The sequence below is a fragment of the Sinorhizobium sp. 7-81 genome (genome assembly GCF_030124405.1).
GTDB classification, from domain to species: domain Bacteria; phylum Pseudomonadota; class Alphaproteobacteria; order Rhizobiales; family Rhizobiaceae; genus Sinorhizobium; species Sinorhizobium psoraleae.
In genome coordinates this window covers 165,995-211,538 of sequence record NZ_JASKLT010000009.1, presented here as the reverse complement: position 1 = coordinate 211,538, position 45,544 = coordinate 165,995, and the positions used below count along the sequence as shown (strand labels likewise).

The following is a 45,544-nucleotide window of genomic DNA, read 5'->3' as shown; positions in this document are numbered from 1 at the left end:
CGCCGCCGCCACCGTTGCCGCCGCCGCCGCCGTTGTCGCCGCCGCCGCCGTTGTTACCACCGCCGCCGTTGTTACCGCCGCCACCACCGCCAGGAGGGGGAGCGCTACCACCGCCGCTACCGCCGCCGCTGCCGCCACCGCCGCCTCCACCGGTTCCGCCACCACCATTACCGTTGGGCGCACGGGCATCGCTGCGATCGTTCCCCGTGGCGGCACTCTTTATGGTTGCCGTCGAGAGGGGAGGGCACATCTTGATCTGTGCGGGCGTCAGGATTTTTGAGCGGTTGAGGGCTACGCAACAGGCCGCAAAGTTACCTTCCGTCAGTGGACTGCATTGTTTTGCAGTCATGCGCTGTCGCTGTACTGCGTTCGCGTCTGGCGTGATAACTACTGATGCTATTGAAGCCGTCGAAAGGATAAAGAAGAGTTTTAATACGGATCTGTTAAACTTATCCATTACTCAACTCCTACAAAATAAATATTTAAAAAAGTAATGAATAATTCGCGTAAAGCGTTAGTCGGTCAAGTTACGAATTATTAGTAGTACGGGCCACAACATCGCCCAATTTCGGGTTAATCAACCTTGAGTTAATCCCCTTTGGTTATCTGTAAATCGGACGCGGGAGCGTTGCGCCCGCCGTTGGAGGTCGATCTTTATGAAATTTTTCGTCGCACAGGCCGTGTCTCTGTCTCTGTTGCTGTTCGTGATCCCGCAGGTGGCCGAGGCGGGTACGACGATGAGGACCGGTGGCAAGGCCTTCGCGCCACCGGCTTTCGCCTCGTTCTGCGCACGCGAGCCCCGCTTGTGCAGCACCGGTGGCGGGAGCAAGCTCGTCGTTCTCCAGCCGGAAAAGGCGAGCGAGTTGCAGCAGGTGAACCGCGCGGTCAACGCGCGCATCCGGGAGCGGAGCGACCGGGCAAATGTCGGCAGGGACGACGATTGGCGCGTGCCTACGGCCTATGGCGACTGCGAGGATTTCGCCATCCTGAAGAAGCGGGAATTGCTCAAGCGCGGCTGGCCCGCCTCGGCGTTGCTCCTGACGGTCGCCCGCTATCGCGGCGAGGGGCACACGGTGCTGACCGTGCGCACCAGCGAGGGCGATCTCGTGCTCGACAACATGACCAATTCCGTCCGCGACTGGTCGAGGACCCCTTACGATTACTTCGCGCGCCAGTCTCAATCGAACGGCAGGCGCTGGGAGCGGATCGACGGCGCGCGCCAGATCTGAGGCAGTAGCCGCCGTCGCGATCAAGCGACAAACGTCATTTCCGGTCGGACGCGCGAACTGTCCCTCACTGAGGGTCCGCGCGCCGCGATCGACTTCCTGCCGAAGACACATCGGCCAGCGCTGCGCGCCTGATCGGACGCGCAGCGGTCTTGCGACACTTGAAAGCCGAGCTTTCGCGGCGGTTATCGCCTTACCGCTACAACCTGCCTCCGGCTGAACTGCGACAGCTGAACGCGTCCCGACTGGTTGCCGCCGATCAGTTGTGCGGTCGACTTGGACAGGGCCGAGAGGATGCCGACGTGATAGCCACGGCCGGTGCGCACGACGATGACGTCGCCTGGACGCGCAAAGGAGAGGCGCACGGGCGCACCGAACTGCCGCCAGGAACTTGCGAAACTGTAGGATTTGGGCGGCTGTCGGCCGGCTTTCCGTGCAATCATCCCCATGAAATGCCCGCACCAGGGCGTGCGAGCGGGATTGATGCCGAGAGCGGCGCGCAGGCGCCTGTTGTGTTTGACTTCGTGCATTCCGGTAAATTGCTGGGCGTAGGCCAACATGCCGGCGGTGGCCGTGTCCGGGGCGATGAGGGCGACGGATATTGCGGCGAGAAACGCTAAAACCTTCATGGCTGGGTCTCCTTGCCAGTTTTCGGTGTGCGTTCACTGCTAGGAGCCATCCGCCTCTATGCGGAGACACTGAAAGCGAGTAAAGTGCTTTGGAATCAAAGCACTAGAACGCCATTGCGCGCTCGCTCGAACGCGCAGCGAACCACCTTCGGGCTCGGCCATGCCGAGTCCGCTCTTGATTTGTTTCTCTATCCAGCGCGCAGACCCGTGGCGTTCCCGTATTGCGTCGAACGCTGCAACACGGCACCGACGGGGCGGGCGAACCGCGAGGGTTCTGGCCCAACTCAAACGAAACAAAAATTCGGTATTCCCCTGCCATCCGCTGGATAGCGGGCGGACTTTGCCGCCTGCGTGAAGCAAAATTGTGGCAACAACTTTATCCGCGCCATTTCTCCGCGTTCCGAACGTGGCGGCGCGCCGGATTCGACGCCCGGTCCGGCCATGGGAGATCTAGCAGGAGTTGCACTGCCTGTTCCGTTGCCCCAGGATGTGCCAGGGGGATCGGGGAGGCCGGCCATGGAACGCGCGAAGGAGAAAACGGCCCGAAAGACCGGTGGCGAGGCTGGCGGCAAGGCGGCCGCTACGGACGTGGGCCGAGGCAGGCGGAAGGGCACGATCGAGGAGACCGGTCCCGCTTCCGTGTTCCTCGAGAAGGACCCCGCGATCTGCCTCGTCTATCACGTCAAGGATGCGCAAGGCCGCTACCTGACGGATGAGCAGGCGGTGCGTGCGCTGCAGTCTTCGGCTATGCCCGCGGACACGATGATCGCGCAGAAGGCGGCCGGCCTCCGCGTCTGCGCGGATGGCGATTCCTGGATCAACATCCTCTGGCCGCTCTCGGCACTGGCGGGTTACGCGCCGACATTCTTCGATATCCTGGAGGGGCGCTACTACGCCCAGAATGTCGCCTATCCGGGTGATACGTTCGAGCAGATGCGCCAGAAGAAGGATTACCGCCAACTGGTGAAATCCGCCTCGTTCGACTTCTTCATCTTTTCGGGCGGCGGCAACGACATTCTCGGCGGCGGCGCCCTGACGGAGCTGCTGCGGCCCAGGACCTCCGGCACGTCGTCCAATCCGAGCAGCTTTCTTCGCCTCGACATCCTCGACCGCAAGGTGCGCTCGCTCGAGGACGGGTATAGCGAGATCGCGCGCGATGTCGCGATCCAGTCGGCCCCGAAGCGGACGCGGATGCTGGTCCATGGCTACGACGTTCCGAAACCGGTGGTGAACGGCCCGTGGCTCGGCCAGCCCTTCACCCGCCGGGGCTTCAACCTGTCTCAGGATGGCGCGCTGATCGAAGGCATTCTCACCCATCTGGTCGACCGCCTCTACGACATGCTCGACCGCATCGAGCGCGCCCACGACAATGTCACCGTCGTTCGCCTGAAAAACGTCGTGCAGGGGCGGTGGAACGACGAGCTTCACCCGAAGAAGGCGGCCTCGCGGGACCTGGCGCAGAAATTCGTGACGGTGATGGAGCCATCGGTGTGAATTGACAGATCCTCGTGGCTCCGGTCTCCTGCGCCGCAGACGCGGCGCTGCTGGATTCCTGTGACGAGCACAGGAATGACGGGAGCAAGTGGCAATCCGGACAACACTGCCCCCCCGGTCAGCGTTGCTCTTTTTGCATCTTACCGCATCAAATATTTCGCGACGTCGTCCGCTCCAACTCCCTCATTCCTGTGCTCGTCACAGGAATCCAGCCACGGCGCGTCTGCGCCGTGTTGCCGTGCTGACTCGTCGCCGGACGCAGATACAAAGCGCGATGCGGGCGGACGCGCCAGCTTTCCTCTTGCGGATTAATCCGCGCTAAGCGCCACCGCAGGCTGGAGGCGGGAGGCGTTGCGGGCTGGCAGGAAGCCGAAGAGCAGCCCTGTCAGGAACGAGCAGGCGAAGGCGAGCGCCACCGGGCCGATGGTGAAGCTGACCGGCATGCCGAAAGTTTTTGCAAGTGCGCCGGTGCCGAGGCCCGCGAGGACGCCGATCGCGCCGCCGATAGCGGAAACGACCAGCGCCTCGACGATGAATTGCACGAGAATGTCGCGTTCGCGCGCCCCGGTCGCCATGCGCACGCCGATTTCGCGCGTCCGCTCGCTGACGCTGACGAGCATGATGTTCATGACGCCGATGCCGCCGACGAGCAGCGAAATCGCCGCGACCGATCCCAGGAAGAGCTTCATCGTGTTCGACGTCTCGGTGAAGGCCTCGCGCACCGACGACATGTTGGTGATCTGCGTATCCTCCTTCTTGTGCCGCTCGTTGAGCAGCGCCTGGATGCGCTCCTGCGTCAGGTCGATCGCGGAGGCGTCCTTCACCTCAACGGTGATGGTGCGGATGTTGCGCTGGCCGAAGATGCGCATGCTGCCCGTCGTCAGCGGCACGAGGACGACGTCGTCCTGGTCGTTGCCGCCGGCGCTCGCACCCTTTTCGCTCATCACGCCGATCACCTGGAAGGGGATCTTGTTGACGAGCACATATTGGCCGATCGGGTCGGAGCCGTCCGCAAACAGCGTCTTCACCACGGTCTCGCCGAGGACGGCGACGGGTGCGTAGCTTTCCATGTCATCGCGGTTGATGAACTCGCCGTGGCCGACGCTCCAGGATTTCGCCGCCGTGAACTGCGGCACCGTGCCGTTCGCCGTCGTCTGGTAATCGACGTTGCCGCGCCTCAGCGTCACGGTGCTCGTCATTTCCGGTACGGCGAAGGCGACGTTCGGCAACTCCTGAATCGCGTCGGCATCGGCCGGCACGAGCGTGACGTTGCTTCCGCCGGCGCTGCCGCGGAAATTGGCCATGCTCGGGCGGACGAGGAGAAGATCGGACCCCATCGAGGAGATGCGGCTCAAGACGGAGTCCTGGGCGCCGGTGCCGATCGCCAACATGGCGACCACCGAGCCGACGCCGATGACGATGCCGAGCAGGGTGAGAATGGTTCGGAAGAGGTTGGCACGCAGTGCCCGCATCGCCATCTTCACCGCTTCGGAAACGTCGGCAATCGCGGCAAAGCCTTCGCGGGTGCGCTGGGCGAGGCCGATTGCCGCCTCCGGATTGCTGCGGCCCTTCTTCGCCCGGTCGGCGACGATGCGGCCGTCGTGGATCTCGATCAGCCGATCTGCCTGCTCGGCGACTTCACGCGAATGGGTGATGACCATGACGGTATGGCCGTTCTCGTTCATCTCGCGCAAGAGCGCCATCACCTCGTCGCCGCTCTGACTGTCGAGTGCGCCCGTCGGCTCGTCGGCGAGGATTACGCGGCCGCCGTTCATGAGAGCGCGGGCGATCGATACGCGCTGCTGCTGGCCGCCGGAAAGCTGACTTGGCCGATGGTCGAGCCGCTCGCCAAGTTTGAGGGATTTCAGAAGCTCCTCGGCGCGGTCGTGCCGGTCGCGCGCAGGCATTCCGGCATAGACGGCCGGCACCTCGACATTCTCCCTGGCGCTCGCTGTCGGGATCAGGTTGTAGGCCTGGAAGACGAAGCCGAAAGTGCGGCGGCGCAGCGCCGCGAGCTCGTCGCCGTCGAAGCCGGAGACGCGTTCGCCATCGATCAGGTATTCGCCGGAGGTCGGCTGGTCGAGGCAGCCGAGAATGTTCATCAGCGTCGATTTGCCGGAGCCGGACTGGCCGATGATCGCGACGAATTCGCCGGCCTCGATATCGAGCGAGATATCATGCAGCACCTCGACGGCGAGATCGCCGTTGAAATAGGTCTTGCTGACGTCCCGGAGCGAGAGGAGCGCGGTCATGTTCGTGCTCAGAACATCGGCGGCATGCGCATGCCGCGGCTCCGCGTGTTGCGCGTGCCGCTGCCGGCCGAGGCGGTATCGACGACGACGCGGTCGCCTTCCTCAAGGCCGCTGACGATCTCGGCGCTGACGCGGTTGCGGATGCCGACCTCGACGGCGCGGGCTTCGGTTACGCCCGAGGGCGTGACCACGGTCACCTCAGCCTTGGCCGGCTTGCCGTCCGTGGCTTCGCCGTTCGCATGGATAGCCGCGCTCGGCACGACGAGCACGTCCTTGGCCGCAGCCTCGACGAAGAAGACCTGGGCGCTCATAGACATCATCAGTTCGCCGGTCGGATTGGGCACGTCGAAGAGGGCGTAGTAGAGGACGACGTTGTTTTCCGTGTCCGGCATCGGCTGGATCTGCCGCAACTTGCCGGTGAAGCGCTTTCCGGGCTGGCCGAGCAGGGTGAAATAGGCGTCCATGCCGATCTTCAGCTTGCCGACATCGGCCTCGGAGACCTGCGCCTTCACCGTCATCGTCGAAAGGTCGGCGATGGTGACGATCGTCGGCGTCGTCTGGTTGGCGTTCAAGGTCTGGCCTTCCTTGGCCGGATTGGCGACGATCGTGCCGGCGACAGGCGCATAAATCTTGGTGTAGCCGAGATCGACCTTGTCGCCGGCGAGCGTCGCCTGCTGCTTGCGGATCTGCGCCTCGATCGCCTTCACGTCGGCGCCTGCCGCGGCATGGTCGGCGATCGCCTGATCCAGGGTCGATTGCGAAACGCTGTTGGTCGCGACGAGATTGCGCTGACGCTCGATATTCGCCTGCTTCAGCACGAGCTGCGCCTTCTTCGAGATGAGCTGCGCCTCGAGATTGGCGAGCTCCGCCTGGTCGATCTCGATCCGGTTCTCGATCGTGGCCGGGTCGATTTCGGCGACAAGCTGGTTCTGTTCGACCTTGTCGCCGATTTCGACATGGAGCGATTTCAGCTGGCCGGAAACCTGCGCGCCGGCATCGACCGACTTGATCGCGTCGAGCGTGCCGACAGCGGTGACGCTGTCTTCGATGTCGCCGCGCGTGACGACCTGCGTGATCATCGCGGTGGCGGGCTCGGCCCCGTACTGGCTCCAGGCGTAATAGGCCGCGCCAAGGAAGGCGAGGACCACGGGCACGGCGATCCAGAGACGCGAGCGGCGTTTCCGGCGCACCGGCGGCGGCGCTGCCGGGATCACACGCACATTGGCCGGCGCAGGTTTAAGCGCCGTCATCTCGTCGCTGATCGTCTTGGCTGCCTTGCTCATGATCTCACTTGCTTCGCCGGCGTTCTTTCCTTCTCAAGATAGAGGTGAACGAGATCGGCGAAAAGCATTGAGATCATTATATTTTTGTAATGTGAGAGAGGCGCCGGCGAGCAGCCGGGACCGAAACATCATCTTCACCAACAACTTAGGTGACGCGGCCGCTCGGCGTAGCGGGGCGGCGAGCGTTGCGACGTCGGTCACGTGCAGCTCGCGGGCCGTGAGGACGCCTGCCGGCGACGTGCAACTCGCGGGTGGCGCAGGCATCGCCGGCGATGGTGACCTTCGTCCCGACGGGACCGACGAGTTCCGTAAGGCCGATGCCGGAGAAGGCGTTCGGACGCGGCTTTTCGACTAGCGCTTCGGCCGGTAGCGGTTTCAGCGCATCGACGGAGGCGTCCCGTTCGGCGGCACAATCGAAGGGACCGCCGGCCGCGCCATTTCCCTGCGCCCGTCAGAGAAATCCAGCCACGGGCACTTGCACGGTGCCCTGCATGCGAAGGCGGGCGAAATTTCACCATGCCGGTCAAAATCGCCTTGACGCCTTTTCGCCACCGCATTAGAAACTTGCGAACCGTACCGTACGGTACTGATGGGGCGATGGCGAAGTGCAGGGCGTCTTGGAGAGCAGGGGGGCGAGTGCCGGAAGCGGCCTGACCGAGCGTCAGGGCGCCGTGCTCGAACAGGCGCTGAGACTGCTCGTCGACGGCGGCGAGAAGGCGCTGACGACGGCGGGCGTCGCGCGGGCCGCCAATTGCTCCAAGGAAAGCCTTTACAAATGGTTCGGCGATCGCGATGGGCTGCTTTCGGCGATGATCGGCTACCAGGCGAGCAAGGTGAGGACGCTCGACGTTTCCGCCGGGGCGCTCGACGCGGAGGGTCTTCGGCGGCATCTCGTCGCTTTTGCCAAGGATCTGCTCGACGTGCTTGCCGGCGACGTGTCGCTGGCGCTGAACCGGCTGGCGATCGGCCAGGCGAGCCGCGAGGGTTCCAAGCTCGGTCACATGCTGCAGGAACGCGGCCGCCGCCAGATCGGCCGGCGCGCCGGTGCATTGCTCGAGGCTGGACGCAAGGCCAGGCTTCTTGCCTTCGACGATGCCGAGGAGGCCTATGGCGCGCTTTACGGTCTCGTCGTTTCCGACTGGCATTTGCGGATGCTGCTCGGTGAAGAGCCAGGCGAAATGAAAAAGAGTTTCAGCCGCAGGGCGGAGCGGGCGGTCGGCGCCTTTCTCACGCTCTACGGCAAGAAAGAGTAGCGGCGGGTCTCAATCGGACGCATAAGCCTTTGCGAAGATCAAGGGGATCTTCCGGGGCATGCGTTGGGCCAGCCAGAGGAACAACAGACAGCAAAGGGAAGGAAAATTCGATGCGCGTCTATTACGATCGTGATGCCGATCTCAACCTGATCAAGTCCAAGAAGGTAGCCATCGTTGGCTATGGCAGCCAGGGCCGCGCCCATGCGCTGAACCTCAAGGATTCCGGTGCCAAGGAAATCCGCATCGCGCTGAAGCCGGGTTCGGCAACCGCCGCCAAGGTCGAGGCCGACGGTCTTCAGGTTCTCTCGGTCGCGGAAGCCGCCAAGTGGGCCGACCTCATCATGATGGCGACGCCGGACGAGCTGCAGGCCGACATCTACAAGGGCGAAATCGCCGACAACATCCGCGACGGCGCGGCGATCGCCTTCGCCCACGGCCTCAACGTTCATTTCGGCCTGATCGAGCCGAAGGCTTCGGTCGACGTCGTCATGATCGCGCCGAAGGGCCCGGGCCACACGGTTCGTGGCGAATACCAGAAGGGCGGCGGCGTTCCCTGCCTCGTTGCCGTTCACCAGAACGCTTCCGGCAACGCGCTTGATCTCGCGCTCTCCTACGCCTGCGGCGTCGGCGGCGGCCGCTCGGGTATCATCGAAACCAACTTCAAGGAAGAGTGCGAAACCGACCTCTTCGGCGAGCAGGTCGTTCTCTGCGGCGGTCTGGTCGAACTCATCCGCGCCGGTTTCGAAACGCTGGTCGAAGCCGGCTATGCCCCGGAAATGGCCTATTTCGAGTGCCTCCACGAAGTGAAGCTGATCGTCGACCTGATCTATGAAGGCGGCATCGCCAACATGAACTACTCGATCTCCAACACCGCCGAGTGGGGCGAATACGTCACCGGCCCGCGCATCATCACCGAAGAAACCAAGGCCGAGATGAAGCGCGTTCTCAAGGACATCCAGACCGGCAAGTTCACCTCGGAATGGATGCAGGAGTACCGCTCGGGTGCTGCCCGCTTCAAGGGTATCCGCCGCGTCAACGACGCCCACCAGATCGAAGAGGTCGGCGCCAAGCTGCGCGGCATGATGCCCTGGATCGGCAAGAACAAGCTGGTCGACAAGGCGAAGAACTAAGCCTTACCTCCCAAGAGGCGAAGGAAGCCGGGGCATGTGCCCCGGCTTTCTTTTTGCACTCAATCGTGACCAGTTCCGGTCGCCGCGGCTATCCACCGAGAGCGGCTTTCAGGATCGGCGGCGAGGCCGATCGTCACCCGCGTTCCGTCCTTGATCCGTTTGCGGAAAATGCCCGGACGATGTGGGGCGGCTCGAATCCTCATTCCGTCACAGGCATTCTGCAACTCGGACCGCGCCATGCCGAGCTCGCGGGCGAGCAGCCGATCCAAGCGGAGGCCAGTGGCGAACGGAACCGCAAGGTCGATTTGCAGCGTCGTCCAGGCGTTGCACTCGCTCAGCACCTCTTTGCGGACGTCGGCATCGGCGCATTCGTCGACCGACTGGGCTTTCCGCCGGACGGCATCGAGATCGAACGCCCAGCCGCGTACCCGGTCCGGATCGTTGGATTGCAGCGCCTCCAATGTCGCGCGATCGAGATCGCGAATGTTCCGGCGCTCGAAGATCGGCCGGTTCCAGGTATTGCCGCAACCTGAGCATCTGTAGATCAGCCAGGCATCGAGCGTCCTGCCATTGGCGTTGAGCCTGACCTTGCCGCTCGAGCGGAAAGATCTCACGCCTTCACATCGGCTGCAGGCAATTCGCGGTTCAGGGGGAGTGCGAGGAATAATGGTCCAGCGGACCCGAAGAATATTGCACATATCGTCTCGGTCTTCCGTTCGGAAGTTCGTCGAGACGACAGTCGGAGAAAGCCCTTATGGGCACGGTGTGGCGTTGTTTCGGCTGGTTGAAGAGCTGAGACGCAGGGACTGCGCGTGGCACATCTGACAAGGCCAGACCGGTCTCAGACCCACCACCCGACGAACGCAATCCTGCGTCGACAGCAACAGCTGTGCGGCACATGGGGTGAAAATGAATGAGACCGGAATCTACGACGGCAAAATCGAACCTCGATGCACCAATTAAACGTGTTGCAGCGGTCCATGCGCCTCTGAAGAGGCGCAGCGCTGCAATGCTCTTCGGTTCGAAGCTGTACCAGATAAAGGCGAACAATTGAAGCATGCTCGTCAGACTGGCCGGAAGCCCCGGCCGCTCCGCAGCTTCCACCAGAAATTTCCTACAGCAAGAAGCGAGCTAGATAATTTCACTGTTTCATTGAAACGGTGAAATGCTCTAACTCCTTGACACTACGCAATTCCGACGGAAAACCCGTTACATACGTTTCCTGGAACTGCTCCGGGCCGATCGCGCGACGTGAAGCGGAGGGCCTCAGCGTACGTCGGCCCTCGCGGCCGTTACATCGGGTCATTGCCCTTCATGGCGTTGGACATGTGGGTCTTGCACTTGTCCTGATCATTCGCCGCCAGGGCTTCCTTCGCCATAGCCAGCTCCTTCTGGGCAAGCTCCTTGCGTGCGGAGTCGGTGACCTGACTTACGTCGGTTTCGAGCTTCGCCATCGCCGCCTGGTCGCACGTGATATCTGCCTGTGCAAAGACGGGCGACGCAACCGCCGTGAAAATGGCAGCCGCAACCAACACTTTGTTCAACATGGTGGAACCTCCGATGTTCTTGCTCGCACCTCGCGTGCGGTACGTAAGGTTCAAACCACCATCCGCCATTTCGGTTCCCCCAAAACGGGCCCAGGCTCCAATATGCGCGCACGAGATGCAGCGCTGGCGGGGAGTAGATCGCCCGCGCCGTGCGATCGAAAGCTCAATCGCGATAGAAATTCCGCGGCCATTTGTGCGCACGCAGGTTCTCCCGCTCACCGGCGGGAAGGCCGCGCCCCCTCGCAGGTGGGATTGATCGGAACGATCGAGTTTTCAGGTCGCCAACCTAGGTTTCGGGCGCGAGAAGTCAGACAGGGGAGGCGCCGGCCGCCGCAGTCGCGGATCTAGTTCCTGTCGACGGGCTTCGAGCGCATGCGCGAGACGGTTTCGCGCTCGGCACGCTTGCAGCGCATCGGCGGCAGGCCGCGGTCCATCAGGTCCATGTCCTCGAGCACCATGTCGCCCATGCGCTTGAAGGCGATGTCGAGGGCGCCGGCGCGATGCGCCGAGCGCAGGAAGCCGGGCAGCGCGCGGACCGGATGGTCGAGGCCAGGCGGCTCTTCCGGAAAGACGTCGCTGGCGGCGACGATGCGCCCGCTGCGCACCGCCTCCATCAGCGCCTCGAAATCCACGACGCCGGCCCTGCTGAGCAGGATGAAGGCAGCACCCTTGCGCATCTTCGCGAAGGTGTCGGCGCCGAGAAAACCCTGGTTTTCGCTGGTGACGGAGGCGACGACGAAAACGAAGTCGCTCCCGGACAGAACCTCATCCAATGAGGCCGGCTCCACGCCGTGCTCGATCAGCATCGACCGCGGCAGCCAGGGGTCGAACACGCGCGTGCGGGTACGGAAGCCGGAAAGCAGGCGGTTGAGCGCCTTGCCGAGGTCGCCGAAGCCGATGATGCCGACGTCGGCGCCGGAGATCAGGCGCGCCGTGCGGTTGCCTTCGCCGCCCCACAACTCCTTGCCTTCGCGGAATGCGAGATCCGCATCGACGATGCCGCGCGCGAGGTTGATCGCCATGGCAAGGCCGAGTTCTGCCACGGGCTCGGCGAAGACCGCCCCGGTTGTCACCACATGGATGCCGCGCTCGAACAGCGTCTCGTAGGGCATGTTGTCGATCAGATTGCTCTCGACGTTGAAGACGCAGCGGAGCGACTGCATGCGAGCGAGCAGTTCGCCCGAGATCGGCGGCTGGCCGACGATGTAGCGGGCCCCGGCGAGAATCTCGGCGGGGAGCGCTGCAATATCCCGATCGGTCTCGACGACCCGGTAGCCGGCGCGAAGCCGGACGAGGGAAGCAGGGGTAAAAATGAGATCGAGCGTGCGCGGTTCCGGCGCGCTTATCACCAGCGGTTGCGAACTTTCAGACATGGCGCCTTCCTCCCCGGGGCAAGCAGTTTCTCCATCGGCGAAAAGAGTTCTGCGCACGTGACGTCGGTGCGGATGCCTACCTCAAACGGCTGCTTCCGCCGATGCCGTCGGGCGAAGTTAGGCCTGAGAATTGCGAATAATCAACGACAAGTTGACTGACGGGAAGAAGCTGGTGCATCCTGCCGGCCGTCAAGACATGCCTGCATAGCATTCCGGGTCGCTTCGATCCGCCGACTTAAGTTGCATGCCGCGTTGCGTCGTAGGCCAGGTCCCGCGTGGCGCCCAAAATTCGAGCCAGAGCATTCATTCACATAGATCAGCCGCCATTTTGGGGGGAGGGGACTGTGAAGAGAAGCATGAAACTCCATGCGGCGGGCTTCGCAGCCGTGTTTGCCGCGACCGCCGCCCTGCCGGCACAAGCGGCCGATCTGGTGATCGCCATGCCCAATTGGCCGTCCGGACAGGCAACGGCCAATATCCTCAAGGAGAGCATCGCCAAGAAGTTCGGGCTCGAGGCGGAGGTGCGCGAACTCGGGACGATCAGCGCCTTCGTCGGGCTCGACAAGGGCGAGGTCGACATCCAGCCCGAGGTGTGGCGGCCTAATTTCGAGGATCTCATCAGGAAATATGTGACCGAGAAGGGTGCGGTCGTGCTGAGCGGGCGTGCCGTTCCGGCCTGGCAGGGCCTTTGCGCCACCCCGGAAGCGGCCGCGGCGGGTCTGAAGACGATCGCCGACCTGAACGACCCGGCAAAGACAGCGGTGCTCGACACCGACGGAGACGGACGCGGCGAAGTGTGGATCGGCGCGCCGACCTGGCTTTCGACGGGAATAGAGCGGGTGAGGGCGAACAGCTACGGCTATGGCGCGAACCTCACGCTCGTCGAGGCGGAGGAAGACGTGGCGATGGCGGCAGTCGATGCGGCGGTCGCGACGGCCCGGCCCATGGTGTTCTATTGCTATGCGCCGCATCACGTCTTCGAGCTGCACAGGCTCGCGCGCATCGAGGAGCCGCCGCACGACCCGGCGAAGTGGAAGATCGCGCAGGCGGACGATCCCCTGTGGGTCACGAAGTCGAGCGCGGCGACCGCCTGGGATACGGCGCATTTCCACATCGCCTATGCGACGGCGTTCGGAAAGAAGCATCCTGATATCGCGAAGTTCCTCGAAGAGGTGGATTTCTCGCCGGAGGAAGTGACCGCGATGAGCTACGCGCTCGAGGTGGAACGCCAGGCGCCTTCCGACTATGCGAAGAAGTGGGTCGACGGCCACGCAGCACGCATCGACGGGTGGGCAAAACAATGACGAAGATCCGGAATAGCTTTGAAACGGAAGGAAAGCGTGCCGGGGGGATGCGGAAGATCGGCCTGATCGTGCTTGCCGCCGGCCTCTGCCTCGGGCCACTGGCGGCGCTCGCCGCCACGCAGATCTACGACGCCCGCACGAAGAAATGGGTCGATTACGACAAGCGGAAGGCGCGGCAGTATTTTGCGCGCAACAAGCAGGTGCCGGAGGCCTTTCGCCGGCAGGTCGTTCCCTTCCGCACGGCTGAGCCGCCGGGCACGATCATCATCGACGGCAACCAGCACTTTCTCTATCTCGTCCAGCCCGGCGGCCAGGCGATCCGCTACGGCATCGGCGTCGGCCGCGAAGGCTTCGGCTGGGCGGGCATCGTTCGCGTCGGTCGCACGGCCGAGTGGCCGACCTGGACGCCGCCTCCCGAGATGGTAGCGCGCGACCTGAACGCGGCGAAATGGGCGGCCGGCATGCCGGGCGGGCCGGACAATCCGCTGGGAGCGAGGGCGCTCTATCTTTATGAAGGCGAGAACGACACGATCTATCGCATCCATGGCACCGTGGAGCCCTGGACGATCGGCCTCGACGTTTCCTCCGGCTGCATCCGGATGAACAACGACGATGTCATCGATCTGCACTCTCGCGTGAAAATCGGCGCGAAGGTCATCGTGCTGATGCAGGGGGCGGCGCTCTACAAGGGTGTGTGAAGTACCGGGGCGTGTGAAATACCGGGCGTGTGAAAAATGGCCAGCGAAGGCGACATCTGGAGGGTGAGAATTTGTCGACAACCAGCTTGAAACGGCATTCGATCGCATGGTGCGCATTTACCGTAGCGTGCGTCTCGCTTGTTGCCGGATGCCGGTCATCAGCTCCCGAGCCGCAGAACATGGCCCGAACCAGCCTGCAGACTGCGCCCGCCGACCTGCAGCTCATCTGCGCCAATGCCGTCGTGGCGCAAGCCGGCGGCGCCAGGGTTCTGCCGACGAGTTCGCGCCAGCTCGATGCGACGAGCTACAGCGTCGACGTCGACGCCGGCGGCCGCAAGTTCAACTGCGTCGTCGACAGCAGCGGCGGCGTCAAATCCGTCCAGCCCGCCTAATGGGCGCAAAAACCGGGATGCCGATTTGCCGCGTCTATGAGCAACAGCAGGCTGGAACTCCTTCTTCTGCACGCGCTGCCGCTTGATGGCTCGATGTGGAAAGGGCAGATGCATCTTCTGCCGGGCTCCACTCATGCGCCGACGCTCTATTCTTTGGGGGACAGCATTGACGCCTGGGCAGTTGAGGCCCTGAGGTCGGTTCGCGGTACCCGCCTGATCGTCGTTGGCTGCTCGGTCGGAGGGTCCTGCGCTCTCGAGATTGCCGCACTCGCGCCGGATAGGATTGCCGCACTGGTGCTAATCGGGACGAAGGCTCGCCATCGGCCAGATCCGACGCTCCACGTTTCCGCCTTGGAACTGCTTCAAGCAAAGGGCTTGGCGGCGGCATGGGATACCTATTGGGCTTCGCTGTTTTCCGAGTCAGCCAGCAGCCAGGTGATCGACGCCGCAAAAGCCATTGCCTTTCGCCAGCCGCTGCAGGACGTTGCGCGGGGCGTCACGGTGTTTCATACGCGGCCGAGCAGAGAGCACGTTTTGTCGAGCTTGCCGCGGCCGATTGTGATCGTCACCGGCGAAGATGATCGCGCGCCTGGACCTGAGGCCAGCTCAATGCAGGCAGCGCAGGCGCGGCACGGACGCCTGAAGATTGTCCGAAATTGCGGCCATTACGTTCCGCTGGAACAACCGGAATACCTCAACGCCGTACTGCAAGAGCTGATAAGCGACCAACAACGGTCGTCTCCGGAGCAGCATCTTCGTTGACTTGATCGCTTGACGAAAGTCGGCGAACGGGAAGCGCTCTCCCGCTCGCTGCTGTTGTCGCCAAGTTCAGAACATATCGCGTCTGCGGCTTCGTTGGTCGTTGTCCGCCAGGTGCGGCTCGTAAATGCCTCCCCGTGCGGTTCGCCTCCAAGATCGGGCGAGGTCTCCCGGATCGTCATTGATATCGATGACGGCAATCGAGGGTGCTCCATCCGCTGCACATTGTGCGACCCATTGACCGCCGGGACCAACGATTCCCGAAGGAGCAGTCAGGCCACGCCGCGCGAGAACAGAGAAGCTGATCCAATATCTGTTGCTTGCGGCGTGTCCCTGCGTCTCGGCGGCGAAAGCCAAGTCATTGGACGAGCCGCCGGTGGTCGAGAACAAAACACAATCGACAGCAAGCCGCTCATATTCGATGAAAATCTCCGGAAAGTGCGACTCCATGCCCAGCGCGCAGCCGAAGCGGACCCCATCAACCTCGAACGTCACCGGGGTTGAACCCGGCGTATACATAAACAAGATCTTGGTATTTGACAGCATGCGCTCGTCGTAACGCGTCACCACTTCCCCACGATCGGAGATGACATACAGGCTATTGTGCGGCCTGTGAGGTGGGGTGAGTTGGTGCACTGATCCGACGATCGTCCAGAGCCTCAGTTGTCGTGCAAGCTTCCTGGTAGCTTCCAGTTCCTCACGCAGGACAATCCATTCGAACCGGCGCCAATCGGACGTACCGACTTGTTCGGGACCGTTACTGGACATGATGCGCTTGTTAGGGGAGCAGGTCGCGCCTTCGGGAAAATGCACGAGTCTTGCTCCGGCTTCATGCGCCTGGCGCATAAGGCGTCTCATTTCCAGCCCGCTAGCGCGAAGCGCCGCGACGTTGCGAGGATCATCGCAGACAGAGGATTGCGCTACAGCCAAACGCACTGATTTGGCTTCAGGCTTTATATCGTTCGACGAGCTCCGGCGAACGTGCATGAGAGCCGTCGTGTAGGACTCACCTGTTCTAGCCGCGCGGGCGCGTACGCGACGTTTGAAGTTTCCGTTTCGCGTCATTGTCGGGCCTTTCACGTCCCGGACGGCGTTCCCCAGCAACAACGCCCGAAACGATCGGACCAAGACTGCGACCCGAGACAGAAGTCCCTTTGCCTCCGTTTAAGACCGTGCTGGGGAAGGTCCTGGGAGGTTAGGCGTAGGCCACGCCGAGCAGAAGGCTGCCGATGCGATTCTGATTCGTCAACTCCGGGACTGCCCGTCGCAAATATTCCTATTTGATGCTGTCTATACTCAAACGAGTTTTGCGAGAGAAGTATTCCAGATTTAGGTTTGCGGCCGGGCGCCACGCTCCGGCTTTCTCTCTTCATGCAAGTGCCGGTGAAAGCTATTGTGCGTCGCAGAATATCTTTTGTGCGCCGCAAGAATAGCAGTCATATCTTACGGGTACATCGAAATAACATTGTCTATTTCTGCTTTCTCTGGAAACCAAATCGTGTTCTGATGTGTTGGTTGGCGGGAGGAAGCGTAATGACGACGATTCTGCAGCACTTCGCGCTCTTCGATTTCTTCATCCTGGCTGGGATCTGCTTCCTGCTGATCTGCAGCTACTGGGACGAAGGGGAGGCCTGAGGGGCGCACGCAGGCTGGGAAACCTTCCAGACCGGGCGCGGTCCGGCCTTCTTTACTGTTGTTCTGCTGAAATTGGTTTAGCGGCCGACACATGCAGCCAGCGGGTCGGTTCGCCGTCGTAGCCGCCGCCATCCGCTTCGGCGATTTCCAGCTCCGCCCAGTCCTTCTTGTCGAACCGTCGCATCAGCCAATCGCGCGAAGGATAGTTGTAATAGCGCCCAAAGCGATCACGGCCTTCGCCGTTTCCTGCCTTGAAGCTCGCATGAAGTATCCCGCCGGCTTTCAATGCGCGCTGGATGCGGGCAAGCACACCGGCAAGGTCGGCACGCGGCACATGCAGGAGGCATGCTTCCGCCCAGACAGCGTCGAAGACTTCGTGCCATCCGATCTCTTCAAATCGGACGACCTCGACCTGCCGGCCGAGCAGCCGTTCTGCCTCCACCGCGAGTTCCGGCGAGCCGTCGGTTGGCGTCACGTCGAAGCCCCTGGCGAGCATATAGGCGCTGTCCTGGCCGCCGCCACAGCCGAGTTCGAGGATCCTGGCGCCGGGTTCAAGCCTGGCGAGGAACCGATCGAGGCGCGCGACCGGCGCCTTGCGTTCCCGATTTGCATAGGCTTCAGCGTTGTCGCGGTAGAAGGCATTCGTCTCGTCGCTGAGCGGCGGCATCTCATTTCCTTCATCGAAAGTCATGCGTGCCTGATAAGGCGCGCCGTGGCGTAGGACAAGCGCCTCCGGCGTGGCGTGGAAGAGTCTTTCCAGCCCAAGGACTTGGGCTGGCTGGATTCCTGTGACAAGCACAGGAATGAGGAAGCGAGGAGATGCCTTGCAGTACCCCAACTGGCGAAACATGCAGTAGGCGAGCCGCACGCACGTCTTGAACCAATCCCGCGGGGTGAAGAGATCTAGCGCGCGCTCAGCAGGTCATTGAACGTTTTCAGATCGACGTTTCCGCCGCTTAAGAGAATGCCCACCCTCGAACCCGCACAGCGCAGAACGCCCTGCAATATGGCCGCCGCCGCCAGGCAGCCGGTGGGCTCCACGATGATCTTCATGCGTTCGGCGAAGAAACGCATGGTCTCGACCAATTGGGCGTCAGTTACGGTTACGATGTCGTGGACCGTGTGTTTCAGGATGGCGAAGTTGTGATCGCCGACATGGGTGACGATCGCGCCGTCGGCAATGGATTTCGGCGCCGGTATGCGCACGACCTCGCCCTTGCGGAGCGACTGCTGGCCGTCGTTGCCCGCCTCCGGCTCGACGCCGACAATCTTGCACGCGGGTGAGAGCGCGCGGGCGCTGAGCGCGCTGCCGGCGAGCAAGCCGCCGCCGCCAAGCGGCACGACAATGAGATCGAGCTCGCCGACCTCTTCGATCAGCTCCAGCGCGGCGGTGCCCTGTCCGGCAATCACCTCCGGGTGGTCAAAGGGGGGAACCAGGGTTGCGCTGCGCTCGGCGGCGAGGCGTCGGCTTATTGCCTCGCGATCCTCGGTATAGCGGTCATAGAAATGGATTTCGGCGCCATAGGCCTTCGTCGCCGCGATCTTTATCTCCGGCGCGTCCTTCGGCATCACGATCGTTGCCGGAACGCCTTGCAATCTCGCCGCATCGGCGAGGGCTTGGGCGTGGTTGCCGGAGGAGAAGGCGACGACACCGTTGCGCCGCGAAAATTCATCAAGTGCGGCGACGGCGTTGTAGGCGCCACGAAACTTGAACGCGCCGGCGCGTTGCAGGTTCTCCGCCTTGAAGAAGAGAGACGCCTCGGCCATTGCGTCCGCCGTGCGCGATGTCAAGACGGGGGTGCGGTGGGCTGCGCCGGAAATGCGCTCCCGCGCGGCTTCGACGTCCGCAAATGTCGGAACCTTAAGTGAAGCGGATGCTGATGAAGTGTCGATCACGCAAACCTCCCGGCGCTGTCACTACGCATCGAAAAATACCCCTGGCGTCAGCTCGGAATCTAGCACGTCGCGAAGATATCCACGAGCGCTGGCGACGCATCAAAGATCTCACGTTACGTCATCCAAGTCACCATGCGGCAGCGGCCGGTTCGAAAGCCGTAGACGACGAAAAAAGAACTGATTTAGGTCAATAACGTTGACATAAAATGGCGGACATGATCCTGTCGCCGGACAATCGACAAAGAAACGCGGGACGTCGGAAAGCCGCTTCTTCCGTGGTCCCGTTGCAAAGATCTCGAGGAAACTGCCCATGCTGAATTGGGACCATATCTTCGCGACGCGTTCGAGCCGGATGCGCGCCTCCGAAATCCGTGAGCTTCTGAAACTGCTCGATCGTCCTGATATCATCTCCTTTGCCGGCGGCATTCCCGATCCCGAACTCTTCCCCGATGCGGAATTCAAGGAGGCCTACGCCGAGATCTTCGACGGTCCGGCCGTCAGCGCGGCGCTGCAATATTCGGTAAGCGAGGGCTATCGCCCCTTGCGCGAATGGCTGGCCAAGCAGATGGCGGCCCTCGGCATTCCGGCGACGGTCGACAACATCTTCATCACCTCCGGCTCGCAGCAGGGGCTCGACTATCTCGGCAAGCTGTTCCTGTCGCCGAAGGATACCGCGCTCGTCACCTGGCCGACCTATCTCGGCGCGCTGCAGGCCTTCAATGCCTACGAGCCGACCTACGACCAGCTGAACCCCGGCGGCAACCGCACGCCCGAAGCCTATCGCCAGCAGGCCGCGCAGGCCGGCGGCCGGGTGAAATTCGCTTACCTCTCGGCCGACTTTGCCAACCCGACCGGCGAGACGGTTGATCGCGCCGGCCGCGAGCGCGTGCTCGACCTCGCCGAGGAACTCGACATCGCCGTCATCGAAGATGCGGCTTACCAATCGCTGCGCTACGACGGCGAGGCGATCCCGCCCATCCTGGCGCTGGAAATCGCGCGCAAGGGCGACATCAACAGCACGCGCACGATCTATTGCGGCAGCTTTTCCAAGACGCTGGCGCCGGGCCTTCGCGTCGGCTGGGTCTGCGCCTCCGAAGCAGTGATCCGTAAGCTGGTGCTGATGAAGCAGGCGGCGGATCTGCATTCCTCGACCATTAACCAGATGGCGATCTGCACCGTTGCCGAGCGCGGCTTCGACGAGCAGGTGCAGAAGATCCACAGGGTCTACAAGCACCGCCGCAGTGCGATGCTTGCCGCACTCGAAAAATATATGCCGGCAGGCGTGACCTGGACCAAGCCGGAAGGCGGCATGTTCGTCTGGGTGACGCTGCCGAAGGGCACCGACGGTGCCGAGCTTCTGGCGAAATCGATCCAGACGGCGAAGGTCGCCTTCGTCCCCGGCCGCGCCTTCTTCGCCGACGGGTCGGGCGAGAACACGCTGCGCCTGAGCTTCTCCTGCGCCAACGACAAGATGATCGACGAGGGCATCCGCCGGCTCGGCGACCTGATCCGCGGCGAGGTCGCCGAGGCGGCCTGAGCCGGAAGGACAAAGCAAGCACATTTGAAGAGGCCCGGCGGAAACGCCGGGCCTTTCGCTTCCCATCAGAGCGTTTGCCGGTCGGCGGTAGTCGGGCGCCCCGCGGTCGCTCTTTGCTTGCCAGCGGCGGCGATTGGCGGCAAACTTGCAAGCCAGCCCATGCTCTCGCATGACGAGCGAAGCCGGCTGCCATCGTTTCCGATTCATGAGAGTTGTGCAGTAACCGAAAGGGGAGGACTGCCATGACCGATCGAAGCGAACTTGAAAACATCATGCAGGCGATCTACCGGGCGCGGGCCGACAACGACCTCGACGCGTTGATGGCCTATGTTCATCCTGCCTGCAGCTTCCGCATCGCCGGGAGCGATCGCCTCGGCCCGATGGCCCAGAAGATCGAAGGCGGGGATGCCGTGCGCCTCAATTTCAAGTCGTTGATGGACGTTTGGGATCTGTCCAAGGTGGGAACACTCGCGCTTCATGTCGACGGCGAGACGGTTTTCGCACATCGCGCCGGCGAGGTGCGTTTCGTCCCGAGCGATGCCCGCTTCGAAACCGAGTTTGTCGACAAGGTCACCTTCAGGGACGGGCTGATGGTGGAGATCATGGAGTTCGTCGACACGCAGCAACTGGTCGAGGTGGCCACGCCGGTCGGCATGACGGTGCCGCTTGCGAGCTTCGCGGTGACAGAGCAGGCGGGCGGCTGAAATAGCCACGGCGTTCCGGTCGCAACCGAATCATCGACTCGGCGACCTGATTCGTGTGGCGGTCCGCAGGCCAAAACAGATGTTTCCTGAACGTCGGGAGGGCGCCGGCCACGCGCAGGCGCCTTGAAAACGCACGTGCTGAAGCGGGGCTTGCGCCTGCGGCGTTTGACATTTTTGAAGCACACCTCTCTCGTGGTCACCGGCAATGTTCCCGCTCCGGCTGGAAGAGGCCGTGCTTCCGACGCCACGCCGCGCAGCCCGCGTCGAGCCGTTGAGTTTCTTGGGTTTTCGGCATGCCGGCCCTTTCTTTTTGAGGGGGCGTGATATTCCTGTTGTTCAATCCAAGATTGTGAGCTGGCCGCACCATTCCGGGGGCATCGGACGGCAATTGTCCCGTCTCTGTGAGGGGCGTGTGACCGGCCGGGCGCGGGTGATTGTACAAAGCCCACGGAAAAAATCGAGAAAAGCCCCATATTGACGCCTTATTTTCGGGCAGGATCACCGCACCATGATGTGCTGCGTTGCGGCAGGGAATGCTGCGTCGCGTCAAATAACCCCTTGCCTCCAGATCTGTTCGTGCCATGAATAACTGGGGCGCCTGAGAAGGTATGCAACCAGCGGTATGAGTACACAAGCCCTGAGTACACAAGCAGCCCCAGGAAGCTTTCGCCCCGACATCGAAGGGCTGCGCGCCCTGGCGGTCTCCGGTGTCGTGGCCTTTCACTTCGGCATGACCGGTCTGCCCGGCGGCTTCGTCGGGGTTGATATCTTCTTCGTCATATCCGGTTACCTCATCACCAGGCATCTGCAGCAGGAGATCGCGAGGAGCGGCACGGTCAATCTCTGGCGCTTTTACGGCCGGCGCGCCCGCCGCCTGCTTCCGGCGTCATTGTTCGTCATCCTGGCGACGCTGCTTTTCGGCTACTTCGTTCTCGCGCCGTCCGAGCAGCAGTTTTATTCGAAAGGCTCGCTGTTTGCCTCGTCCTACATGATCAACCTGTGGCTCATTCGCTGGGCCGTCGATTATTTTGCGTCGGACGCGTCGAACAACCCGTTCATCCACTACTGGTCCCTCTCGGTGGAGGAGCAGTTCTATCTCGTCTGGCCCGCGCTCCTCCTGGTCCTTGCGCGGTTTCGTCCGGGCAAGCGCGGCCTGTTCCTCCTGCTCGCCGCCGTGGCCGCGGTTTCCTTTGCGCTTAGCTGGCGGGTGACTGCGATTTCCCAGCCCTGGGCGTTCTACTTTTCGCCGCTGAGAGCCTGGGAGTTCGCCGCCGGCGGCCTGGCTTCGATGGCGGTCTCGCAGGAGTGGGCAAGACGGTTTCGCTTTTCGCCCGTACTCGGCTGGCTTGGGCTCGCCTTGATCGCGGCGGCCTATCTGACCGTGACGGAGGATATTCCCTTTCCTGGCTCCATTGCCCTGGTGCCCGTCTTGGGCACGGTGATGGTGCTGCTCAGCGGCGCGCATGAAAGCCGCGCCGGCCCGAGGTCCGTCCTCGCCCTTCAGCCGTTCCAGGAGATCGGAAAGCTCTCCTATTCCCTCTATCTCTGGCACTGGCCAGTCATCGTCTATGCGGGAATCCTCGAGCCGGACCTGACCATCGCCCATCGGCTCCTGTGCCTGGCGCTCACGCTCGTCCTTTCGCTTTTCAGCTATCATTTCATCGAAAATCCGGTGCGCCACAGCGGCTGGCTGGCGGCCAAGACCAGCCGATCGCTCGGTCTCGCCGCGCTTCTCACGGCGACAGGGGCGACGGTTGCCTACGGAAGTGCCACCTTGGCGAGCTTCAACCTCGATTCCGAGCAACGGCAGGTCCTCAAAAGCGCCGAACGGAAATCGGCGGCGCGGGAATTCGATTCGGCCTGCGTGCTCGAGAGGGACGAGATTGCGCCAAGGGCCTGCGAATTCGGCGCCAAGAACCCTAAAAAGACGATCGTTCTCTTCGGCGATTCCCATGCCGACCATTGGTCGACGCCGCTCAAGCGAATTGCCGAGAGCAACGGTTGGCGGCTCGTCACCTATCTGAAGTCGTCATGTCCGGCGGCAAGTGTCACGACTTGGAATTCGGTGTTGGCGCGGGACTATAGCGAGTGCGACCAGTGGAGGAAGCTGGTGCTCGGCGAGATTGCCTCGCTGAAGCCTGACGTCGTGATCCTTTCGCAATATTCGTCGAGCTATGTCCGAAACGACATCAATCACATATCCAGCTACCAGATCGATGTCGGCGCGTGGGCCAAGGGCATCAAGCGCACCGTCGAGACATTGAAAGAGACCGGCAGCGATATCGTCATGCTCCGGGACGGCCCGCTGCACAAATCCTACCTGGACAAATGCGTTGCGCGTGCCCTGTGGCAGGACGAGAACCCCAGCGTTTGCGACACACCGCGCAACGAGGCGGTGGAGGAGACGATCCCGGCGGCTGAACGAAAGGTCGTTACCGAAGTGGGCCATGCGTCCTATGTCGATGTCGTCGACCTGTTCTGCGACAAAACCACGTGTCCCGCGGTGATCGACGGCAAACTGACCTTCCGCGATCGTCATCACATCGCCACGCCCTATGCGGAATCGCTCGCGGCCTCGCTTCAACGGGCGATCTTCGGCGAGACGATCGTCGGCGCGATCCGGAACAAGTAGGCGGCGGCGGTGCAGTGAGCCGAGTGTGGCAGCCGCATGGCCGCGCCGCGGGAGAGTCTTTTCAGCCCAAGGACTTGGGCTGGCTGGATTCCTGTGACAAGCACAGGAATGAGGATAGGACGAGAAGTCTTGCCGACGAGGCTGAAGCTGGCTTCTGTCGTGCACTGTGACGTCTCATGAGACGCGCGGCGCTGTAGTCGTCTAAAACCCCGGTTTGGCGCCTTCTTCCTCGCTGATCCGGCCATCCACGAGATGGATGCGCCGATGCATGCGGGCGGCCATTTCGAGGTCATGCGTGACGGCGACGACCGTCTTGCCGCGCTCGTTGACGAGCGCTTCCAGGATCGCAAACACCTGCTCAGAACTCTTGCTGTCGAGGCTGCCCGTCGGTTCATCGGCGAGGATGAGCGGCGGATCGTTGGCGAGCGCTCTCGCGACCGCGACCCGCTGGCGCTGGCCGCCGGAAAGCTGGTCGGGTCGCTTGTGGAGGTGATCTTCCAACCCGAATGAGGAGAGCAGTGCATTCGCCCGTTCGCGCATCTCGGCGCGGGTGAGGCGGGCGAGCTTGCGCATCGGAATCTCGACGTTTTCGCGCGCAGTGAACTCGGGCAGCAGGAAGTGGAACTGGAACACGAAGCCGATGTTGGCGAGGCGCGTCACGGCGCGCTCCTTCTCGCTCATCGGTTCGGCATCGCGGCCGCGAATTTTAAGCGTTCCCGCGGTCGGCCGGTCGAGCAGACCAAGGAGGTAGAGCAGTGACGACTTTCCCGATCCTGACGGGCCTGTCACGGCGACGAATTCCCGCTCGCCGATCGTGAGCGTGATATCTCTCACCAGCGTGACCGGCACCGCCTCGTGGAGAATACGCGTGAGGTCCGTCGTCTCGATCAGGCTCGTCATGTCGCGCCCCTGATGATGTCGACCGGGTTGAGATGGGCCGCGCGCCGGGCGGGCAGGTAGCCGGCGACCGCCGCGGAGCCGACCGCCGAGGCCGTTGCGATCAGGTAGTGGAGCATGCTCCAGGCAATCGGCAGCCGCGTCATTTCCTGGCCGGTCGCGGCGATTTCGAAGTGCACGAGCGAAAGCGCATAGGTAATGGAAAACCCGAGCATCCAGCCGAGGAGCGAACCCGCGCCGCCGATCGCCAGCCCTTCGAGCACGAAGAGGCGCCGCATGTCGGCTTCCGAGAAGCCGAGCGATTTCATGATCGCGATATCGCGCGCCTTCTCGTGGGTGATGGTCGAGATGATGTTGAAGATACCGAAGCCGGCGACCAGCATGATTGCGGCCACGACCGTATACATGATGATGTTGCGCACCACGAGCGCCTCCAGAATGGATTCGTTCGCTTCCTGCCAGGCAACCGCCTTGTAGCCGAGTTCCGCCTCGACGCGTCGTGCAATCGCGGGGGCGGCATTCGGATCGTCGAGCTTGATGCTGATCCGGTTGATCGCGTTCGGCCGGTTGGAAAGGATCTGTGCATTCTTCTGCAGCACATAGGCCTCGCCTTCGTCACGCGCGGTGGTTCCGGTGTGAAACAGCCCGACGATCTTGAAGTTGCGGGTAAGCCCCTCGGACGATACCGCGGTGATCGTATCGCCAAGCCCGGCGCCAAGTCTCGAAGCCATCGTATCGCCGATCACGACATTATTGCCGCCGGCGGTGAGCGCGGCGAAGCTTCCGTCGCGGAAATCCTCGACGATCGGCGAAACGCTTGCCTCCCTCTCCGGATCGATGCCGATCACCACGGCGCCGACCTCGCGGCCGGAATAGCGGATCACCCCCTCGGCGTTGAGCCTCGCGGCGAACCGTCCCGGGATCCATTCCTCGAGCCATGATTGCGCTGCCGTCGGGTTGATGATGCCGCGGCGGTCGTCGCGCGGCCGCAAGCCGGATATGGCGGCGACCTCGAAGATGTCCTCCGCCGGCTGCCGGCGCGCCGAACGCTGCTCGTCGCTCACCTCGACATGCGGCATGGTATCGACGAGCTGGCGGACGAAATCGTCCTGGCCGCCCTGCATCAGCGCTGCCATCGCAATGGAGAAGCCGACGCCGACGGCCACGCCGATTATCGCGACGAAAGTCTGGCGGCCACGGCCGGCGATGTGGGTCCACGCGATATCGAGGATAAGGTGCATGATGGCCTCAGTTCTTGCCGCCTCCCGCAATGGTCACGCGCGTGCCTTCGGCAAGGTCGGCGGGGAAGGGCGAGATGACCTGTTCCGTTTCCTCAAGTCCCGAAAGAACCTCGACGCCGCCGGTGCCGCGTATGCCGGTCTCGATCTCGCGCAAGCGCACGTCACCGCCCTCGACCACCGCGACCCGGTTGCCGCTGATAGCGCCCGAGGGAAGGATCAACGTGTTCGGCGACTGGCGCACGATCACATTGACATCGGTGGACATGCCGATCCTGAGTGGCGTGTCGTCGGGCAGGCGGAAACGCACGCGGTAGGTCTTAGTCACCGGATCGCCCTTCGGCGTAATGATGTCGACAACCGCCTCCAGTTCCCGCCCGGGAAACGCGTCGGACCGCAACAGCGCCCGCTGACCCACTTCGACGCGCGGGATGTCCTCCTCGTTCACCTCGGCCTCGACGATCAGGGGCTTGGGTTCGCCGACCCAGAAGAGCACGGTGCCGAGCTCCGCGACCTCGCCGATCTCGCCGTCCTGGCGCAGCACCTGGCCGGCGCTCGGCGCGCGCAACACGTAGCTCGCGAGCCGTGCCTGTTGGGCGGCCACCAGCGCCTCCAATTGCGCCACTTCGGTGCGGGCCCTGTCAACCTCCTGCACGCTGACAGTGTTGCGCGCCGAAAGGGCGAGCTTGCGGCGATATTCCTCCCGCGCCAGCGACAGCCGCGCCTGGAGTTCGCCGCGTGTGGCGCGCACCTCCGTGTCGTCGAGGCGCGCGAGCACGTGGTCCTTTTCCACGCGCTCGCCCTCGCAATTGCATTGCTCGACGATGCGCTCGCGCACGGTGGGCGTGACCTTGGCCCAGGTGCGTGGTTCCACGACGCCGCTCGCATAGACGATTTCGGCCGCATCGCCACGCTTAGGCGTCACCACGGTCACGGGCGCCGGACGGGAGACGTACCAGTAAGCCGCCGCACCCGCTGCCGCGGCCATTGCAAGGGCGATCGCATAACGCTTCAATCGCACGAAATCTCTCCACGGAAACCGAATGCCTTGCCTTCAGAGGCTGCGCGTTGGAGTAAACACGCAAAGGATGCACCAGACTTTGATCTGGAGCATGTCTAAAGGCTGTATGCGCTCTAGTAATAGACCGACCGTCGGTCTATTATCAAGTCAATACTTCCACCGCAGGGTTTCGCGCGGGCTCGATACCACGTGTAAGCACGTTGCGCCCCATTCCCAGGACGACCCATGGCTCGAATTATAAAATCGCCGGATGTTCGAACGAGTGAGCTGATCGATTGCGCGCAACGTCTCTTCTTCGAACACGGATACGAGAATACGACGGTCAACGACGTGATCCGGGAGGCGGGCCTGTCCAAGGGCGCCTTCTACCATTACTTCGCGTCGAAGGAGGCGCTGCTGGAGGCGCTTGCCGCGCGAATGGCCCGCCAGAGCCTGGACGAAATGCGGCCGCTTCTCGATGATCCGTCGCTCGACGCCGTCGGTCGCCTGAACGCACTTTTTGCCAACTCGCGGCGCATGAAGGTGGACATGGCCCCGCAATTGAAGAACACCTTCAATGCTCTCTTCAAGCCGGAAAACATCGTCCTCTACCACCGCATCGACGAGGCGTTGACCGCCGTCACCCTGCCGTTCATGACGGCAATCCTGAGGCGTGGCCAAGAGGAGGGAACCCTCGATGCGCCCGATCCCGAAGCGATGGCGCTGATGCTGCTTAACCTCCGACTGGGCGTCGCCAAGGTCATGCACCGCGCCCTGCAGCAGGCGGAAGCTGGCGACGTCGAGAACGCGGCGGCCATGCTCGATAGCTGGATGCAGAGCTACGGTCTGGCCGTGGAGCGGATTCTGAGGCTCTCGGAAGGATCGATCCAGGTCACGGAACCGGGCTTTGCCCGCGCGTTTCTCGCCGCTTAGATCATGATGAGTTGAGACGCGGGATGCGGGCGGAAAACCGCGCACACTTTCCTCATCCCGCTTTAGCTTGCCATTTCGCTCAAGACCCTCGGCGCCGGCGAGCCTGTCCATTCGAAGGTTATCGTGCGGCCCTGGCGGATGTTCTGGATGACGGCGGGGCGGAAGACGGCGAGGCATTCGCCTTCAGCGTGGCGGGCCGAGGGATAGATCACGCCATTGCCGCCCTTGGCTAGGATGGTGCCGGCGAGCGCCTGGCCGGCCGGATAGGCGACCGCCGGATCGGGGTCGAGATAGGCCGCGCCGCGCTCACCGCGCACGTCATGAAAACGGCAGAGGAAGCCGGCGATCAGCTCGCGATAGTGGCCGATGTCGTTGAAATTTCCCGCGTCGCGGAGCGCCCGCGTGCGGTGGAAGATGATCTCCGCCTGGCAGGTCTCGCTCGCCAGCGCCCCGAAGGCGCAATACCAGGCGCCGCGCTCCTCGCCATTGAAGCGATTGCCCGGCGGGCGGGCATGGCAGAAGGCGGCGTTGATCAGCGACCAACCATAGCCGAAGGATTCGTTGAGCAGTTCGGCGGGGCTGACGCCGGAGGGCAGCGCCAACGGGCTCAGCCGCGCCGAGGTCTGCGCCTCCAGCCGGTTGAGAATTTCAAGCTCGTCCCCGTTGTCGCAAAGCGGTGTGACCGCCGGTTCGTCGATATAGGCGGTGGAGATCAGCCGAACCGTGGCGGGATCGGTGAAGTCGATTTCGGGGATCATAGCCCACCGCGCAGGCCGTCGACATAGCGGCGGACGCGGAGCATCGCAGGGATGCCGCCCTCGATCATCGTGGCGACGGGCGTCTTGCCGTTGAAGACCGGGCCGGTATTGACCGATTTCGGCCACTGATAGGTGAGGGGACCGTTGAAGAAGAGGCGCAGTCCCTTGAAGATCCCGACGATCAGGCTTGCGCGCGTCCGCTTGTCCTGGTCGAGCCTGCCCCGGAAGTCGCCGGCCTTCATGCGGTTCCAGGTGGCGATCGGCACGTCGAAGAGTTCGGCAGACTCCTTGTTGGTCAGCTTCCAGAACTCGCAGGCGCGCACGACCGCCTTGACGATGACGGCTTCTTCCTGCTTCGCGGCGCCCTTGTCAGGGACGATTGCGGGCTGAAGGCTGGACATGATCGTCTCCTCTGATTTCCTTGTTCATATCATATGATATAATCCTTGCATTTCAAGGGGCAAACGGCCCACCCGCCTCATTCCTGTGCTTGTCACAGGAATCCAGCAGCGCCGCGTCTGCGGCGCGGGAGACTCCTCGGGATCGGCCTTCGGACTGGCGGCGGGGCCCCCTACAGGATGCGTGTCCGCATTTCGTCCATCTCGAATGCAGGGCTAGGCCACTTCATTCACGGCGCCGACGCGCCGTGCTGGATTCCTGTGACGAGCACAGGAATGAGGTGGGGAAGGGCCGCCAACGCGGCTCGATCGATGCTCGGAGGTGACCGCGTAAGCAAGCTAATTCTGGTGCCGTTCCGGCCTCAAACCTGATAAGTTCAGACTGCGGAACGAGGGGGTTTTGCAATGAAGCGTCGCCTCACAACGATCCTTTCGGCCGACGTGGCCGGCTACAGTCGCCTCATGGGAGCAAACGAGGCGGAAACGCTTGCGGCGTTGACGGCGCATCGCGCGGAGCTGGTGGATACCATGTTGGCCGACCATCAGGGGCGCATCGTCAAGCTGATCGGCGACGGCATGCTGGTCGAGTTCGAGAGCGTGGTCAGTGCCGTCGATTGCGCCGCCAAGATCCAGAAGGAGATGCGTCAGCGTAATTCGGCCGTGCCCATGGACCGGCGGATCGAGTTCCGCATAGGCGTCAATATCGGCGATGTGATTGTCGAGAACGACGATATCTTCGGCGACGGCGTCAACATCGCGGCGCGGATCGAAAGCTTCGCCAAACCGGGCGGCGTCGCCGTATCCGCCGCCGTGCGCGAGCATGTCGGCAACCGGCTCGATCTTGTCTTCGAGGATACCGGCGAGCAGCTATTGAAGAATATCGAGCGGCCGGTACGGGTCTACAATGTCGTTCTGGACGTTCCGCAGACGGCAAACGACCCATCCGGAGCGCCGGCAACGGCGCACAAGCCGTCCATCGCGGTTCTGCCGTTCAACAACATGAGCGACGATCCCGCGCAGGAGTATTTTTCCGACGGCATAACAGAAGACATCATCACGGATCTTTCGAAAATCTCCGGCCTTTCCGTCGTCGCCCGCCACACGGTCTTCGCCTACAAGGGGACGCGGGTGACGGCGCAGCGGGTGGCGGCCGAGCTCGGCGTCAGCTTCCTGCTTGAGGGAAGTGTGCGCAAGGCGGGCCAGCGCGTCCGCATTACCGGGCAGTTGATCGACGGCAAGGATGGACGCCACCTCTGGGCCGAGCGTTATGACCGGGACCTCACGGACATCTTCGACATCCAGGACGAGATCACGCAGGCGATCGTCGCGCAACTGAAGATCAGGCTGCTGCCAAAGGAGAGGAAGGCGATCGAACAGCCCGCCACCGCAAGTGTCGAGGCCTATAACTATTGCCTCAAAGGGCGGGAACTTTTCCATACGATGACGAAGGCATCCCTGCAACACGCCCGGCGGATGTTCACCTACGCGGCGGAACTCGATCCCGATTTTGCACGCGCCTACGCCGGCATAGCGGACTGCGACTCGTTTCTCTGTGGCTTCCATGGCGTGAACATCCCGCCGGAATCCCTGCTCGAGACGTGCGCCAAGGCGCTGGAACTCGATCCCGGCCTGCCGGAGGTGCACGCGTCGCACGGTTACGCGCTCTCTACGATCGGACGCTACGAGGAGGCGGCCGCCGCCTTCGAGCGCGCGCTCGCGCTCGATCCAAACTCTCACGAGGCCCACTATTTCTATGCGCGCCACTGTTTTGTCCGATGCGACTACGAGAAAGCTGTCGAGCACTACGAGCGCGCCGCCGAGATCCGCCCTGACGACTACCGCTCTCCGCTCCTGGCCGGAAACGCGCTGGACCGCCTTGGCCAGCTGGAGAAGAAGGAAAGGTTCATGAGGATCGGCCTTGAGCGCGTGGAGCGGAGCATGGTGCTGCACCCGGAAAGCTCCGATGCCGCCCAACTTGGCGCGTGCACATGCGCAGCCTTGGGCGAACGCGAGCGCGCACTGGATTTAATCGCGCGGGTCAACGCCATCGATCCGGAGGACGCGCGGGCATGCTACAACAACGCCTGCGCCTACGCGCTGCTCGGAGAACACGACCTCGCGATGGAGTTGCTGGAACACTCCCTTCCGCTCGTTTCGCCGGAGCTTCACGCCTGGATCTGGAACGATTCCGATCTCGATTCGATCCGCTCGCACCCGCGCTTCCAGGAGCTTCTGAAGGCGACGCAGTAGGAGCGCTTCACAGCACGTCCGTCAAACATGCGGCCCGAGCAGCGACAGGTCGGCCTCGCCGAGGCGATCCTTCGCCGTCCAGAGCTGGTGCCAATAGGGATAGATGAGCGGCGGCAGGCTGACGGCGTCGAGCAGTTCGCGTTCCTCGTCGGTAAGCTTGAGGCTGGCGGCGGCGAGGTTGTCGCGGAACTGTTCCTCCTTGCGTCCGCCGATGATGACGGAGGTCACGCCCTTTCGGCCGATCGCCCAGGCGAGCGCCACTTGCGCGGGCGAGATGCCGCGCTCGCCGGCGATTGCCACCAGCATGTCGACGATCTTCCACAGCCGGTCCTCGTCGCGGATCGGCGGCTCGTTCCAGCCGGCGAGCTGGCGCGTGCCTTCGGGCGTCTGGTCGCGCCGGTGCTTGCCGGACAAGAGGCCACCGGCGAGAGGGCTCCAGACGAGCACGCCGAGGCCTTGGTCGATCGCGATCGGGATCAGCTCGTATTCGGCCTCGCGGGCTTCGAGCGTGTAGTGGATCTGCTGGCTGACAAATCGGTGGCGATGCTCGCTTGCGCTGATGCCGAGCGCCTTCATGATGTGCCAGCCGGAATAGTTGGAGCAGCCGATGTAGCGCACCTTGCCTTGGTTGACGAGCGTGTCCAGCGCGGCAATCGTCTCTTCGAGCGGCGTCTGGCCGTCCCATTGATGCACCTGATAGAGATCGATGACGTCCGTCTTCAGTCGCTTGAGGCTCGCCTCGCATTCGCTGATCAGGTGATGGCGCGAGAGGCCGCCGTCGTTCGGGCCTGGACCCATGGAAAAGCGCGCCTTCGTGGCAATAAGCACGCCGTTCTTTCGCTTGCCGCCGAGGACATCGCCGATGATCTCTTCCGACGCGCCGGCGGAATAGACATTGGCGGTATCGATCAGGTTGACGCCGGCATCGAGGCAGAGATCGACGTAGCGGCGCGCTTCGTCGATCCCGACATTGCCGACCTGGGCGAACTTGCCGCCGCCGCCGATGGTCATCGTGCCCATGGTGATCGTCGAGATTTTCAGGCCCGAGCGGCCGAGCAGACGGTATTCCATTTCTTGATCCTTCCGTGGTTTTCAAACTGGGTAGCGGGGGCGCGGGCGGGCGCCGCGAGCCTTGGGTCGCTGCATGTTTCCGGTCCCGATTTAAGGAACCGTGCCGTAGGCGGGCATCCGTGGAAGAACGTCCGGGCTCGCGCCGTATTGCTGTTTGCTTTGGTGATAGAACGCGATGAATTCTTCGAGCGGCAGCGGCCGGGCGAAGAACCAACCCTGGCCGAAGGCGACTCCCAGTGCCGCCAGACTATCCGCCTGTTCCTTTGTCTTGACGCCTTCCGCCACGGCGACGAGGGACAGCGTCCTAGCCATGTCTATGATGTGCGGTGTGACCGAGCTCGTCGCCGTATCCCTGCCGACCGTGTCGATGAAGGTCTTGTCGATTTTCAGGGCATCGAGCGGTAGTCCCTGCAGATATTGGAGGCTCGAATAGCCCGTTCCGAAATCGTCGATCGCGACCATATGCCCGCGTGCGCGCGCCGCTGTGATCGTCTCCCGCGCGGACTCGATGTCCATCAGGCCGCGCTCGGTCATTTCCAGCCAGATTTGCTCGTTGTGTATTCCGGTATGGTCGAGCGCGTTCTCGATCACCGACAGGAATCGCCCGGTCTTGAGGTCGGACACGCTGAGATTGATGGCGATGTGCAGCCCGCGATCGGCGACGAGAAGCTTGCCGAGATCGGAGACGACTGCCTGGATCACCTGATCGGTGATGGGCAGGATAAGGCCGCTTTCCTCGGCCAGAGGAATGAAGAGATCGGGGCGGACGATCGATCCGTCCGGACGCCGCCACCGCACCAGCGCTTCCGCGCCGACGCAAATATGCGTCTTCAACGCAACGATCGGCTGGTAGTGCACGATGAACTCCCTGTTCTGTACGGCAAGCGTCAGTTCTCCGAGCGGCGACAGCCGCTTCTTCGAAAGCCAGTAGACGATGCCGACGATGAAGGCGGCGATGAAGGCGCCGACCGGCAGGAGCATCATCTGCTGGCGCCTGAGATCTTTCCGCATGCCCGTGCGCGGCGCGGTCGCAATTGCCAGCCAGCCGTCGCGGCGGGCCACGGCGAAGAGGTTGTTTTCGTCTATGCCGGTCCGGGGCGCGGCAATGATCGATTTGATCAAGGCCGGATCCGGGGCATTCAGCGCGCTGACGAGCGTACCGTTTGCGCCGACGATGGCGAGCGTTATGTCCTCGTCGAGTATCACGTCGACGAAGCGCAAGGGATCGACCAGCACGTTGTAGTTTCGGTGGTGAAGCGCCATCATCGGTTTGCCGCCGCTGACGGCGGGCTGGATCCGGATCGTTACGGCGATGCCGTCGGGCGTCACGTAATCCGCGCCGGCCTGCTCGACCGCTCCCTCCGTCACGCCCCAGGACGTGCACCTCAGAAGCCGGTTCTCGAAATAGCCCATTTCCTCCACGGCGCGGCTGTCGAAGACGGCGAGCCGCATGCGGGCGATGTGGTCGGGCGAGCAGGGCTCTACGCCGGAATCGGCGATCGTGAAGAGCACAAGCCTTGCCTCGGCGAACGACCTGTTGGCGCGTGTGATGGCTCTTTCCGCGAAAAGCTCCAGGCGATCCTGCTCGGACCTGACGGCGAGGTTCCAGGAGACATAGAGCATCGCCGCGATCGGTACGATGGCGCCGATCACGGCAAGCGCCACAGCGACGATGACGACACGTTGCCGGTTCACTTCCGCGTCCTCGATGAAGCGGGCGATTGGCGGAATCGGCGGGCGCTTTCCGCCGGACGGTTCCTGCCAGCGCAGGCTGGCGTGGATATTACCACAGGGGCCGGCGCCGTACGATCATGAGTGGAGTTGGGCGCCGGATACGTGCGGAATTTGCGGGAGGCGACCTTCAATGCACGGAGGTTCGCCCATGTCTATTCGAGCTTGGCCCTCTGGCCGGCGTTCGCCGTCAGAGGAAACGTTCGGGGATATCGTCCTTGTAGGGGAAGAGATCGAAATAGGGCCGCGCCTCGGCGAGCGTGCGCTGGAAGGACGGGCGCAAGAGCAGCCGCTCGAAATAGGCAGCGAGGTTGGGGTGGGTTGTTTCGAACGGCACGAGAATGCCGGCATAGAAGAGGGCGGGGCAGGCGGCGCAATCGGCAATCGTGAAGCTCTCCCCGGTTGCGAAAGTCCTGTCGGCCACCTGTCGTTCGGCCATGTCATAGGCGACGGCGAGGGCTGCGCGCGCATCGGCGACGCCGCGGTGGTCGCTCTCGTCGGGTGCACGCAGCCTGTCCGTGACGATCTTCTGCATCGGCACCTGGACATAGAGGTCGAAGAAGCGATCCCAGAGCCGTGCCTCGAGCGCCTGCGCTGCGTCGAGCGGAATGAGCGGCCTCCTGCCGGGATAGTACCGCTCGAGATATTCGATGATGATCGAGGTTTCGGGTACCGTTCGGTCGCGGGCCTCGTCGCGCAGCACCGGAATCTTGCCGACCGGCCAGAGTTCGAGAAAACGGGCGTTCTCCTCGGCATCCGCGAGGTCGACGAGCCGGCCTTCAAAGGGCGTGCCGGTCTCGTAAAGCGCGATCAGCACCTTGTGGCAGAAGGAGGCGAGCGGATGGAGATAGAGGGTAAGCGCCATCGGGTAATCCTTCTCTTCGGCCGGATGCCGTCGCGTCGTGACTATAAGGCGCAATCGCGGTGCGAAAAAGGGGAGCTTTGGGAAGGCGGAGAGAGTCTCCGGCGCCCAAAGACTTGGGCGCTGCTGGTTTCCTGTGACAAGCACAGGAATGAGGGAATCCTTGGCTATGTTTGAGTGAAACCAAGCCAACCGAGAAACGCTCGTCCGTTGCTGCTCGTCCTGTTGCCGACAACTCACTCGCTCACCCTGTGCTTTCCGTGAACGCGGCGACAAAGCGGTCGAGGCTTTCGCGGACGTAGTCCTGCACCGGCATGCGCGGGTGAAAACTCCACCAGAGGAGGGCGCCCTGCCACTGGGCGGCCATCATCAGGCCGATGCCGGCGGGCGCCTGTGGAGTATCGGCGAAGCGCGCATCGATCGCTTCCGACAGCACGTCGCGCCAGCGTGCGCCGCGTGCGCGGAGCGCCGGGTCGCGCAGGTCCTCGCGCAGGATCATGAGGTCGTCGGCATAGGACTCGATGCCGCCGTAATCGCCGGAAAGCCCGACGAGCAGCGCCACCGCGCCTTCAGGCGTCTTCGGGGTGTTCTCGGCAAGCGCGAGTGTCAGGCGGTCGAGCCGGTCCCAGGCTTGCAGGAGGGCGGCCTGGATGAGCCGCGCCTTGCTGTCGAAGCGCTGCACCAGCGTCGAAGCGGAAAGGCCGCAGCCGGCCGAAAGTGCGGCGAAGGTCAGTGCGTCCGGTCCGTGCTTCCGCATGATCTCGAGCGCCGCGTCGAGCACGTCTTCGTCGGACATGGTTTTGGGGCGAGGCATTTTGGACCTTTATTTATAACCGAATAAGCGTTTATATATAATGCTCACGCCGAATGCCAATGGTTTGATGGAGGAAGGGATGTCGCTCACGGGAAAAGTGGCGCTGGTCGCCGGCGGAACACGCGGTGCGGGGCGCGGAATCGCGGTTGAACTCGGGGCCGCGGGAGCGACCGTCTACGTCACCGGGCGGACGACGCGCACGGAGCAATCGGAGTACCGCCGGCCGGAAACGATCGAGGAAACGGCGGAGCAGGTCATGGCGGCGGGCGGCGTCGGCATCTCCGTCCAGGTCGACCATATGCAGCCGGAGCAGGTGAAAGCGCTTGTCGAGCGCATCCGCCAGGAGCGCGGCCGCCTCGACATTCTGGTCAACGACATCTGGGGCGGCGAGCGGCTGTTCGAGTGGAATAAGCCGGTCTGGGACCACAATCTCGAAAACGGCCTCCGGATACTCAGGCTTGCGATCGACACGCATCTCATCACCGCGCACTACGCGCTGCCGCTTCTGATCGAACGCCCGGGTGGGCTTCTCGTCGAGGTGACGGACGGCACGGCCGAATACAATGCCGAGCACTACCGGCTCTCCCCCTTCTACGATCTCGCCAAGATTTCGGCGAACCGTATGGCTTGGGCGCACGCCAAGGATCTTGCGTCCCACGGCGCCACGGCGGTTTCGCTCACGCCCGGCTGGCTGCGTTCGGAAATGATGCTGGAGGCCTTCGGCGTGACGGAGGCCAACTGGCACGACGCGGCTGAGAAGCAGCCGCACTTCGTCATATCCGAAACGCCCCACTTCATCGGCCGCGCGGTGGCAGCACTTGCCGCCGACCCGGACAAGGCCCGCTGGAACGGCAAGTCTCTCTCAAGCGGCGGCCTCGCCAAGGTCTACGGCTTCACCGATATTGACGGCTCGCGGCCGGATTGCTGGCGCTACATGGACGAGGTGATGGACCCCGGCAAACCGGCGGACGCGACCGGATATCGGTAAGGCCGACGACGTCGGATCACCCACCTTCCGCGCTCGTCTCGACCGGCGTATGATCGTGCTACTGCATGTTTCCTTAAATCGGGGCCCGATTTAAGGACAAAAACATGCAGCAATCCGAAGTGCTACAGCGACCTTTGCGCGTCTGAAAAGACGCACGGCGCTGTAGGACATGTGTTTGGCGGGAGGGCGAGCACGATGGCGGAAACGGACAAGCTGTTTGCGGGCGCGATACCCGATCTCTACGACCGCCTGCTTGTGCCGCTGATCTTCGCGGATTATGCCCGCGACCTTGCCGCGCGCGTGGCACGGCTGAAGCCCCATGACATTCTGGAGATCGCGGCCGGAACCGGTGTCGTCACCCGCGCGCTCGCGCCGCAAATGGACGCCAACGCGCGGCTCGTCGCGACCGACCTCAACCAGCCGATGCTCGACCTCGCCGCTGAAAGGCAGGGCGACGACCCGCGCATCACCTGGCGGCAGGCGGACGCGCTGGCGCTGCCGTTCCAGGCCTGGAGCTTCGACGTCGTCCTCTGCCAGTTCGGGGCGATGTTCTTCCCGGACAGGGTGCAGGCTTACCGCGAGGCTCACCGCGTGCTGAAGCCGGGCGGCTATTTCCTCGTCAATGTCTGGGACGCGATCGAGGCGAACGAATTGCCGTTGGCCGTGACGGAAGCCCTGGCCAGGCATTTTCCCGACGACCCGCCGCGCTTCCTCGCGAGAACACCGTATGGCTATGGTGACCCGGCCGCCGTCCGCGCCGACCTGGAGGCGGCCGGTTTCCGCAACATCACGCTGGAGACGCTGGAGATGAAAAGCGGCGCGCTTTCGGCGGAGGAGATCGCGACCGGCTTGTGCCAGGGGTCGCCGCTCAGAAACGAAATCGAGGCTCGCGACCCTACGGGCCTCCACGCGGCGACGCGGGCGGCAGCCGATGCTCTTCGGCAACGCTTCGGCGAGGGGGCGATCGTGGGGCGGATCAGGGCCCACGTCGTGAGCGCAAGCCGATAGAGCATTTCACCGGTCCATGGACCTAATGCGTAAATTCCAGACGGGAAACCGTTACACGCTCTACGGTCTGCAACCTTTTCAGCATAGAACAGCCGGATGGGAAAACCTGGCGAGCGGTTTCCGCCTGCATTCTGCAAAAAAAGACGGGAGGACGACGATGCGAAAGCTGCAATCGCAAGGGGTTCATCACATTACGCTGGTCGGCGCGGACCGGCAGACATCGATCGATTTCTGGGAAGGCCTGCTCGGCATGCCTTTCGTCTTCGAGCAGCCGAACCTCGACCGCGCGACGGAAAGCCATCTCTATTTCGACCCGGGCGATGGCCGGCTGATCACCGTCTTCACCGACGAGAACCGCAAGCCCGATCCGAAGCGCACGTCGACCGACATCGGCTGCGTGCATCACATCGCCTTCGCGGTCTCGCGCGCGACGTTCCAGCAGGCGGTCGAGCGCCTCGACGAGCGGGAGATCCGGCACAGCGGCGTCAAGGACCGCGGCTTCATGGACTCGATCTATTTCGAGGACCCGCTCGGGCTGTTGGTCGAGCTCGCCTCCTACCGTTTCGAGCCGCCGGCCGGCCATACCCACGCCGAGGTGCTCATGGAGGCGCACAAGGTGCGGGTGGCGCGCGGCGACTACAATATCTCCGAGGTGCATCTTGCCGACGCCATCGAGGCGCTGATCGAGCGGACGCGGCCGTCGTTGTCGGCGGACCGAACGCCGAAGAACCCCTATTGACGAGGGGGACAGGAAGCAACAGGGGCGGGCGGCTCAATCGCAGTCGATAGCGCGTCCGACAGACACGCCTCGCTGTCGTTGCGAGGCAGCATGCAGAGCGCGGCAAAAGCGTCCCATCGATGCCGAACGGTCAGCGCCGATAGAGCGACCAGTCCTTGCGTTGGCCGCCGGCCTGGCCTTCGGCGAAGAAGACGGCTTCGCCGGCCCGTTCGGCGGCGGTTTCGAGCGCCTTTTCGGCATTCGCGAACAGGCTTGCCGCCGTATCGGCATCATAGGTGGTGCTGCAACCGAAACGGGCCGTGACGGCGGGCATGCCCGGCCGCTGACCGTTGAAGGCGCGCAGACAGCTCATGCGGATATGCTCGGCAACGCGCTGGACCTCCGCCTCGCTGGTGGTCGCGAGGAGAATGCCGATCTGCGGCCGGTCGAGCCATGCGGCGAAATCGGTGGCGTGGATAGTCTGCGAGACGACGGAGCCGAGCCGCTGCAGGATCGCTTCCTTGAGCTTGATCAGCTCCTTCTTTTCGAAGGGTTCGAGCGCCAGCAGATTGCAGAGGATCAGCGACGCGCCGTCCGGATAGCGCTCACCGCCGTAAAGCTCGGCGAGCTTGCGGTTGAAGCCGCGCCGGTTGGCGAGATTGGTGGCGGCGTGCGTGAACTTCGCGCGCTCGAACCCGTCGAGATCGCCGGTGATAGCGGTCACCGCGGAGATATGGGTCGACACGCTTTCCAGCATCTCGTCGCTCTTCGAGCGCTGGATCTCGGTCGCCGCCCGGATCGCCTGCAGCTCGGACTGGATCCTCTGGGTGTCGCCCGGATCGATCGAGGAAAAATTGCCGCTCGCCTGACCGAGCATGGACGAGTAGCTCGAAAGCGAGTTCTGGCCCGATTGCAGCGACTCCTTCAAGGTCGAGAGCTCGCTGTGGATGCGGTTGGCGGATTCGTCGACGACCGATTGGCCGAAGTGGTGCGGCAGGTACATGCGCGCCAGCACGTCCAGATCCTCCTCGGTCACGTCGCGGCCGAGGCGCGCGAATTTCTCGCGCAGTTCCGGATTGTTGCCGCTGATGATTTCGCACATCAGCTCGTAATTGACCGGGGAGGCATCGATCTGCATCCGCTCGAGCGTGGCGAAGGCATTGTAATAGACGTCCCTGCGGATCTGCTGCGCAATATGTTTCGGGGAAGGGCTCACGACAGCCATGGTGCGGCACCTTTCAAAAGTAGCGTCTGACGCGGATGGGGAGGGAACGCATGAAGCGGAACCCCGGTCGGAAAAACGGCGGCAATGATTTTCTTCGACCCCGCATGATGCGGACGAAACGATGCCTGATGCATCCGATCGAACGGCCTAGAATAGCCGCAAGCGCGTTAAGGGCGGGTGAAAGGAATGGGGAGAATGTGTGCGGGTTGCGGGGATTTTGCAGGGACCCGCCCCTGAACCCCCGATGTGCCCGGCATCTCGACCCGATCGGGGTGGTCGAACTGACCGGCCGGGCGGTACGCGACTACGCCCTCCATCCTGTGCTTGTCACAGGAATCCGGCAGCGGCCAAGGGCCGCGGCGCGGGAGGCTAACCGATGGCACGAATGATCGCGGCCACGGACCGCCTACCGGACGGATGGTTGCGTTGCCAGCCGGTTGTCGACAAACCAGGAGTCAAACACGGCGCAGACGCGCCGTGGCTGGTTTCCTGTGCATTGCTGGTCGGCGCTTCCGGAGTTGCGCCTTCAGAGCGTCAGCGGGCGGGGCGGGCCACTTTCTTCGGGCCGGGCAGCAGGCCTTCGCGCTGGAGTTTCTTGCGGGCGAGCTTCCGGTAACGGCGCACGGCTTCCGCCTTTTCGCGCACGCGCTTTTCGGACGGCTTTTCGTAGGCGCTGCGCGCCTTCATTTCGCGGAAAACGCCTTCGCGCTGCATCTTCTTCTTCAAAACGCGAAGGGCTTGCTCGACGTTATTATCCCTGACGAGAACTTGCAAAGTATATCCTTCCTTTCAACGGCAAATGCCGTGTTTCTGCATTGGTTATATTCGTCTTGATTGAAGAGGGGCATCCCCTGTTCACATTCCCGGTCTCACATTGCCTGGCGGCGAACCGCATGGTGAAAACGATGGCCGCAGGCGATTGGTTCAGGCGAAGGCTTCACTTCTGCGGCTTCACTTGGCTGCCTTGGTGCTCAACGGCTTCAGCCAGGGCCGGCCGCTGACCATCGCCGCCGCGTCGTCCGGCCGGGCCGGCAAGTCCGTTTCGGTGGCATCGATATCGCCTTCGAAGATGCGCCGGTCGAAGTTCTCGGCGCCGAAACGAACGCGATACTGCGGCTCTCCGTATTCGGCCGCCGGCAGGACCCCGACGATGCAGCACTTTCTGTCGGCGCTCGCCGTCCGGGTGAGGTCGGCCCTCAGAACCACCGTGTCGCCAATGCTGTACCTGTTCCGGCTCATCGCCATCTCCTTTGTCGGAAACTTCCGGCGTCGGGAGTTTCCGGAGGCAAAACAAAAAGGCCGGGCGTTACCCCGACCTCTTCCCTGTCATTCGCGCGCGCCACTGCCAGTACATCCGTGGTCAGCGGCGGCGAATGACAAATTACGCAGAGCGCAGGTTGTCCGCCGAGCTCTTGCCGGACTTGTTGTCGCGCACGATGTCGTAGGTGACCTTCTGGCCTTCCACGAGCGAGCGCATTCCTGCGCGTTCGACGGCGGAGGCATGCACGAACACATCGGTCTGGCCGTCGTCGGGCTGGATGAAACCGAAGCCCTTGGTGCTGTTGAACCACTTTACAGTGCCTGAATTCATAACGATTTCCTTTCAATCGCGAGAGTTTCCGGACAAATATTTCATCCGGCTTGATCGATATTTGAGAGGAAATCTGACAAGCGCATCGGCGCTTCGGCAAAGGTCACAAGCAATGTTCGATTGCGCTATATATAGACGCTATTGCCGGATATGCAATGGACGGACGGAATTTAATCGGAAAGGCGGGTTTTCGGGACGGGGAAATACGATCGAGTCCGATTGGCACCCGAGATAATATTTCGGAGGACCATCGACACGCTGGCCGAGCTGTGTAGGCAGCGGTTTGGGAGTGGGGTGCGGACGAGCTAGCCGGACCGCCTGAGCACGTCGAGGAGCCAGACGAGACCGGTGTCCATCAGCGCCGCCTTCGGCACCACCGCCTGGACGCTGGGGCTGCCGAGGCCCAGCGTCAGCCTTGTGGTGTCGACGGCGAAGCGCTCCGCATGCATTGCGACGAAGCGCTTCGGCAGGAAGCAGATCAACTGTGTCTTGCTGACGAGATCAAGCGCCAGCAGGAAATTTGGCACGGCCAAGGCTACGCGGCGAGAAAGGCCGCGGCTTTCGAGCAGCTCGTCGACAAGGCCCCGGAGGTCGCCTCTGGGGGCGACAAGCAGATGCTGCATGCGGCAATAGTTCTCGAGCGTCGGGTTTTTGAGGAAGGGATGGCCGCTCCGCGCCGCGACCACGAACTCTTCCTCGTAAAGCGGTTGCGCGGCGAAGCGGGCCGGCAGCTCGTAAAAAGGGGCGATCGCCACATCGATCAGCCGCCCATCGAGATCGGAAAGCGCCGTCTCCATTTGCATGTGACGCACGACGAGATCGATGCCCGGCGCGTTGCGGGCGATCTCGTCGAGCAGCGGCGGCAGGAAAACCGAGAAGCCGTCGGCCGTGCCGATCGTGAAGCGGCGACTGGCGCGCGCGGGATCGAAGGGCTCGGCCGTGGAGATGACGCTTCTCACCCGCGCGAGAATATCGGCTATCGGCGTCGCCAGTTCCTTGGCGCGATCGGTCGGCACCACGCCCTTCGGCGTCTTCAGGAAGAGCGGATCATTGAGCAGCCGCCGCAAGCGGCCGAGACCGTGGCTGACGGCGGAGGCGGAGAGGTTCAGCCTTTCGGCGGCGCGGCCGACATTCCCCTCGTCAAGCACTGTTTCGAAGAGCACCAGCAGGTTGAGGTCGGCGCGCGACAGGTCTATTTCATTCAGCATAATGCTGAAATCATATCACTTCATTCAGTATCCATAAAGTCGTAGGTCTTCGGGCGAGGCCCGTGCGGTCTCCAACCAACTGGAGGGCAAAATGAGCGACTTCATCGGGTATATCGAAACCCTGGCGCTGCGCAGCTTGCAGCCAGCGGAGGGGCAGGGCCGGCCACCGGCGCGTGTCGATCCGGCCGTCAACGCGCGGCTGCGCGAGGCGCTTGTCGGGGAGGATAGGGCGGCGGCGGTCATCAACTTCTGGCGCGACGCGGGGCCGACACGCTGGTTTGCCAAGGAGCCGGAGTTCGATCGCGCCTTTCGCGAGCGCTTCCTCGCGAGCCACGAGGCGGCGGCCCGCGGTGAATTCTTGAATTGGACGGTTTCGCCGGAGAAGACGCTGGCGCTCCTTCTTCTCCTCGATCAATTCCCCCGCAACGCCTTTCGCGGCACGCCGCGCATGTATGAGACCGACACGCTGGCGCTCGGCATAGCACGCGCCGCCGTGGACGCGGGTTACGATCTCAAGGGACCGGCCGACCTGCAGCTCTTCTTCTATCTTCCGTTCGGCCATTCGGAAGAGATTGCCGACCAGGAGCGCTCCGTCGAACTGGCCCGCCGTCTTGGGGAGCCGAGTCTTTCCCACGCCATAGGCCACCGCGATATCGTCCGCCGCTTCGGCCGCTTCCCGCACCGGAACGGGATTCTCGGGCGGACGATGACGGAAGAGGAGCAGCGGTTTCTCGACGCGGGTGGGTTTGCGGGGTGAGAGCGGGGCGACGAGCGGATCCATCCTGCATGGTTCCTTAAGTCGTCGCCGATCTAAGGATAAAAACATGCAGCAATTCAAAGTGCTACAGCGTCCTTTGCGTGTCTGATAAGACGCGCCGCACTATAGTATAGGCGAATCTCCTCCGACGACGTGAGCTTCGATGTCGTTGTTTCAACTCAGCGAGCTAACGCATCTGAGGCAAGAAAAGCCTCGGGTTACCCCAACTCCTTCCTGTCATTCGCTTGGCGCCGCTGCCTGTCCATCCGCAGTCAGCGGCGGCGTGTACTCCGCCCGATCAACTCCCGGTAATGCGGAAAGATGTGATCCGCGGTGAGGGGGGCGAGCGCCACGCCGGCAGCATCAAAGGGCGACACCCATTTCACTTCCTCGATTTCGGCCGCGGGGTGGAAGTGAGCCTGCTCGGTCCTGACGAGGAAAACATCCGCATGGACGCGGTGCCCCGGTTCATTGGATGCTTCGGCGCTGAACTCACCCAGGACCTCGAAGGACGCAGGCTCGACGTCAAGGTCGATCTCTTCCTTGAGCTCCCGCGCCAAGGCCCCATCCGGCGTTTCACCGGGACCGATCTTCCCGCCCGGCTGCATGAAGGCTCTCGCCCCGCGCTTGCGCACGAGGAGAGTTTGCCCGTCGGGGCGGAGCAAGAGGGCGGCGGCGATGCGGATTGTGGTCAATTTCTCACCAATAGTCAGCGACGGCGGAGCTGAATCGCGGATGGCGTCTAGGATTAAACGCAAGCGAGGCCAACTGCGCATAGGGCAATTGGCGGGGCACTCGATGGATGACGCCGTAAGGCTGGTCCCTAGCGGACTAAGATGGTGGCTACGGAGGGAGCGCCCACCATCGCTTAAAAGCCTTAGAAACCGGGCTTTCAAGGATGGCTAGGGGGACACAATGTCCTCCTTTTGCGTCCGTTACATCGCACAGGTCTTCAGTTCGTGCAATGCTACGAATAACCCGTATAGTCGCTGTTCATTCGCCGCGTTACCTGAATGATGGTTGTTCGGGTCTACCAATTGATCGCCTGCTTCATCATGCTCTGAAGCCCTAAATTTCTAAGTTTAAGTGCGATGGTAGACGACTGATCGATTGCACCTTTTCGATGCAGGGCGTCGTTGTAGACCACTCCGAGCAGAAGGCATGCTTCTGGGACTGGGATACCTATGGACTCGACATACTCCAGCTTGGTTGCAGTACCATTACACCCGGTCAGAAACTTTAGCCGCTCTGGCTCGGTCTGGATTTTAGAGTAAGCACATTGCTCGATCTGTACACGAACGTACGCACATACTGCGAACGGATCGTAGCTCCCCCCACCCGCGACGCACTTGTCCCACTCCTCCCTTAGAAACTCGTAGAAGCTATGACTTTTACCATGCTTCTTCGGTAGTCCGTATGTGGCGTTGAATATCTCTGAGATGTCGTGGTCGTCCGGATGGTAATGAAGGAAGTGTCGCGATAAATCTTCCGCCCAATTTGGGTCTTCGCGGTGTGTAATCACCTTCCGCATCGTTTCACTGATTTTCTGCGACGTGTCTCCAAGATAGACGGTCTGCTGACGCTTTAATGCGTAGCCTTTGAAGTAAAGCGGATCTAGATGCGTTAGGAGGCAAATGTATATCTGCCTGCCGTCCTGACGGTACGTATCTATCAATTTGCTCAGGAAGTATTGTGCGACGACTATATTTGCATCATCGAGATAGTCAAAGACTTCATCGATCAAAAGAATGCACGGTTTCGTGCTTGTCATCTCTCGCGTCCGCAACAAATTACAGCCAAAGTACAGCAGATCACGCTGCCCGTTTGAGAGTGAGGATGCTTCTGGGAAGATAACAAGGACGCGACCTTTTGTTTCCTTTATTTCGGCGGCTACCCAAGCTCCGTTGATGTCTCCAATGAAATCTTTCAATGACTGCAAGCGTCGAGAATAAACGGCGTATTGCAACCATTTTTTCAAGTTAGACCGATCGGATATGTTTAGGTCCATCAGCATGTAACATATGATGGCGCTGTCGAGCCATGTGTTGCCGTGGCCGTACTTCATCACCACGTCAAAGACGGTCTTTAGATGCGGAACTTCGTCAATCTTTTGAGCGAAGTCGGCTTCAATCGTGTCGCTTATCGACGCCTTCGTTCCGCTCAGACCCTTTGCCGCTTCGACAATCTCATCAAGCAAATCAGATGATTTTTTCTGCTTGAGCTTGTCGATGCAGGCGATCACGCTGAGCAATTCGCTTCTGAGGTATTCGTCATCGCATCGGGTAGCTAAGTTTGGGACGAGTTTGGAATTAGCGCCGAAGCATTGCTTATACTTGTTTATGTCAAAATTAAT

At 62.5% G+C, this 45,544-nt stretch carries 45 protein-coding genes (1 of these 45 only partly in view); 18 read left to right on the top strand and 27 right to left on the bottom strand.

Annotated features, from left to right (window positions below):
* Nucleotides 1-183, bottom strand: a 183-nt coding sequence (locus QN224_RS33925; protein ID WP_336621124.1) for a hypothetical protein, incomplete at its 3' end; no start/stop codon positions are given.
* Nucleotides 184-656: 473 nt separating this feature from the next.
* Between QN224_RS33925 and QN224_RS25335 the strand changes: the two genes are divergently transcribed.
* Complete coding sequence (locus tag QN224_RS25335; RefSeq protein WP_269282444.1) at nucleotides 657-1,229, top strand: transglutaminase-like cysteine peptidase; 573 nt, start codon at nucleotides 657-659, stop codon at nucleotides 1,227-1,229.
* A gap of 182 nt (nucleotides 1,230-1,411) precedes the next feature.
* On the opposite strand, the gene QN224_RS25330 is transcribed toward QN224_RS25335, so the two are convergent.
* The gene (locus QN224_RS25330) at nucleotides 1,412-1,855 is read right to left on the bottom strand and encodes a TIGR02594 family protein (RefSeq protein WP_173509924.1); all 444 of its coding nucleotides are present in this window, start codon (nucleotides 1,853-1,855) and stop codon (nucleotides 1,412-1,414) included.
* A gap of 516 nt (nucleotides 1,856-2,371) precedes the next feature.
* On the opposite strand from QN224_RS25330, the gene QN224_RS25325 reads away from it, so the two are divergent.
* Nucleotides 2,372-3,349, top strand: coding sequence for a hypothetical protein (locus QN224_RS25325; RefSeq protein ID WP_283978869.1), 978 nt, complete (start codon nucleotides 2,372-2,374; stop codon nucleotides 3,347-3,349).
* A gap of 308 nt (nucleotides 3,350-3,657) precedes the next feature.
* Here the strand turns inward: QN224_RS25325 and QN224_RS25320 are convergent, their stop codons facing one another.
* Together QN224_RS25320 and macA are read right to left on the bottom strand one after the other, a co-directional pair.
* On the bottom strand, nucleotides 3,658-5,601 hold the full coding sequence (locus tag QN224_RS25320; RefSeq protein WP_283978868.1) for a MacB family efflux pump subunit: 1,944 nt from the start codon (nucleotides 5,599-5,601) through the stop codon (nucleotides 3,658-3,660).
* 8 nt (nucleotides 5,602-5,609) lie between these two features.
* Complete coding sequence (gene macA / locus QN224_RS25315) at nucleotides 5,610-6,884, bottom strand: macrolide transporter subunit MacA (RefSeq protein ID WP_283978867.1); 1,275 nt, start codon at nucleotides 6,882-6,884, stop codon at nucleotides 5,610-5,612.
* Nucleotides 6,885-7,101: 217 nt separating this feature from the next.
* On the opposite strand from macA, the gene QN224_RS25310 reads away from it, so the two are divergent.
* From QN224_RS25310 to ilvC, 3 genes are all read left to right on the top strand, one after another.
* A complete protein-coding gene (locus QN224_RS25310) occupies nucleotides 7,102-7,239 on the top strand; it encodes a hypothetical protein (RefSeq protein WP_283978866.1) in 138 nt (45 codons plus the stop codon).
* 250 nt (nucleotides 7,240-7,489) lie between these two features.
* A complete protein-coding gene (locus QN224_RS25305; protein ID WP_269282454.1) occupies nucleotides 7,490-8,137 on the top strand; it encodes a TetR/AcrR family transcriptional regulator C-terminal domain-containing protein in 648 nt (215 codons plus the stop codon).
* Nucleotides 8,138-8,247: 110 nt separating this feature from the next.
* Nucleotides 8,248-9,267 (top strand): ketol-acid reductoisomerase, encoded by a 1,020-nt coding sequence (gene ilvC, locus QN224_RS25300; RefSeq protein ID WP_136509725.1) that lies wholly within the window; start codon nucleotides 8,248-8,250, stop codon nucleotides 9,265-9,267.
* A 59-nt stretch (nucleotides 9,268-9,326) separates the two neighbouring features.
* On the opposite strand, the gene QN224_RS25295 is transcribed toward ilvC, so the two are convergent.
* The 4 genes from QN224_RS25295 to QN224_RS25280 all read right to left on the bottom strand — a co-directional run bounded on the left by QN224_RS25295 (nucleotide 9,327) and on the right by QN224_RS25280 (nucleotide 12,187).
* The gene (locus QN224_RS25295; protein ID WP_283978865.1) at nucleotides 9,327-9,881 is read right to left on the bottom strand and encodes a DUF1062 domain-containing protein; all 555 of its coding nucleotides are present in this window, start codon (nucleotides 9,879-9,881) and stop codon (nucleotides 9,327-9,329) included.
* A 31-nt stretch (nucleotides 9,882-9,912) separates the two neighbouring features.
* On the bottom strand, nucleotides 9,913-10,371 hold the full coding sequence (locus QN224_RS25290) for a hypothetical protein (protein ID WP_283978864.1): 459 nt from the start codon (nucleotides 10,369-10,371) through the stop codon (nucleotides 9,913-9,915).
* Between the two features lie 188 nt (nucleotides 10,372-10,559).
* On the bottom strand, nucleotides 10,560-10,814 hold the full coding sequence (locus QN224_RS25285) for a hypothetical protein (RefSeq protein WP_173510186.1): 255 nt from the start codon (nucleotides 10,812-10,814) through the stop codon (nucleotides 10,560-10,562).
* Between the two features lie 344 nt (nucleotides 10,815-11,158).
* Complete coding sequence (locus QN224_RS25280) at nucleotides 11,159-12,187, bottom strand: hydroxyacid dehydrogenase (RefSeq protein WP_283978862.1); 1,029 nt, start codon at nucleotides 12,185-12,187, stop codon at nucleotides 11,159-11,161.
* A 356-nt stretch (nucleotides 12,188-12,543) separates the two neighbouring features.
* Here QN224_RS25280 and QN224_RS25275 point away from each other — a divergent pair, with 356 nt between their 5' ends.
* The 4 genes from QN224_RS25275 (at nucleotide 12,544) to QN224_RS25260 (ending at nucleotide 15,343) form a co-directional block, all read left to right on the top strand.
* Entirely contained in the window at nucleotides 12,544-13,491 is a 948-nt protein-coding gene (locus QN224_RS25275) for a glycine betaine ABC transporter substrate-binding protein (protein WP_283978861.1), read from the top strand.
* Complete coding sequence (locus tag QN224_RS25270; protein ID WP_283978860.1) at nucleotides 13,488-14,189, top strand: L,D-transpeptidase; 702 nt, start codon at nucleotides 13,488-13,490, stop codon at nucleotides 14,187-14,189. Before QN224_RS25275 ends, QN224_RS25270 begins: the two co-directional genes overlap by 4 nt.
* 101 nt (nucleotides 14,190-14,290) lie before the next feature.
* Nucleotides 14,291-14,581, top strand: a complete 291-nt coding sequence (locus QN224_RS25265) for a hypothetical protein (RefSeq protein ID WP_283978880.1) — start codon at nucleotides 14,291-14,293, stop codon at nucleotides 14,579-14,581.
* 36 nt (nucleotides 14,582-14,617) lie between these two features.
* Nucleotides 14,618-15,343 (top strand): alpha/beta hydrolase, encoded by a 726-nt coding sequence (locus QN224_RS25260; RefSeq protein ID WP_283978859.1) that lies wholly within the window; start codon nucleotides 14,618-14,620, stop codon nucleotides 15,341-15,343.
* Nucleotides 15,344-15,409: 66 nt separating this feature from the next.
* Here the strand turns inward: QN224_RS25260 and QN224_RS25255 are convergent, their stop codons facing one another.
* From QN224_RS25255 to QN224_RS25245, 3 genes are all read right to left on the bottom strand, one after another.
* Nucleotides 15,410-16,405, bottom strand: a complete 996-nt coding sequence (locus QN224_RS25255) for a carbon-nitrogen hydrolase family protein (RefSeq protein ID WP_283978858.1) — start codon at nucleotides 16,403-16,405, stop codon at nucleotides 15,410-15,412.
* Between the two features lie 622 nt (nucleotides 16,406-17,027).
* A complete protein-coding gene (locus tag QN224_RS25250; RefSeq protein ID WP_283978857.1) occupies nucleotides 17,028-17,642 on the bottom strand; it encodes a class I SAM-dependent methyltransferase in 615 nt (204 codons plus the stop codon).
* 236 nt (nucleotides 17,643-17,878) lie between these two features.
* Entirely contained in the window at nucleotides 17,879-18,871 is a 993-nt protein-coding gene (locus tag QN224_RS25245; RefSeq protein ID WP_283978856.1) for a threo-3-hydroxy-L-aspartate ammonia-lyase, read from the bottom strand.
* 310 nt (nucleotides 18,872-19,181) lie between these two features.
* On the opposite strand from QN224_RS25245, the gene QN224_RS25240 reads away from it, so the two are divergent.
* From QN224_RS25240 to QN224_RS25230, 3 genes are all read left to right on the top strand, one after another.
* Nucleotides 19,182-20,408, top strand: a complete 1,227-nt coding sequence (locus QN224_RS25240; protein ID WP_283978855.1) for a PLP-dependent aminotransferase family protein — start codon at nucleotides 19,182-19,184, stop codon at nucleotides 20,406-20,408.
* 242 nt (nucleotides 20,409-20,650) lie between these two features.
* Nucleotides 20,651-21,112 carry a nuclear transport factor 2 family protein gene (locus tag QN224_RS25235; RefSeq protein WP_283978854.1) on the top strand — a complete coding sequence of 154 codons (462 nt, stop codon included), beginning with the start codon at nucleotides 20,651-20,653 and terminating at the stop codon, nucleotides 21,110-21,112.
* A 622-nt stretch (nucleotides 21,113-21,734) separates the two neighbouring features.
* Nucleotides 21,735-23,744: an acyltransferase family protein gene (locus tag QN224_RS25230; RefSeq protein ID WP_283978853.1), complete on the top strand. Its 2,010-nt coding sequence runs from the start codon at nucleotides 21,735-21,737 to the stop codon at nucleotides 23,742-23,744.
* Nucleotides 23,745-23,945: 201 nt separating this feature from the next.
* Here QN224_RS25230 and QN224_RS25225 read toward each other — a convergent pair whose 3' ends face one another.
* The 3 genes from QN224_RS25225 to QN224_RS25215 are packed head-to-tail and all read right to left on the bottom strand — an operon-like array spanning nucleotide 23,946 to nucleotide 26,867.
* Nucleotides 23,946-24,644, bottom strand: a complete 699-nt coding sequence (locus tag QN224_RS25225; protein ID WP_283978852.1) for an ABC transporter ATP-binding protein — start codon at nucleotides 24,642-24,644, stop codon at nucleotides 23,946-23,948.
* Nucleotides 24,641-25,882, bottom strand: a complete 1,242-nt coding sequence (locus QN224_RS25220; RefSeq protein WP_283978851.1) for an ABC transporter permease — start codon at nucleotides 25,880-25,882, stop codon at nucleotides 24,641-24,643. The genes QN224_RS25225 and QN224_RS25220 overlap by 4 nt, the downstream gene beginning before the upstream one ends.
* Nucleotides 25,883-25,889: 7 nt before the next feature.
* Nucleotides 25,890-26,867 carry an efflux RND transporter periplasmic adaptor subunit gene (locus QN224_RS25215; RefSeq protein ID WP_283978879.1) on the bottom strand — a complete coding sequence of 326 codons (978 nt, stop codon included), beginning with the start codon at nucleotides 26,865-26,867 and terminating at the stop codon, nucleotides 25,890-25,892.
* A 258-nt stretch (nucleotides 26,868-27,125) separates the two neighbouring features.
* Here QN224_RS25215 and QN224_RS25210 point away from each other — a divergent pair, with 258 nt between their 5' ends.
* A complete protein-coding gene (locus QN224_RS25210; RefSeq protein WP_283978850.1) occupies nucleotides 27,126-27,812 on the top strand; it encodes a TetR/AcrR family transcriptional regulator in 687 nt (228 codons plus the stop codon).
* Nucleotides 27,813-27,874: 62 nt separating this feature from the next.
* On the opposite strand, the gene QN224_RS25205 is transcribed toward QN224_RS25210, so the two are convergent.
* Entirely contained in the window at nucleotides 27,875-28,570 is a 696-nt protein-coding gene (locus tag QN224_RS25205) for an RES family NAD+ phosphorylase (RefSeq protein WP_283978849.1), read from the bottom strand.
* The gene (locus QN224_RS25200) at nucleotides 28,567-28,971 is read right to left on the bottom strand and encodes an antitoxin Xre-like helix-turn-helix domain-containing protein (protein ID WP_283978848.1); all 405 of its coding nucleotides are present in this window, start codon (nucleotides 28,969-28,971) and stop codon (nucleotides 28,567-28,569) included. The genes QN224_RS25205 and QN224_RS25200 overlap by 4 nt, the downstream gene beginning before the upstream one ends.
* 402 nt (nucleotides 28,972-29,373) lie before the next feature.
* On the opposite strand from QN224_RS25200, the gene QN224_RS25195 reads away from it, so the two are divergent.
* Nucleotides 29,374-31,218 (top strand): adenylate/guanylate cyclase domain-containing protein, encoded by a 1,845-nt coding sequence (locus QN224_RS25195; protein ID WP_283978847.1) that lies wholly within the window; start codon nucleotides 29,374-29,376, stop codon nucleotides 31,216-31,218.
* Nucleotides 31,219-31,239: 21 nt separating this feature from the next.
* Here QN224_RS25195 and QN224_RS25190 read toward each other — a convergent pair whose 3' ends face one another.
* The 4 genes from QN224_RS25190 to QN224_RS25175 all read right to left on the bottom strand — a co-directional run bounded on the left by QN224_RS25190 (nucleotide 31,240) and on the right by QN224_RS25175 (nucleotide 35,696).
* Nucleotides 31,240-32,289 carry an aldo/keto reductase gene (locus tag QN224_RS25190; RefSeq protein WP_173509945.1) on the bottom strand — a complete coding sequence of 350 codons (1,050 nt, stop codon included), beginning with the start codon at nucleotides 32,287-32,289 and terminating at the stop codon, nucleotides 31,240-31,242.
* Nucleotides 32,290-32,379: 90 nt separating this feature from the next.
* Nucleotides 32,380-33,984 (bottom strand): EAL domain-containing protein, encoded by a 1,605-nt coding sequence (locus tag QN224_RS25185; RefSeq protein WP_283978846.1) that lies wholly within the window; start codon nucleotides 33,982-33,984, stop codon nucleotides 32,380-32,382.
* A 226-nt stretch (nucleotides 33,985-34,210) separates the two neighbouring features.
* A complete protein-coding gene (locus QN224_RS25180) occupies nucleotides 34,211-34,885 on the bottom strand; it encodes a glutathione S-transferase family protein (protein WP_283978845.1) in 675 nt (224 codons plus the stop codon).
* Between the two features lie 241 nt (nucleotides 34,886-35,126).
* The gene (locus QN224_RS25175) at nucleotides 35,127-35,696 is read right to left on the bottom strand and encodes a TetR/AcrR family transcriptional regulator (RefSeq protein ID WP_283978844.1); all 570 of its coding nucleotides are present in this window, start codon (nucleotides 35,694-35,696) and stop codon (nucleotides 35,127-35,129) included.
* A gap of 79 nt (nucleotides 35,697-35,775) precedes the next feature.
* Between QN224_RS25175 and QN224_RS25170 the strand changes: the two genes are divergently transcribed.
* From QN224_RS25170 to QN224_RS25160, 3 genes are all read left to right on the top strand, one after another.
* Complete coding sequence (locus QN224_RS25170; RefSeq protein ID WP_283978843.1) at nucleotides 35,776-36,684, top strand: SDR family oxidoreductase; 909 nt, start codon at nucleotides 35,776-35,778, stop codon at nucleotides 36,682-36,684.
* 195 nt (nucleotides 36,685-36,879) lie between these two features.
* Nucleotides 36,880-37,692: a methyltransferase domain-containing protein gene (locus QN224_RS25165; protein WP_283978842.1), complete on the top strand. Its 813-nt coding sequence runs from the start codon at nucleotides 36,880-36,882 to the stop codon at nucleotides 37,690-37,692.
* Nucleotides 37,693-37,849: 157 nt separating this feature from the next.
* The gene (locus tag QN224_RS25160) at nucleotides 37,850-38,431 is read left to right on the top strand and encodes a VOC family protein (RefSeq protein WP_283978841.1); all 582 of its coding nucleotides are present in this window, start codon (nucleotides 37,850-37,852) and stop codon (nucleotides 38,429-38,431) included.
* Between the two features lie 130 nt (nucleotides 38,432-38,561).
* On the opposite strand, the gene QN224_RS25155 is transcribed toward QN224_RS25160, so the two are convergent.
* The 5 genes from QN224_RS25155 to QN224_RS25135 all read right to left on the bottom strand — a co-directional run bounded on the left by QN224_RS25155 (nucleotide 38,562) and on the right by QN224_RS25135 (nucleotide 42,434).
* Nucleotides 38,562-39,635 (bottom strand): diguanylate cyclase, encoded by a 1,074-nt coding sequence (locus tag QN224_RS25155; protein ID WP_283978840.1) that lies wholly within the window; start codon nucleotides 39,633-39,635, stop codon nucleotides 38,562-38,564.
* Between the two features lie 534 nt (nucleotides 39,636-40,169).
* Nucleotides 40,170-40,409, bottom strand: coding sequence for a 30S ribosomal protein S21 (rpsU, locus tag QN224_RS25150; protein ID WP_173509953.1), 240 nt, complete (start codon nucleotides 40,407-40,409; stop codon nucleotides 40,170-40,172).
* A gap of 177 nt (nucleotides 40,410-40,586) precedes the next feature.
* Complete coding sequence (locus QN224_RS25145) at nucleotides 40,587-40,874, bottom strand: cold-shock protein (RefSeq protein ID WP_173509954.1); 288 nt, start codon at nucleotides 40,872-40,874, stop codon at nucleotides 40,587-40,589.
* Nucleotides 40,875-41,016: 142 nt separating this feature from the next.
* Nucleotides 41,017-41,226, bottom strand: coding sequence for a cold-shock protein (locus tag QN224_RS25140; protein WP_173509955.1), 210 nt, complete (start codon nucleotides 41,224-41,226; stop codon nucleotides 41,017-41,019).
* Between the two features lie 305 nt (nucleotides 41,227-41,531).
* Entirely contained in the window at nucleotides 41,532-42,434 is a 903-nt protein-coding gene (locus tag QN224_RS25135) for a LysR family transcriptional regulator (RefSeq protein WP_283978839.1), read from the bottom strand.
* 91 nt (nucleotides 42,435-42,525) lie between these two features.
* On the opposite strand from QN224_RS25135, the gene QN224_RS25130 reads away from it, so the two are divergent.
* A complete protein-coding gene (locus tag QN224_RS25130) occupies nucleotides 42,526-43,191 on the top strand; it encodes a DUF924 family protein (protein WP_283978838.1) in 666 nt (221 codons plus the stop codon).
* A gap of 272 nt (nucleotides 43,192-43,463) precedes the next feature.
* On the opposite strand, the gene QN224_RS25125 is transcribed toward QN224_RS25130, so the two are convergent.
* A complete protein-coding gene (locus tag QN224_RS25125; protein WP_283978837.1) occupies nucleotides 43,464-43,886 on the bottom strand; it encodes an NUDIX domain-containing protein in 423 nt (140 codons plus the stop codon).
* Between the two features lie 335 nt (nucleotides 43,887-44,221).
* Nucleotides 44,222-45,544, bottom strand: partial view of a hypothetical protein gene (locus QN224_RS25120; protein WP_283978836.1) — the 3' portion only. Its footprint extends 303 nt past the window's final position; 1,323 of the gene's 1,626 nt are visible here — the last part of the coding sequence; its start codon lies beyond the right edge, outside the window; its stop codon occupies nucleotides 44,222-44,224.

Excerpts from the sequence above, each read along its gene's own strand:
- QN224_RS25335 (WP_269282444.1), top strand. The coding sequence starts at position 657 with ATGAAATTTTTCGTCGCACAGGCCGTGTCTCTGTCTCTGTTGCTGTTC.
- QN224_RS25330 (WP_173509924.1), bottom strand. The coding sequence starts at position 1,855 with ATGAAGGTTTTAGCGTTTCTCGCCGCAATATCCGTCGCCCTCATCGCC.
- QN224_RS25325 (WP_283978869.1), top strand. The coding sequence starts at position 2,372 with ATGGAACGCGCGAAGGAGAAAACGGCCCGAAAGACCGGTGGCGAGGCT.
- QN224_RS25320 (WP_283978868.1), bottom strand. The coding sequence starts at position 5,601 with ATGACCGCGCTCCTCTCGCTCCGGGACGTCAGCAAGACCTATTTCAAC.
- macA (WP_283978867.1), bottom strand. The coding sequence starts at position 6,884 with ATGAGCAAGGCAGCCAAGACGATCAGCGACGAGATGACGGCGCTTAAA.
- ilvC (WP_136509725.1), top strand. The coding sequence starts at position 8,248 with ATGCGCGTCTATTACGATCGTGATGCCGATCTCAACCTGATCAAGTCC.
- QN224_RS25285 (WP_173510186.1), bottom strand. The coding sequence starts at position 10,814 with ATGTTGAACAAAGTGTTGGTTGCGGCTGCCATTTTCACGGCGGTTGCG.
- QN224_RS25280 (WP_283978862.1), bottom strand. The coding sequence starts at position 12,187 with ATGTCTGAAAGTTCGCAACCGCTGGTGATAAGCGCGCCGGAACCGCGC.
- QN224_RS25275 (WP_283978861.1), top strand. The coding sequence starts at position 12,544 with ATGAAACTCCATGCGGCGGGCTTCGCAGCCGTGTTTGCCGCGACCGCC.
- QN224_RS25270 (WP_283978860.1), top strand. The coding sequence starts at position 13,488 with ATGACGAAGATCCGGAATAGCTTTGAAACGGAAGGAAAGCGTGCCGGG.
- QN224_RS25260 (WP_283978859.1), top strand. The coding sequence starts at position 14,618 with ATGAGCAACAGCAGGCTGGAACTCCTTCTTCTGCACGCGCTGCCGCTT.
- QN224_RS25255 (WP_283978858.1), bottom strand. The coding sequence starts at position 16,405 with ATGACGCGAAACGGAAACTTCAAACGTCGCGTACGCGCCCGCGCGGCT.
- QN224_RS25250 (WP_283978857.1), bottom strand. The coding sequence starts at position 17,642 with ATGCCGCCGCTCAGCGACGAGACGAATGCCTTCTACCGCGACAACGCT.
- QN224_RS25240 (WP_283978855.1), top strand. The coding sequence starts at position 19,182 with ATGCTGAATTGGGACCATATCTTCGCGACGCGTTCGAGCCGGATGCGC.
- QN224_RS25235 (WP_283978854.1), top strand. The coding sequence starts at position 20,651 with ATGACCGATCGAAGCGAACTTGAAAACATCATGCAGGCGATCTACCGG.
- QN224_RS25230 (WP_283978853.1), top strand. The coding sequence starts at position 21,735 with ATGAGTACACAAGCCCTGAGTACACAAGCAGCCCCAGGAAGCTTTCGC.
- QN224_RS25225 (WP_283978852.1), bottom strand. The coding sequence starts at position 24,644 with ATGACGAGCCTGATCGAGACGACGGACCTCACGCGTATTCTCCACGAG.
- QN224_RS25220 (WP_283978851.1), bottom strand. The coding sequence starts at position 25,882 with ATGCACCTTATCCTCGATATCGCGTGGACCCACATCGCCGGCCGTGGC.
- QN224_RS25215 (WP_283978879.1), bottom strand. The coding sequence starts at position 26,867 with ATGGCCGCGGCAGCGGGTGCGGCGGCTTACTGGTACGTCTCCCGTCCG.
- QN224_RS25210 (WP_283978850.1), top strand. The coding sequence starts at position 27,126 with ATGGCTCGAATTATAAAATCGCCGGATGTTCGAACGAGTGAGCTGATC.
- QN224_RS25205 (WP_283978849.1), bottom strand. The coding sequence starts at position 28,570 with ATGATCCCCGAAATCGACTTCACCGATCCCGCCACGGTTCGGCTGATC.
- QN224_RS25200 (WP_283978848.1), bottom strand. The coding sequence starts at position 28,971 with ATGTCCAGCCTTCAGCCCGCAATCGTCCCTGACAAGGGCGCCGCGAAG.
- QN224_RS25195 (WP_283978847.1), top strand. The coding sequence starts at position 29,374 with ATGAAGCGTCGCCTCACAACGATCCTTTCGGCCGACGTGGCCGGCTAC.
- QN224_RS25190 (WP_173509945.1), bottom strand. The coding sequence starts at position 32,289 with ATGGAATACCGTCTGCTCGGCCGCTCGGGCCTGAAAATCTCGACGATC.
- QN224_RS25180 (WP_283978845.1), bottom strand. The coding sequence starts at position 34,885 with ATGGCGCTTACCCTCTATCTCCATCCGCTCGCCTCCTTCTGCCACAAG.
- QN224_RS25175 (WP_283978844.1), bottom strand. The coding sequence starts at position 35,696 with ATGCCTCGCCCCAAAACCATGTCCGACGAAGACGTGCTCGACGCGGCG.
- QN224_RS25170 (WP_283978843.1), top strand. The coding sequence starts at position 35,776 with ATGTCGCTCACGGGAAAAGTGGCGCTGGTCGCCGGCGGAACACGCGGT.
- QN224_RS25165 (WP_283978842.1), top strand. The coding sequence starts at position 36,880 with ATGGCGGAAACGGACAAGCTGTTTGCGGGCGCGATACCCGATCTCTAC.
- QN224_RS25160 (WP_283978841.1), top strand. The coding sequence starts at position 37,850 with ATGCGAAAGCTGCAATCGCAAGGGGTTCATCACATTACGCTGGTCGGC.
- QN224_RS25155 (WP_283978840.1), bottom strand. The coding sequence starts at position 39,635 with ATGGCTGTCGTGAGCCCTTCCCCGAAACATATTGCGCAGCAGATCCGC.
- QN224_RS25145 (WP_173509954.1), bottom strand. The coding sequence starts at position 40,874 with ATGAGCCGGAACAGGTACAGCATTGGCGACACGGTGGTTCTGAGGGCC.
- QN224_RS25140 (WP_173509955.1), bottom strand. The coding sequence starts at position 41,226 with ATGAATTCAGGCACTGTAAAGTGGTTCAACAGCACCAAGGGCTTCGGT.
- QN224_RS25135 (WP_283978839.1), bottom strand. The coding sequence starts at position 42,434 with ATGCTGAATGAAATAGACCTGTCGCGCGCCGACCTCAACCTGCTGGTG.
- QN224_RS25130 (WP_283978838.1), top strand. The coding sequence starts at position 42,526 with ATGAGCGACTTCATCGGGTATATCGAAACCCTGGCGCTGCGCAGCTTG.